Below are 57,671 nucleotides of genomic sequence, written 5' to 3'. Positions count from 1 at the left end.
GTTTGTTTTTGAAATTCAAAGGAGGAAAAGGAATGGCCACAACTTGGGGGATAATATTTGCTTCTAACTATATTGCCGGAATACTTTTTTTCCTTTATGCTTTGTTAATAACTCTAACAACTAAATACATAGCTATTGGAACAGTTATGGCGGTTTTTTTAGTATTATTATCTTCTTTTATCCCCATTTTCAATTTCAATCAAATTTTGATCCTTTTTTTGTTTTTATTAATACTTATAAAACATACTGAAAATTTTAAAAAAATTCTTAATGGCACTGAGTATAAGATAAATGAAAGGATGAACCCATAAATATTTTAAACTAACAAATACTGAAATTCCACTTATAAATTATATAAAAAGAAATAAGAGAGGGTTCAGAATGATTAACAAATATTTATCTTTTGGAATTTTAAGTGGAGTGACACTATATTTATTTTTTCTAACTGCAATATCTTCTATTAGAGATAATTTTTTTGTATTTTTATTATTGTTGTTTCTTGCTCTGGGTATATTTCATTCTATTTTTGTTGAGTTTAAAAGCATAAAAAATATAAAAAACAAAAAAAATAATTTTGATTTTTTAAATTTCATATCTCTCATACTTGGGGATGGGGCATATATATTAAACATTTATTTGAACCAAGGTGCGATAATAGCCGCAAGCCTTGTAGGAATAGTTGGAGCACTTTTAGTCAATAAAAGAGCTGTGGCAATTTATACCGGAGCTTTTGTTGGAATGGTCTCTCCAGAACTTTTACATGATTTTTCACATATATTGATTACTTGTATTATAGCTGGGATAATCTTTGAATTCGCAAATGAAGTTTTCAACGGGATTGGTGGAAAGTTAGGAACAATAGCTTTTAGTTCATGGATAATTCTTTTTATCACCTCAGATTTAAATCTTATTAATCCAACAATGATTGGAACTTTAAGCCTTGAAATTTTTTTAATTAGTTTAATTGGGGTCTTATCAACTTATTTTTTACACATTTACTTGAAAAAAGACGTTGTTGGCTCTTCTGCAATAGTTAGCTTGATTGGAGCATTAATTTTACCACAAATATTTCCACAAAGTAATTCAAATCTCTCCGTTCTTATGATGGCAGCAACATTTGCGGGCATGAGTTCTAAAGAAAGATTAGAAAATTTTTATGAAATTTTTTTGATCGCTTTCTTCGTAGCTGTCTTTTTTGTTTACAGCTATACACATTTAGGTGGCGGAGGTGGGAAGTTGGGAACAATAGCCTTTGGATGTGTTTTAGGATCGAACGGAATAATCAGAATAATTAAATATTTTAAAAAAAATTATCAAAATTTCCTTAATTTGTAGTATAATCTTAATAATTATTGAAAATAAAAAAATGAAAGGAAGGGAAATTTTCAATTAATATGTCTAAAGATATAAAAAGTTTAATATTAGTGAGACACTCAAAGGCGGAAAAAAGATCTTATGATGTAAACGATTTCGATAGAAAGTTAACGAAAAAAGGCAAAAAGGATTCTAAAGAAATAGCAGATTATGTAGATAAAATGATGAAAAAAGTTGATCTCATTATAACTTCACCTGCTATTAGAGCTAAAGAGACAGCAGAAATTTTCTCTAAATCTTTCAAATCTAAAGTAAAAATAATGGAAGAAGATTTATTATATGAAGGTAACACTGAAGAAATTGTTGAGAAACTTTCAGAACTTTTAAAAGGATATTATAATGTGATGATCTTTGGGCACAACCCTACTTTTGATGAGCTTGCTAAAAAATTAACGGGTGATGATTTGCATTTACGAAAGACAGGGGTTATATGTATTGAAGGAGAAACGTTTGAAGATATCTTATCTGGGAAAGGTAAATTGAAATGGATGGTGGATCCCAAGTCTATAGAGTTGTAGATAATATTTCAAAAAATCCTTGGATTTTTTTAAAGGATTATCTTGAATATTTTGAGAAAATGAATAAACGTCTTTTAGAAACCATTTCATGTGTTCTAGAAGAAAAAGGTGAAGATAGTCTACATGATATGAGAACATCTTGCAGAAGATTACAGGCTTGTATAAATCTTTTAATACATTTTTCAGATCACTCTCAACCAAAAGAGACTATAAAAGATTTAAAAAGAATATTAAAAAAAAGTAATAAAGCTAGAGACTACCAAGTATATCTTGATTACCTAAAAGGTCTAAAAAATTCAGACCGAAAGTTTATCGATTATTTTGAAAAAAAGTTTTACAAGCAAAAAGACAAGATAAAAAATTATCTGAGTTCATTAAATACTTCAAAATTAGAAACAGAGTTAGAGCAAACAATGAGTATATTGACTACTGAACTTATAAAAAATTTCGAACCTAAAACTCATTATTTTACAGAAAGTTATTTTGAAGATTTTAAAGCAATATGTGACACTTTTCAGAAATCAGATAAACAGAATGATGAACAGCTACATAAGTTGAGAATAAAAGTGAAAAATTTGAGGTATAAGATGGAGATATTAGGTGAGTTTAACGAAGAAAAATTAAAGGAAGAAAAATCGCTAAAGTTGATTCAAGATATTCTGGGAAAGCATCACGATCTTGTGATTCTTAAGAAAAGGTTAATAAAAAAGTTCCAAAATAAAAAGTTATCATTTATTTTGGAAGAGATAAATGACGAAATTTTCAAGACAGAAAATGAAATTAAAGTTGATGTCCAAAATATTTTAAATGAATTATATTCTACCCTTAATGAAAATAATCAAATATGAAAGTTTTAAAGAAGGTGAAGATATGAGTAACTGGATAGGTGTGGATATCGGAGGGACAAAGATATTAGGTGCCTTGTTTGATGATAAAGGCAATAAAATTAAAACAGAGAAAAAAAGCTCCAAAAGTTCAAAAGGCAAAGAAAAGGTAATAGACCAACTCAAAAAAGTTCTGGATACATTATTAGAAGATAGCAAAGATGTAAAAGGAATTGGTATTGGAGTACCTGGGGTTATAAAAGATGGAAAAATAGCATTTACTCCCAATATGCCGTTGAATGAATTTAATTTAATAGATTTTGTGAAAGAAGAATACAAAATAGATTGTTTCGTTGAGAATGATGCGAATGCAAGTATGTATGGGGAATGGAAATTTGGTGCAGCAAAGGGAGCAAAGAATGCAGTAGGATATTTTGTTGGAACGGGAATAGGCGGAGGATTAATATTGAATAATAGTCTATACAGAGGCTCATACAATTTTGCTGCTGAGATAGGGCATATGAACGTTTATCCGCAAGGGCCTCTTTGTGGATGTAATCTCCGCGGGTGTTTAGAGAGTTTATCTTCTAAAGTTGCTATTCAAAGAGAAATTACTCGCAAAAGAGAACGAGGAGAAAAGACGGTTATAAAAAAGAGCGATTTAAAAAATATTGTTAAAAGTTCTACACTTAAATCCGCATATGATGAAGGAGATAAGGTTGTTAGATCTATTTTAAATGATGTTGCTTTTTATCTTGGAATAAACGCCGGATCTATAATAAACCTATTAAATCCCGACGTTATTCTTTACGGTGGGGGTATCATGGAAGCTTTAGGTGAAGAACTTTTGCCAATAATTATAGAAACTGCTAAACAATATTCTATTCCTCACATCTTTGATACATGTGAATTTAAATTATCAAAATTGAAAGATGATGCATGTTTGTACGGAGCATTCTCACTTATACAAGAAAAAGTTGGTGCTTAATTATGATTACTGGAGTTATAAACATAGGATCTGAAAACATTTCTCTTGATATTGCTCAAAACAATCAAAACGACGTTGAGATAATTGAAAGTTTAGAATATCCGTTATTTCTAGGTAGAGATACTTTCACCTTAGGAAGGATTTCTTTTGAAAAAGTAGAGATAATGAGTGAGAAGTTAAATGGTTTCAAAAGGGTAGCAGAAGAATATGGAGTAAAGAATTTAAAAATCGTTGGTACAACAGCTCTAAGAGAAGCAGAAAATGTAGATTTTATTTTAGATCAGATTGAAACAAAAACAGGATTAGTTATTGATGTATTAGACGATTATGAAGAAAAGTCTCATATCTACATGGAATTGATTAGATACTTTGAAAAACACCGAAGATACAAAAAAAATGATGTTTTATTTGTTTATATAGGAACAGGGAGCATGGGCCTAGCCACCTATTCAAAAGGTTTGATAGATAGTTCTCAAAATATTAAAATTGGATCTGTTAAAGTCTCAGAAATGCTTAAAGATCTAGAGGAAGATACTTTGTATTACAGTAATTTGATAAGAGAATATCTGAGTACATTTTTTCAACCTATTATGGTGTGGTTGAACAATAAAAAAATTCGAACCTTTGTGACTTGTGGAAACGAAATCGAGTTTTTGGCAAGTTTATTGAACAAAGATAATAAAGAAGTAATGAATATCTCACGCTCAGAGTTTTATTCACTCTTTGAGAAACTAAAATCAAAAAATGCTACAGAACTTTCTAGAGAATACAATATTTCTGAAAGTAAAGCTAACTCTTTACTTTCAGCACTAGCTTTTTATAAAATGCTTTTAGAAGTTTCAAATGCTGAAAACATTTTAGTATTTCCTATGGTGAATCTTAGCAAAAGCTTATTATACCAAAAACTTTTAAGTAGAAGATACAGAAGGTTTTTCAATCTATTAATAAAAAGCACCATCATATCAGCAAGAAACATAGGGAAGAAATATTTTTATGAAGAAAAGCACAGTCAAACCGTTGAAAATTATGCCTTAAAGCTTTTTGATGTCTTAGAGCCAATACACAAACTGGGAAAAAGAGAAAGGTTACTTTTACAAGTCGCCGCTATTTTACATGACATAGGAAAATACGTGAACATAAAAAAACATTATCTCCACTCTCACAACATTATAAAAAGTTCAGAAATTATGGGGCTAACATCAAGAGAACTAGATATAATCTCTAGAATCTCTTACTTTCATAGCGCCCAAGATTTAGAAATTGATGATTATTCTGCTCAAGTTGAAAACCAACAAGATAAGATTTTAATAACTAAGATGCTTGCAATATTAAGGCTTGCTGATGCACTTGATGTAGCACATGAAAGAAAGCTTGGAGATATTGATATATCGTTAGAAGAAAATCGTTTGACAATCACAACTCACACCAAAAGGGAAACCTTACTTGAAGAGTGGGCCCTTAAAAGGAAAGACAACTTTTTTCTTGAAGTCTTTGGAGTAAACCCCATACTAGAAAAAAAAGAATAAAGGTGGAACGATATGGCAAAAACAGATGAAAAAAAAGAAAAGAAAATAGATTTAAACGATTATAATTTGTACAATAATAGAGAATTAAGTTGGTTGGACTTTAACTTTAGGGTCTTAGAAGAAGCATATGATACCACCAACCCGCTTTTAGAAAGAATTAAATTCCTTTCTATAACCTCTTCGAATTTAGAAGAATTTTTTATGATACGGGTTGCTGGGTTAGAAGAACAATTACAGGCAGGATTCACAGGAAGAGACATTTCTGGAATGACAGCTAGTCAACAATTAGCAAAAATTTCTGAAAAGGTCCATACGATGGTTGAAAAGCAGTATGCATGTCTTCAAAATGAACTTCTGCCCTCACTTGAAAAAGAGAATATTGAAATTCTTAAATCCAAGGATCTTGATGAAAAGAAAAAGCAATACTTGGAAAATTATTTTCAAAGCACAGTATTCCCAGTTGTTACTCCAATGGCCGTTGATCAAAGTAGGCCATTCCCCATTTTACCCGGTAGCGGTATAAACCTCGGTGTCGAACTTGAAAATGAAAAAGGAGAAATACTTTTTGCTTTCATTCCTTTACCTACTATTTTCTCCAGGTTTATAATTATTCCCAGCCAAGAAAAAAGCTCTTTGTTTTTAATGGAAGATTTATTAAAAATCCATGCAAAATCATTTTTTAGTGGTTATAAAATAAATGAAATCTCTGAGTTTAGAATAACCCGAGATGGCGATTTATCAATAGAAGAAGATGAAGCAAGAGATTTATTAATAGAAATAGAAAGTTCCCTAAAAGAAAGAAGAACAGGGTTTCCTGTAAAATTAGAAATTGCTAGTAATATGGGTGAAAATTTAAGGAATTTTTTATTTAGCACTCTAGATTTGAGAAAAGAGAATATTTACGAAATACCGAATTTGTTGGATCTGAGTTCTTTGATGGAAGTTGCAAATTTAGAAGGTTACCAACATCTCAAATATGAGTATTATTCTCCCCAACCATCGCCAAGTTTTTATGGGAAAGAAGATATTTTTAAAGTAATTAGAGAAGAAGATGTGCTCTTACATAGACCCTATGATTCTTTTGAACCTGTAATTGATCTTTTAAGGCAAGCTTCAGAAGATCCCAAAGTACTAGCAATTAAACAAACGTTATACAGAGTAGGAAAAACTTCTCCCGTAATAGATTACCTTATAAAAGCTGCGGAAAACAGGAAACAAGTTACAGTTGTGGTGGAAGTTAAAGCAAGATTTGATGAAGAGAATAATATTCAATGGGCTAAAGAATTAGAAAAGGCTGGTTGCCATGTAGTTTATGGATTAGTTGGATTAAAGGTACATGCAAAGCTTCTTTTAATAGTACGAAAAGAAGAAAGTGGAATCAAAAGATACGTTCATATGAGTACGGGAAATTACAATTACATAACTGCCAAGTTATATGAAGATATTGACTTCTTCACCTCTAAAGAAAGTTATGCCCAAGATGTGTCGGCTCTTTTTAATATTCTGACGGGTTACTCAAAACCTCCAACATTGAAAAAACTATCAGTTGCTCCAACAACTTTGAAAGATACTATATTGAGATGGATTGAAAACGAAATAGATATAACAAAAAAAGGCGGAAAAGGTAGAATAATAATGAAAGTAAATTCATTACTTGATATTTCAGTAATTAAAGCATTGTATAAAGCCTCTATGGCAGGCGTTGAAATTCAATTGATTATTAGAGGTATATGTGCTCTTAAAGTTGGAGTAAAAAATATAAGCGAAAACATAAAAGCAAGAAGTATTGTTGGAAGATACTTAGAACATAGTAGAATATATTACTTTGAAAATAATGGTGAACATAAAATATTCATTTCAAGTGCTGATTTAATGCCACGTAATCTAGATAAAAGGGTTGAAACATTGATACCTATTGAAAAAGAAGAATTAAAAGCAAGATTAGAAGAAATTTTAAAGTTATATCTCAAAGACAATCTTAAAGCCCGAGAATTACAACCAAATGGAGAATACATAAAAGTAACCAACAAGAAAAGTAAATCTAAGCCCATGCTTGTACAAGAAGAATTAATGAAAGAAGCAAAGAAAAGATTCAAAAAGTTTTTCAAAACGCAAGAAGTAGATAAATTTAATTTTCCAAAACTAAAATAAAAAGGGCAAAAGCCCTTTTTATTTTTACTATTCTATAAAAAACACCCTAGCTTCACCCGGATTAATAGTTACTCTCAAATGTGCGTCTTGAACAATCCAAGAACTTTCTCCTCTTCTATAATTTTCAAGTTTTGTGTATATGTTATGATCACTTTTCCAGGTAAAAAAGCCCAAATCGATATCAAAGAAATAAGGGTTTTCAAAGTCAACGTTAATAGGGATAACAACACCTTGTTTCCCATTCCACCAGAACATTACAAATGCATTTTGGGAAAAATCCACAAAATGATAATTTTCAACATTTTTTAAAAGATCTTTCGTTTCTTCTTTTAATTGTCCTAACAATGTAAGTAGTTTTACCATGTGATGATCCGTATCCCAATGTAATACATACCAATCAAAAAATGCAAGTTTACCATAAAATTGATCTGTTGGGGGCAAATTTTCAAATTTTTCTTCAATAGGATCTTCCACATCTAGCCCTGTATTCATAGGTTGAGGTTCAAAAATTTCGTACCCAGAATTAATAAATGTAATTCCATTAGGCAAGAAGGTATTTACTACGGCTGTTAATTTTGAGAAAGTTTCTTTTCCTTCTCTTGTAACAGCTCTTGGGGTATCTGGTGTTTCAGAGGTAGCAAAAGTAGGAAGCAATAATTTTGGAGTTACTTCGGAGATAAATTTTTTAAATCTTCCTTCCTTTATTCTTGGTTCAGCCCACCATGAATTACCTAATATTCCGTCGTATCCGTTCTTTTTAGCTTTAACATGGTTGTCCATATTCAACTCTTCAGCTATGATAACAAAAGATGGATCATACCCTTTGGCTCTTTTTATTATTTCATGCTCCAATTCATCAGGTAGAGCATGTCCCATATCCAATCTCGCACCATCAATGCCAAAATTTTTCTGATAATATGGAATAATATCAGCAATAATATTCCACAGTTCTTGATTCTTTTCTTTTCCAGGAAACAAACTTGATTTAACAACATCAAAAAGAACATAAGGTGGTTGATTTTCTATATCTATATACTTCAAAGCTTCTTCAGGGTGAGAAAGATATAACCTTAAGAACGTCACATCTTCCCATACTGGTTGAGGATCATTTATCCAATCAGAGAATCCTGGAACGGTTATAACCTTAAATTCTTTTGCGATCTCATCAAGAAAATCAGGATTGTTCTTGTTTTTTTCAACAAAGTTCAGCCATTTTTGTGGATTTTGAGTTTTTGGATCCCATCTGAATTTTTTTAAATGTTTTTTAACTTCCTCATCGTTATATATTACCTTTAAATTTTCATTGCTAGGTTGAACGAATCCTAAATTCTTCACTTTAGGAGGTACGAAATCATTCATTTCATCTATATCTATCCAATAGAACCATTCTGGATGTTCTAGTATAAGTTCGTTGTCTCTTGCAGCAGTTCTAGGAACGAAATCAAGTAAAACCCTCATACCTGCCTCATGGGCCGCTTCTACAAAAGCCGAGAATTCCTGGTCTGGGGTAAAATTATTACCTAAAAGCGTGTCGTGATAATCCTTCTCAACGTGAAAGAAATTTTTTACTGAATATGGAGATCCAACTTCGCCTTTTTTAAACTTACTACTGGACTGAGTTATAGGTAACAAATAGATACTATCTACATTGTAGCGAGCGAAATATGGAATTAGCATTATCATTTTTAGAAATGTTCCTGACTCTGTATACCCTTTTTCATCTATGGGAACAAACAAAGTTCTTTGATCATGAACATAAGATGCAGTTGCCCTTACATGGGCTGAATAAACGATGCTTGTTTTAATCCAATCCGGACTATTTGTTTTTATAATAAAAGAGAGAGGCTTGCTATAATCTTCATCGCTTTTTGCGTTTTCATTTAATTTGTCGATTATATTTGAGATAAATTCATATGGGTTGACAAAAAACTTTCTTCCGGATAATTTAACTTTTCCCGTATAATTATCAGGCATCCATCTTTTAGGTATAGCATAATCATCTTTTCCCTCTGGAATTTTACTCTTAAGAAACTGATTGATTTCGGAAAGAATAGCCAACTTTTTTTACCCCCTTTCAAATAATAAATGGCGGAGGCGGTGGGACTCGAACCCACACGGGGAAAACCCCACCGATTTTCGAGACCGGCCCCTTAACCAATTCGGTGCACGCCTCCACTCAATATATTTCAAGATATTCTATTTTATTAAACCTAAGCCTCTAAGATAATTTCTTGCAACATTTTTGGGTTCCAGACCCTCATAATCAACTAGATAGTTCAGCCTTATAATTATATCCTCATTTAAATACAAAGTCAATGGTCTTAATATCTCTCGAATTTGTGGATATTTATCTAAAACCTCTTTTCTAACCAATACAGACGGATTGTAGTGAGGGAAAAATGCCTTATCATCTTCCAAAATCTTCAAATCAAAGCGTAATATTTGTGCATCTGTTGAGTAAATCATGGCTACATCTATATTTCCTTTTGATAAAGCCCCGTAAGTTAATCCAGCGTCCATTGTTCTTACTTTATTCTTGGGAATATCTATATTGTAGGTGTCTATAACAGCGAATATACCGTCACTTCTCTCATAGTACTCAGGGTTTACTCCGAAAATTATATCTTTCCCCTTCCCTGAATTTATATATTCAGCTAAATCACTTAGAGTATTAATGTTATTTTCTCTTGCAAAAGATTGTCTAACAGCTAAACCATATGTGTTGTTAAAATTAATCATATCCAACCATATTATATCGTGTTTTTCTAAATCTTCTTGCGCAACTAATTCAAATAACCTATGTGGATCATATATGTTTTCTGTATGCCCAAAGTATGCTGCCCAAGCCGTCCCCGTATAATCTACGTATGCATCTACTTGGCCAGTTTCTATAGCTTTTCTTAAAGGAAATGAAGACAAACCAAATTTTTCTTCAACTTTAATCCCGTTCTCTTGCAAAAGTAAAGAAACCATGCTTGATAAAACATAACCTTCGGTGAATGCTTTTGCTCCCACAACCACCTTATCAGCCGCGTAGATAAAATTGATCCCAAATAGAATAATAAGCGTAGAAATAAGAATTTTCCGCATACAAAACTCCTCCTTTTTCATTTATTTATTTGCTTTTTATCCATTCAATTTTCGCTCCTTCGGAAAAACCATATCTTTCAAAAAATCCTGCTTTTACTTCAAGTGCATATTTAAATGGTTTATAAATAGTGTATATTGGACAGTTAGGCCCTTGGCAGGGTTCCATTCTTTGAATATCTATAATGATTCCTTCAGAGTTTATAAATGCAATATCTAATTCGACAAAAGTGTTTTTCATCCAAAAAGATCTAATCCCGGGAGTAGGAAAAACAAAAAGCATACCATACTCAAATGGAATATCTTTTCTATACATCAAACCAAAGCTTCTTAATTCTTCTGCATCAGCAATCTCTATTGGAATAGTAAATTGTTCTCCTTCTTGAGAGATAATCAAGGTTCCTTTTGGAAATTCAGGGATTTCGATTGTTTGGGCTCCAGAAAAGATAAACAAGAGGATTAAAGCTGTTATACAGAAAAAGTTCTTTCTCATTTTAATAAATTTCTCCCTTATATTCTAAAATAAGGCTTACTACTTTTTGGTAGAAGCCTTATTTTATTTTTATCTTTTTATTTTTTCAAAAAGTTGAGTATCTCATTTAAATCTGGCTGTTCACTTAATTCGTAGACTTTTACAAATTCAACCTTTCCTTCTTCATCTATTAGTATGTTTGCTCTCATTGAAAAACCATTTTTTTCATCAAAGATACCGTACTTTTTTGCAACTTCTCCGTGAGGCCAAAAATCTGATAATAATTTTAACTTTTTTAACCTTAGATTATCTGCCCAGGCCTTTTTTGAGGGAGCAGGATCCACGCTGAAACCAACAGGTATAACCCCAAACTTTTCAAATTCATCGTATTTTACATCTAAATTTTTCATCTGTGTCTCACAAACCCCTGTCCAAGCAAGAGGGTGTGAGGAAATTAAAACTTTTCTACCTTTGAAATTATTCAAGGAAAAAACGTTACCTTCGTGGTCCTTTAATTTAAATTCTGGAGCCAAATCTCCTACTTTCACTGCCATATTATCACCTCTTATCTCATAGAATTTATAAAGCTTTCCAATTTATTTAAATCAACATTACGTTTAAAAAGCGGGTCTTTATTTTCTTTATAAATAGTTAGTTGTTCTTCAAAAGTTGGTTTTCCTTTTTCTTCATAGATTATTCCCAAAGGTAATTTATCTTCTTGGAAGGCTAATTCTAATGCCTTCATTTTGTCTGAAGGATCGTGTTCTTCTCCTAATTTATAAGTATGTTCATTGAACCATGCGTAAGTATTTATCTTGTTGAAGGTTACACAAGGTTGAAACAAATCAACTAGCGCGTACCCTTTGTGTCTTATTGCTTTTTTTATTATTTCTTTTGCACCTTTTATATCCCCAACAAAAGTACGTGCTACAAATGTTGCCCCATTTGCTATTGCCACAGCTATAGGATTGAAAGGATTCAAAATAACTCCGTTTACTTGAACAGGTGTAACCATACCTCTTTGAGAGGTTGGAGAAGCTTGACCTTTTGTTAATCCATATACCCTATTATCATGAACAATATTAGTTATATTAACGTTTCTTCTGATATTGTGAATAAAATGGTTACCTCCTTCTCCATACATATCTCCATCTCCACTTTCAGCAACAACATATAATTCAGGGTTAGCCATTTTTATAGCGCTTGCAACAGGTAAAGCTCTTCCGTGAAGTCCATTAAAAGCATTATTTTTGAAGTAATGAGGAATTTTTGCAGCTTGACCAATTCCTGACACTAAAACAAAATTATTTGGAGTAATCTCTTCCATTTCTTCCAAAACGTTTTTTAATATATTCAAAATACCGAAATTCCCGCACCCAGGACACCAAGCTATGTCAAGTTCTTTTTCGTTCTCAAGGCTGAATAAATTTTTTCTTTCGGTCATTTTAATTCCTCCCTTATCTTTGCTGTTAATTCTTCAACGGAAAAAGGCATTCCATTATACTTTAATATTTTTTTATCTACATTTATGCCGGTTTCAGCTCTTAATAATTTAGCAAATTGTCCTGTTGCATTGTTTTCAACGTCGATAACTTTTTTAGCTTTTTCCAAGTATTTCACAGTTGAATCAGGTAACGGATAAACTTGGCTAAAGTGCAACATAGCCACATCTTTATTATCGATTCTAGCAATTGCTTCTTTTACAACGTTATAATTTGAACCCCAACAAACAACCAGATATTTATAATTTTCGTTTCCAAACAATTCTGGAGAAATATAATCTTCTACCAAGACTTCACCTTTTTTAAGCCTTTTTTCAACCATTTTTACTCTAATATCCAAGTCTTCAGTTAGGTGGCCTTCTTCATCATGTTCATCGCTGTCAACAACAACCAAACCTTTACCAAAATTTGGTATGCCCCTTGGGGAAACCCCATTTTCAGCTTTACTTAGATCAAATCTCTTATAATTCTCATCTGTTTCAACTATATATTTTTTATTTTCAATTTTTGAAAGATCAAATTTTTTTACATTGTAATAAGAATCAACAAAAAATTGATCTGTAAGTATAAAGACAGGTATTTGATATTTATCTGCTATATTGAAAGCTTTTTGCGTTATTTCAAAGGCTTGCTCAAGTGTTCCAGGTGCAAAAACTAATCTTGGGAACTCTCCATGCCCTGAATGAATTACTAGATTTAATCCCTCTTGCCCAGTTCTTGTTGGTAATCCTGTTGCGGGAGCTGGTCTTTGAGCCAGATGAATAACTACAGGAGATTCCACCATAGCAGCTAAAGACACCCCTTCTTCCATCAAAGCAAAACCACCATCTGAAGTTGTTACCATAGATCTAGCTCCAGCATACCAACCCCCAATGGCCATGTTTATTGCTGCTATTTCATCTTCAGCTTGCTCAACCAAAATATCAAAATCTTTTGAAAAATTAGCTAAATCTATCAATACTCCAGTTCCTGGTGTCATTGGATAAGAAAAAATAGAATCACAATTCCCGGCTAAAGCCCCTAGAGCTACTGCATCAGTTCCACTGATTAATAAATCATCTTTTAAAGATTCGTCACTTTCAATAATTACCTTAATTTCACCCTTATCAGTGAACTCTTTCCCCAATTTATAACCCTCAGAAGCTGCTTTTATATTATTTTTTACTATTTCTTCTCCCTTACCTTCAAACCTTTCTCGAAGATAATCCTCGATTGTTTTTGTTTTTATCCCAAAAAGACCTAATATTACCCCCACAGCTACAATATTAGAATATATCGTATTTCCTATTTCTTTGGCAATTGAAATTATAGGAATATCAAATATATTTTTATTATCAAGTTTTAACGATTCATTGTCTGCTATAATAAGAGTTTCTTCAGTAACTCTATTCCCCAAATGCTCTACTGACTCTTTGGTAAGAGGCATAAGTATATCTATACCTTCAGTATAACTTCTTACAGGTTTTGAACTTACCCTTATTTCTGTTGAATTGCTACCACCTCTGATCCTAGACATATATTCCTTAGTAGCAAAGACATAATAACCTTCTCTTTTTAAGATGAAAGTCAACAATCTTTCTATAGTTTGGATACCCTGTCCGGCTTCACCGGATAAAACAATAGAAATCTCTTCTTTAATAGTTCTTTTCACAATATTACCTCCCCATTGTGTTTTATCTTCATATTAATTATAACAGACAAAAATGCTCATAATTAAAAGTTATTGTTAACTTTTTTTATTTTTTTATAACTTTGCTTTGTCAATTTAAATCAAATATTTCCAACCTTTTTCATTAAGTTTGAATTCAACATATTCTCCTTTGAATTCTAATGAAACTCCTTCGGGAAGTATAATTGTTTCAAAAGAATCCAGATTTACATATAATCCAAGACCTTCTCTAATTTGGTCTGAAAATTTCGAATAGCTAAAATACTTTGTTTGTAAACCTTTATTTTGTCTTGAAATACAATAACTCGACTGAATATTTTTTAAGACTTTTTTGGATTTATCTATATGAATTTCACGGGGTCTTCCCCAATCGTACAATCTATATGTTAAATCTGAACTTTGTTGAATTTCTAAAAGCAAACTATTGGGTCCTAATGTATGTACTGTACCTGCAGGAAGAAATATTGAATCGTATTTGTTCATTTTATAATATTCTAAAATGTCATCCCATTCATTATTATCAAACGCTTCTAAAATAGATTCATTGTCGTTACAAACTTTAATTTGACCTCCATCTTTTAAAAAATACCAAGCCTCTGATTTTCCCCATGGCTTATTTTCTAAAAGCCGGGCCATATAATCATCTGGATGTAACTGTATAGATAACCAAGAGGAAGTTGCTATTAATTTCAAGAGCAAAGGAAATTTAAGAAAAAATTGTCTCGCACTCCCATACTTTTTGCCCGTATTCATTCCAACTAATTTTGTTTCTAAACCTTCTATAATAGAAAATAGCCAAACTTCTCCTATTATCCCTTCTCCATTATAATTAAATATATTATTTAATTCTTCATTACCCCAAATTTTTTCACTAAAAATCGGTTTTGAAATTAGTGGCTCTGAAAATCTCATAATTACCTCCTTTTAAATTCATCATACTCTTGCTCTAACTTATTTATTTGCTTAAGTATTTTATCTTGATAAACTTGTGATCCTCCATTGTATAAACTATATGCTTGTTCTTCACCAAATCGAATTTTTAAATCATATAAATATAAAATAGCACTCATCAATTGAGCATCGGGCCGTACTTTTACATTATCCCAATACCAAGGAAGAGTGAAGTTTATTGTTTCATAAAGTTCCAGATAATGATGTTTTAAATACCAATAAGTAGGGGCCTGTATTTGAAAGTATCCTAAACTTTCTCCACTATCCCCCTTAACGTTCTGAAAATTCGTTTCCACTATCCCTATTGCTAATATTTCTATAGGAGAAATGAACTCCATGATGTAGTCAAACTCTTCATACAGCAGATTGAAAACCTCAATAAACTTATTTAAGGTGTTTTCCTCTATTACATAATTTTCTTCTAGAAAGAACTCAAAAAAAGCGATTTGAGTTTTGCGTTCGAAACTCTTTGAAATCAAAAAAATAACTATTAAAATAGTTATTGAAATAAATAAAATTAAGAGGAATAATTTCTTATTACTTTTTACTTTTCTGGAGAAAGATTGTTTTATTTTTATCTCCTCCAAAAATATCATTTTAATTAATTATATCATCTTTTAACTAAAAAGCTTAATAAATATTTAATAAAAAAACTTAATGATCTTAATAATTTTTTTCAAAATTTATTTATTCTGTTTTCTTTTATAATAAAAATAAATAGTAATTATGTTACAATATATATTGCGCAAATTCAATAAAAAATATTTTATCTAAGGAGTTTTTTAATGCTTTTAGATAACGTTGCTTTGGGAAGATATGTTGACCTGGACTCAATAATGCATTCTTTGGATCCTAGGGGTAAGCTTTTAGGCTTGTTTCTTTTGGCAGGGTTTGCATTCTCTATCAATAGTTTTTATGACGTTCTTCTTATGACTTTGTATACTCTAAGCCTAATGGTTTTATCTAAGTTAAGTTTGAGATATTACTTAAAATCTTTAAAGTCAATATGGTTTATCGTCGTGTTCGCTTTTTTTATTCAACTATTTACTATTGGAGGAAATACTCTCTTTCAAATTGGTTTTATAAGGATAACGGATACTGGTTTGTTTAATGCCGCTATAATAACCTTTAGAATACTATTTGCAGTAATGTTATCTTCTGTTCTTACATTAACAACTTCTCCAACTTCTCTAGCACATGCACTTGAGGACGTTCTAAGGTGGTTTTTTGTTCCAAAGAGGTTCGCTCATGAGATATCTATGGTGATGACTATTGCTTTAAGATTTATCCCTGTCATAGCAAACGAAGCGGATAGAATCATGAAAGCACAATTGAGCAGAGGAGCAAATTTCGACGATAGAAAATTTTCAGGTAGGATTAAAGGAGCTATTTCTATAATAATTCCTTTGTTAGTTTCCGCCTTAAGAAGGGCAGAGGATCTGAGTATCGCTATGGAAGCAAGAGGTTACAGCGGATGGGAAGGTAGAACCAGGTACAAACAGTTTGAATGGAAGTTTAAAGATTCTGTTTTTGTTATCTCTTTTTCAACCCTGTGTTTTTTCATAATTTTCCTTTGAACAACTTTTTTTGATATAATTAATAATATAAAAGTTTAATCATCACTCGCATTTTGAAGGAAATTTTTAAGAATTTGTTCGAGGAGGCAAATTAATGTCAGAAAAGAATAATGATAAAAAAGACTCCAATCTTAATGGAGATAATAAAGAAAATAAAAAATCAAGTTTCTCAAAAATTATTTGGGTGTATATTGTTTTTGCCATTGTTTTTGCTGTCATAATTATTTCACTAAATTGGGAAAACATACCTTCAATTCCCTACTCACAAGTAATTGATATGATTAATAAAAACCAAGTAGAATCAATAGAGATTAACCAAAACGGTAACATTACAGTTATTACCAACGAGGGATCTGTTTACGAATCTTTTTCTCCCGCCTTTACAATGGACAAACAATATGTAAATAGTTTGGTTGATAAAGGAATAAAAGTTTCTTATGTAAGAAACATCGCGTCTAAATGGTGGTTTAATCTGCTGATTAATCTAATTCCTATTATAATTATCGTTCTTTTTTTCTGGTGGCTGTATAGATCTGCAGCTTCAGGTGCTCAAAGTAGTATGAATTTTGGGAAAAATAAAGCAAAACAATATGAGCCCATTGGTAAAAAAGTTACTTTCAAAGATGTAGCTGGAATAGAAGAAGTAATTGAAGAAGTCGAAGATATAGTAAAATTCTTAAAAAATCCTCAAGAATTTCAAGATTTAGGCGCCAGAATGCCCAAAGGAACTTTGCTAGTTGGCCCTCCCGGAACGGGAAAAACCCTGACTGCAAGAGCTATAGCGGGTGAAGCTGGAGTTCCCTTTTACTATGCAAGTGGTTCTGATTTTGTAGAACTTTTCGTTGGAGTGGGTGCATCAAGGGTAAGAGACCTTTTTAAAACCGCGAAAGAAAATGCCCCCTCTATAATTTTTATTGATGAATTAGACGCAGTTGGAAGACAGAGAGGAGCAGGTTTAGGTGGGGGTAACGATGAAAGAGAACAAACTTTAAACGCTTTATTAGTTGAACTTGATGGATTCGACACTTCTACCGGTGTTGTTGTAATGGCAGCTTCCAATAGACCTGATGTCCTTGATAAAGCTTTACTAAGGCCTGGTAGATTCGATAAAAAAATTGTAGTAGGACCCCCAGATGTTACTGGAAGAGAAAAAATTTTGCAAATACATGCACGTGAAAAGAAAATTGGAAGTGATGTCGATTTAAAATTGCTTGCAAAAAGAACACCTGGATTTGTTGGAGCAGATTTAGAAAATTTGGTAAATGAGGCGGCTTTAATTGCTTCACGAAAGAAAAAAACTTATATTGAAATGGAAGATTTTGAGGAAGCTATAGATAGGATTTTAACCGGACCATCTAAAAAGTATAGAATAATCTCTGATAAAGAAAAGAAAATGCTTTCTTACCATGAAATGGGGCATGCTGTTTTAGCTTTTTTGTTACCTAATACAGATCCCGTTTATAAAATCACAATAATTCCTAGAGGAGCAGGCTCTTTAGGTCATACATTACAAATAGCCGAAAAAGATAAATATCTATTAAAACGTTCTGAAATTCTTGACAGAATAGTCGTAGCATTAGGTGGGAGAGCTAGTGAAAAAATAACTTTTGGTTTTGCAACTACTGGTGCAAAAAACGATTTAAAAAAATCTACAGATTTTGCAAAAACAATGATTTACAGATTAGGAATGTCTAAAAAGTTAGGACCTGTATATTGGGAGGGTGAAGAAGAAGAGGTTTTCCTTGGAAGTGAATTAACAAAACAAAAGAATTATTCTGAAGAAACAGCTAAAGAGTTGGATGCAGAAGTAAAAAAAATAATCAATTCCATGTATGATAGAGCAGTAAGTCTTTTGAGCGAGAATAAAGAAAGGTTAGATCTATTAGCTTCTTATATATTCAAAAAAGAAACTATTTATGGTGATGAATTTAAAATGATGATGAATAAAGATATTTATGAACTGAGAGATTATGTTGGAGGAGAAAAAGAGATTAATGAGTTTTTGAAAATTGAAGTAATAAATCATGTCAAGTATGAAAATGCGTGAAGGTTGGGTGTAAATAGATGATAAAAGCAATAATCTTTGATATGGATGGCGTTATAATTGATAGTGAACCTATTCATTATGATTCCAACAAAAGAATATTTGAAGAATTAGGAATTTCAGTAAATAAAAATATATATAGCAATTATATCGGCGTTAGTAATCAAGAAATGTGGCAAGATTTAAAAAACGAATTCAATCTTTCTCAAAGCGTAGAAGAATTAGTTGAGAAGCAAAGTCAAGAAAATCTTGACTATATAAAAAAATATGCAAAAGAACCTATAGAAGGTGTAGTGGAGGTGTTGCAAAAACTCAAAGAAAGTAATTTTAAGATAGCTCTTGCCTCATCTTCCCCTTTGAGATTAATAAAAGAAATCGTTTGTAAATTTGATATAGAAAAGTATTTTGAAGTTGTAACGAGTTCTGAGTTTGTCAGCCGAGGTAAGCCTAAACCTGATTTATTCATTTATACCGCTGGATTGTTGAAAGTTCTACCAAATGAATGCCTTGTTATTGAAGATTCAAAAAACGGTGTTAAAGCGGCAAAAACTGCTGGAATGAAGTGTATAGGTTTTAAAAATCCTAATTCACTCGGTCAGGATTTGTCAAAAGCCGATGTGGTAGTAGAAAAGATGAGTGAAATCACTGTGCAGCTAATAGAAAAAATTGGTTTAGACGAAGTTCCTTATTAAGGTTAAGGAATTAATAAAGAAAAATCATATTCAAAACCTAAAAAAAGCCAAAGGTCTTTATTTCTAAGCAATGCCTGACAAAGGAAAGTCGGATTATTTCCTAATTTAAGATGTCCTCTCCAGATGTTTTCAACCTTAGTTTCACCAACAGGTCCTTTTTCGGAATATTTTTTGAAATTTTCTTTTGTGTAAGGTGTATTTATATCAACTTCTCCTTGCAATAAATGCTCATAACTTATTCCAAATTTTTTACCTTCAATAAAAAATCTAGTTAACTCTGAATCAGGGCCACATGGAAACCCAAGAAAGTAGTCTATGGTAACTGATCCCATCGGTGCTTCTAGATTTCTCCAAAGGGGATAAGTTAGATCTTTATAATTTTCATTTTTGTTGTAAAGCCACGTAGAAGTTTTGTAAAATTCAGTTCCTAGAATTAATTCATTGACTTTTTTCTTTCCTCCAATCATAAATCCATAAGCGTTTGGATCACTATCAGATGGTTCAGTTGATAATTGATACTGATCCAAAAGAAATTCAGAATATAGCGTGTAATCTTGTATTTTAAAAGTAGAGGAAAGATATCCAACAACATTAGAATCACTTTCGTAAATATTATGATAAACTAAAAATGGGTTTATATCAACAAAAGTAAGATCGGGCGTATAAATAAGTGCTATTTCTCCAACCTCTAATAACAAAGAAGAAAAAAGATCTAAAGATAATTTCCTTGTTACAAACGTTTTCTTCCTATTTGCAGCTTTTGGATGGGGAGAAGCCAGTATATATTCGTAACCAAAATCTCCTAATTTTGTATCCCAATCTAATGAAAACATTATATGGTCCATATTTGGAACCCTATCGTTGATTCCAAGAGAATACATTCCTTCTCCCCATTTTAATCTTCTTCTTCCCATAGAAAAGTCATAAAAACCGTTTGAGAATTCAAAAAAAGCTTCGTAAGGGATGTTTGAATCAGGTTGAAAAGAATAATTTTTACTAAGAGGTAAATTGTTTGAACTATTACTTTCTAAATAAAAAATACTTGCGTCTGGAATTATAGGCACAGAAATAAAAAATAGATCATTTTCTGAAAAAGAAGCTGAGTATTTAATTTCAAAAAAAGGGGGAAGATAATCATACATTTCCCAACCAAGGATATCATTTCCATCAGGTACTTCGTCTATTTCATAGTTTTTAATGATAATACTTGGCGAGAAAGTAAAATCAAAATTAACTTTTGAAAAAATTAAGTTTACCAAAAAAATCGTAATAAAAATTACTAGAAATAACTTTTTCACCATTTAACTCCTTTAGGAATAAAACACGTTATCAACGAACCAATCTATATGCATCAATTTTTCGTCTTCAATGTCCGCGCCTTCATCAACTCTTACTTTTCCCAAGTTATCCAAAATTTTCCCTCTAAAAGGATGAAACCTTTCTGCTATAATATCAGATTTAATAGTTTCTACTATATTTTTTGTTGTTGAGGGGATCAAATCGCTTATTGGGGCTAAACATACTACACCACTTTTTAATCCACCCCAAAAATTTTCTATTTTTTCTGAACCTGAAAACAATCTAAAGAGTGAGAAATTGGACCCTCTTAATACATCTTTTATGATACTTTCATAATACACACCCCAATTCCAAACTACAGAAGTTAGATGAGTATTCGGTGCATAATCTTTCATATCGAAATGATAGCCGATATTATATATGTTATTTTCCTCTCCAACTTTACAAACTTCAGGAGAATCTTGATGATGAGTTAAAACATCGACTCCGATTTCGTTTATTAAATACTCTGCCGTGTTTCTTTCATATTCTAAGTTACGCCACACGTTTGTCCACCCAACGTGTACCTGAGCTTTTGAATTAACCGCTTTTGCCCCTAATGCAAATGCATTTATTCCCATTATTACTTCAGGTATACCATACGAGGCAACGTATCCTATTTTATTGCTCTTTGTTATACTTCCAGCGATCATACCTGATAAAAACCTAGGTTCATACATTCTTCCAAAATATGTATTTATATTTTTTGTTGTTCTATAACCTGAAAAATACATAAATTGAACGTTATGAAATTTATTTATCTTTTCATCCCTTAAAAAATCAAGACTCGTTGAAAAGATTAAGTCAAATTTCTCTTCCTCAACTTTTGAGAGTATTTCTTCATACTTTTTTAAATCTGATATATTTTCAAAACATTTAGTAGTAATTTCCTTTCCCAGCCTATCTTGAACATATCTTCTACCTAATTCGTGAGAGTAAGTCCATGCAGATTCTTCGATAGAGGTATTGTATAAAAAGGCAACTTTCAATGTTTTCCCTAAAAAAATTTGGGGCAGTTTAAATAATGGTTCTGATGGAACTTCTGATTCTTCTCTCATTTCTTCAACCAATTCACTTACTTGATCTTTCATTTCTCTCTCTATAAGAGGTACATTCTCTAGCCTATACTTTTTAAGATACTCCAGAAAAGCTTCTTCTTCAGAAACAAACAATTCGCCTTTTGCAACTTCTCTGTATACTTTTCTAAAAGGAAGATAAACAGAACTAATTAATTCCTCGTATTTGTTATCTGCAAAATCACTTTTTTTCTGATAATCTTTGATTAATTCATATAATTCTTTGAATTTACCTTCTTTATTGAACCATATCATATTAATTTTTGTTTTTTCATAGAATTCAAGAAATTCGTAGTATATACGAATATTTTGATCATTTTCTTCCCATTTTGGAATTAATCTTGTCACATTTCCCCTAATAGAAAAGGCATCGGAGTATTTTAAAATACTAACTCTCTTATTCCCTTCGACAACATAAAACCAATTTAAATATTCATAAGCAGTAATAGGATCTCTAAGACCTTCATTCAAATGAGATTCGTATAAATTGATCCATTTACTAGCAAATTCAGAATCTGTTTTCATTAGTGGATAAAAGTTTGAAGAGAAAGACACTGCCCTAGAATGATAATACGTTCCTTTGATTCTTTCAATAGGAATATCTATCAACCCAAGATTCTGTTCTTTAACAATTTCTACCTTTTGAATAACGTCCTCTAAGCACGGTAAATAACCATCTTTCCCGTTTGATATATTAGTCAAAAAATCTCTTCTTGCCATTCTATAAGCTTTTTCATATTCACTTCGACTTAAGTTTCTGGAGGTTCTGTACATTTTAACTTCACCCTCTTTTTGCATACTCTCATAACTATATAAAAATATACATCAGATTTATTAATATTTTATGTGATAAAAAAAGGCTATTATTTTAACATAACTTTTTTAGGTGAACATCTTTTAAATGTTGAAATTTCTATAACCTGTTTTTTTTCTTCATCATATTTAATCAACTTATAAGGCACAGCGTTCAAAAGATATGAAATTTTATTTTGATATCTGATTTCAAAATCTAGCTCTTGAAAATAATAACTAGGATGAATATGCCCATATATCCAAATCTTTGGGAATGCTTTTATGTAGAATTCTCCAAGGGCTTTTGAAGGTGTGTGAGATTGGCCATATTTTTTAATGGTATTTTTTACATAAGGAGGATTGTGAGAAACCATTATATCAATTAATCTATACCTATTCCCTTTAAATGTGGTGTTAAAAAGTATTTCTCTTTTAAATCTATTTATATCTTTTTCTTTGAAATAAAATGGTCTAAATCCGTATGATAGAGCCCCTGAAAAACCGCTTAAAACAATATCTTTTTTCATAAATTTTTTTAGGTTCACAATGCTGTGGTTTAATACATAAACTCCCTTGTAAACTTTTGAGAAAGAATTATTTTCTTCCTCATAATATTTCTTATAATACTTCTTATCATGGTTACCATGCACCATAACACTAAAAAAAGGTTTGAACTCATTCATCAAATAATCAATATATTTTGGAGAAAGATCCCCTGAGCATATTAACAAATCAAATTTTTTGTTATTACTGTTATGTATATAAATTTCTTCATCTGAGACAGCTATTATATTTGTCATTTTTCATTCCTTATTCATAACTTTTATTCATCGATATAACCCAAATTTTTTAAACGTTTTTTTATTGCTTTTATTTCTTCTTCCGTGAGAGTTTCTATTTCTTCATTTAACTTTTTTTCTTTCTGCGTTTTTTGTATTTCTTCAGATGATACCAAATCTCTTAAAACGTAAACAACAAACTCAGTAACACTGGAATAACCAGTGTTTTGAACTATTAATTTCAATTTATCATACAATGGTTTAGGAATTTTCAAAGTAACTTTGTCACTCATCGTATCACACTCCAGAATTGTTCTTTTTTTATTATAACATCTTGTTGTTTTTTCTACAAAATTGAAAAGTTGTTGACCAATAATTAATTTTGCTCTAAATCAAGCTATTTAAGGTATATTTTTCAAACTATCAAAAATATGCTATCATTTAAAAGAAATTTTCAAACAAGGGGTTTTTCGATGAATAAAAAATTAATTATTATTGGACTAGACTGTGCCTCCCCAAATTTAGTTTTTGATGAGTTTTATAATTTTTTACCAAATTTAAGAAATATTATGGAAAACGGAGTCTACAATGAACTAAAATCAACTATTCCACCAATTACTGTCCCTGCTTGGATGAGCATGTTTACTGGAAAAGATCCTGGTGAATTAGGTATATATGGATTTACTAATAGGCGGGATTATGGTTATTATTCTCATTCTCTAGTTTCTTCAAAAAGTGTAGCTTATAAGAAAATATGGGATATATTTGGTGAAAAAGATAGAAAAAGTATAGTGATTGGTGTTCCGTTGACTTATCCGCCTTTACCTTTAAATGGTTATATGGTTAGTGGATTTCTGGCACCTTCGCATAAATCGGAGTACACTTATCCAAAAAATTTAAAATATGAACTAGAAAAATACGTTGAACCTTTTATTTTTGATGTTGAAGAGTTTAGAATTGAAAATAAAGAAAAGCTTCTCAAAGATATATATAGGATGACAGATAATCACTTTAAAATATTCAATTATATGATTAAGAATAAACCTTGGGATTTGACCATAATGGTTGAAATGGGAACCGATAGGATTCACCATGGTTTTTGGGCTTTTCACGATAAAAAACACCCAAAATATAGAACGAGTAAATTTAATAGCGTTATTAAAGATTACTATGTTTATTTGGATAATAAAATAGGAGAACTTTTAAGTAATATCAAAGATGAATATGACTTAATTGTAGTTTCCGATCATGGAATAAAACCCATGTATGGTGGGATCGCTATAAATGACTGGCTAATTCGTAAAGATTATCTGATTTTAAAAGAAAATCCTAAAACACCCCTTTCAATAAACAAGCTAATTAAAAATGAAAAAATAGATTGGGAAAGGACAAAAGTTTGGGGAAATGGCGGATACCATGGTAAACTGTTTTTCAATATAAAAGATAGAGAACCGAAGGGGATTATAACAGAAAAAGAATTGAATAAATTTAAAAAACAATTGATAAAAGAATTGAAAGAAATAACGGATGAAAATGGAAATAAAATGGACACAAAGGTTTTTGAACCTCAGTCAATTTATAAAGAAGTCAAAAATATTCCTCCTGATTTGATTGTTTATTTCGACAATTTATCCTGGAGATGCCAAGGTTCAATTGGCCATAAAAACTTTTATATTCATGAAAATGATATAGGTCCTGATGATGCCAATCATTCTCAAGAAGGCATTTTTATAAGTAATAATAAAAATTTAAAAGTTAAAACTATAACTGATCTTTTTGATTCTGTGGTTGAATACTATTTATAAGTTTAAAGAAGTATCATTCTGATACTTAAAATCGTTATAACTCCTCCAAGAGAAACCATAAGAGCTTTTGCAGGAATTTTCTTTGTCACAAGTGCTGCTATGGGAGCTGCTAAACCTCCCCCGATTATCAAACCAACAATGACACTCCAGTTAAACTGTGAAAGTAAAGCAATAAAAGCGATAACTTCTGAAACAGTTACGAAAAATTCAGCTGCGTTTACAGATCCTATAGTTTTTCGAGGATTCTTACCATCTGATACTAACGTTGAGGTTACGATTGGGCCCCAACCCCCACCACCAATAGCATCAAAAAAACCCCCTAAAAGGCCTAAAATAGAGTAATGCCTTCTTTTGGTGATTTTTTCTTCACTTTTTTTATGGAAATTAATAGATTTAAATAATATCCTCAAACCCATAATTAATAAGTATATTCCAATAAATGGTTTAACCTTATCCCCATCCAAATTTGATAGAATATAGGCTCCTATAACCCCACCTATTATTCCAGGGATTACAAGTTTTTTAAATAAATTTTTTTCCACATTTCCCAATCTAAAATGAGAAACTCCTGAAATAAGGGTGGTAAAAATTTCTGCAAAATGAACTGAAGCACTTGATATTGCAGGAGGAACACCCACAGATAACAATAAAGAATTCGAAATAACTCCATACGCCATTCCCAAAGCGCCATCAACCATTTGAGCCAAAAATCCAACTATAATAAAAAACCATAATGTTTCCATTAATTTCTCCCCCTCGAACTCTTTTTAGAATATTATACTCCAATTGGAGGGTACATTCAAGTTAAATATTTTTAATTTTTTTGAAATTTAAGGTAAAATATATTATATTGTAGTAATATTTGAAAATCTATATTAAAGGAGATGAGTCTTGATGATTAAGATTACAGTCGTTGGAGCGGGTAATGGTGGACAAGCTTTGGCTGGATATTTAGCTATGAAGGGTTTCGATGTTGCACTTTATAATAGATCTAAAAGAAGAATCTCCCCTATAATAGATTCTCACTCAATAAGAATAGAAGGACAAGTAGAAGGAGAATATAGTGTTACTTTTGCAACTACAAATATGGAAGAAGCTATAAAAGGGAGAAAACTTATAATGGTTGTTGTTCCAGCCTTTGCTCACAAAGAAATAGCTAGAAAGATGGCACCTTTTCTAGAAGATGGACAGATAGTTGTTTTGAATCCTGGAAGAACGGGTGGGGCATTGGAATTCAAAAAAGTCTTAAAAGAAGAAGGCACAGAAAAAGATGTAATAATAGCTGAAGCTCAAACTTTTATCTTTGCTTCGAGAATGTCAAACCCTGGTGTTGCAAAAGTGTTTAGGATTAAAAATGCTGTCCCTGTTTCTGCACTGCCAGCTACAAGAAATTCAGAACTTGAAGAAGTGTTATGCAATGTTATGCCTGAGTTTAACATTGTTAAGAACATCATTTATACAAGTTTTAATAATATTGGTGTGGTATTTCATCCCGCTACTTTGATATTAAATTCAGCAAGGGTAGAAACTACTGCTGGAAAGTTTGAATTCTATTTTGAAGGTATTTCACCTTCGGTTGCAAAAATTTTAGAAAAAATTGATGAAGAGCGTTGCAATGTTATGAAACTTTTTAATGTTGTACCTATGACCGCCAAAGAATGGCTCAATTATGCTTACGATGTTACTGGAAGTAATTTGTACGAAGCCATAAGAAACAACGTTGGATACAGGGGAATATACGCTCCGCCAACACTCAATAATAGATATATATTAGAAGATCTACCAATGAGTCTTGTTCCTATATCCTCTTTTGGTGAAGAATACGGAGTAAAGACAAAAACAATTGATTCAATAATAAATCTTGCTAATATAATGATGGACAAAAATTTTTGGAAGGAAGGAAGAACCGTAAAGGATTTAGGATTAGAAGGGAAAAGCATAGAAGATATATTAAGATACGTTGAGGAGGAAGATTGATGAAAAAGATCTTAGGTGCATCAATCGGAAGCGATGTTCATACCGCCGGCCTTTTTAATTTTTTGAATTTAGCAAGAAAAGAAGGCTATGTTGTTATCAATTTGGGAAGTGCTGTTCCCATGGATTTATTAATAAAAAAGATAGAAGAAGAAAGGCCTGAGATTGTGTCTATAAGTTATCGTTTGGGAGAAGAATCTTTTGAAAAGCTCTTAAAGGAATTTATCAATAGGATTGAAAATATTCCTGACTTTAAAAATTTAAAATTCATTTTTGGTGGAACTGTAGAAACTTCAGAAATAGCAAGAAAATCTAATTTTTTTCAAAAAGTTTTCGATGGTTCAGAAGAGGAAGATGAAATCGTTTTGTTCCTAAGAGGAAAATTAAAAGAAGACGAAACGATAAATTACCCTCAAAGTTTATCTGAAAGAATAAATTTTAAATCTCCTTACCCTTTAATTAGACATCATATTGGTTTACAAACTGTCGAGGAAACTATAGTAGAAATAGAAAAATTAGCGGAATCAGAACTTTTGGATATAATATCTTTAGCCCCTGATCAAAATTGTCAACAACACTTCTTTGATCAAGATAAAATGGATCATAAACAAGACGGGGCTGGAGGGGCTCCCCTACGAACCAAAAATGATTTCATTGAGATGTACAAAGCAAGTAGAAGAGGGAACTATCCTTTAGTTAGATGTTATTCAGGTACAACACATATATTAGAGTTTTCAAAACTTCTAAAAGAAAGTATTAACAACGCATGGGCTGCAATACCAATTTTTTGGTACTCCGAATTAGATAGAAGATCTGAAAGAAATTTGCTTGATGCAATAAAAGAAAATATGGAAGGTATAAAGTGGAATGCGGAAAACAAAGTCCCTGTCGAGATTAACGATTCTCATCAATGGGAGTTAAGATACGCACACGACAGTTTGACCGTTGCAACTGCATACCTAGCAGCATATGTAGCAAAAAAAATAGGGGTCAGATGGTATATCCAACAATACATGATGAATACCCCTCCAAAACTTTCACCAAAGATGGATATAGCAAAAGCTATTGCAAAATTAGAATTGGTAGAATCTCTTAAAGATGAAACATTCATTCCCTATAGAATGGTAAGAACAGGACTACTTTCATTTCCCGCAGATCCAAATAGTGCGATTGGACAGTTAGTTTCTTCAATGTTTTATGCATCGTACTTACAACCCCATATAATACACGTTGTTTCATATTGCGAAGCTATGAGAAGAGCAACATCTAAAGAAATAATTGAAAGTGTAAAAATGGTAAAAAGGGCAAACACTCTAGCGAATCAAGGGTTACCAGATTTTTTAAGTGATCCTGTTATAAAAGAAAGAGTATCATATCTTAAAGAAGAGGCTATGACAATTATTGATAAAATTAAAAATTTTTCTTCCAATGCAAAGGATCCTTTAATTGATCCCGAAACTCTTTATTTAGCCGTTAAAAAAGGCATTTTAGATGCCACTGGTTTACAAGGAAATAGCGTTGCTAAAGGTGAAATAAAAGTAGATCTAATAAATGGAGCCTACGAAATAGTTGACGAAAATGGACGTGTAATAAGAGAAAAAGAAAGATTAGAAAACATTTAATCATTTTCCCCAAAAGATAACCTTTTTATACCATATGAGATTAAAAATACTGTAAATAAAGTTACTACAATCATTGGTCCTGATGGAATATTTAGATAATAAGAAGAAATTATACCAAAAACTGAGGCACTCACACCTACTATTACTGATATTAATATCATTTGGTTTATACTTTTTGAAAAAAGTTTTGCAATTACTCCAGGAGTTATAAGCAAAGATGTTATCAGTATAATGCCAACTATTTTAACCGATAAAACGATTGTAACAGAAGTTATAGATAGAAATATCAAGTTTATTATATTAGTTGGAACACCAAATATTTTGCTCAATTTTTGATTGTAGGCATAATATTTTAGCTCTTTATTAAAAAGGATTATAAAAAATAAGATAAATATATCAGAGATACTTAATAATATTAAATCTTCCAAAGTGATCATAAGAATATCTCCAAACAAAAAACTTTCAACTTCCGGGACATACCCTTTGACAAAAGAAAGTAGAATTATGCCTGTGGCCATTGAAAGAGAAAGCAACATTCCAATAATGCTGCTTTCTTGTATCTTTTCTTGCTTACTCATATAATGTATAGATATTGCAAAAACTAATGCAACGATTATCGATAAAAGATTCATATTAATTCCCAAAAACAAAGCCAGAGCAATAGCTCCAAAAGCAATATGTGCTGCTCCGTCACTTATAAACTCCATTTTTTTTAGAACTATAAAATTTGAAAGTAAAGCACTTCCAAAACCTGAAAGAATCGCTCCAAACAACGCATACCTCATAAAAGGATAGTAAAAAATATCAATCATCTTTGTTGCTCACTACCTTCATCTTTTCATTTATATGTATAAATAGTTCAAAATCTTTTGAATACAAAGTTTTTAAGTCTTCTATACTTAGATCAGCTGTATTTTTGTGGCAATGTAAAGTTTTATTCATACACATAACTTTGTTTGTTTCTTTAAAAACAACGTTTAAATCATGGCTCACAAGAATTATACTTATATTCATGTTATTTTTAATTTTTTTGAGTGTGTCATATAAAATACTTTGGCCTGCTTTATCGATATTTGCCTCGGGTTCATCTAAAATAAGTATATCAGGATTAGAAACCAAAGCCCTGGCAACCATCAATCTTCTATATTCTCCACCTGATAATTTTTGTACCTGCCTATCGTATAATTTCTCAATCTTTAAGAGATCGAAAACCTCTCTAACTTTTTGGTAATGTTCTTTTTTGAACCTTTTAAACAATCCAACTTCTTTATATAAGCCCATTAAAGCTACTTCATATGCCTTTATAGGGAAATCTTTTTCTTTTTCCTCGTATTGAGGTACATATCCAATTTCACCATTTATCTCAAGCTTACCTCTGTAATTTTCAATCTCTCCTACTAAAATTTTAACCAAAGTAGATTTACCAGCTCCATTAGGACCAATGATGCCTACAAAATCTTTTCTATATATATCAAAAGAAATGTCCATCAATATATGGTTGTTCTCCGCTGTATAATTTAGATTTCTTACAGAAATTAGTGGATTACTTTTCATAGTTAACAACTCGGATTATCTCGTATAAATTATATAAATACAAAGATTCTAAATCAATAATATTTTCATTACTACCTAAAGGATCCAACACTCCTGTTCTTAAATTTAAACTTTTTGCAAGAGTATTTACTGCCCTATCACTAAGCTGCGGTTCATTAAAAATAGCTTTAACATCCTCTTTATTAGCCAACTCAGTTAACTCAATTATCTGTTTTGGGGTAGGATCAACACCAGGGGAAATCTGTAATACTCCGATTATAGGAATGTCATATCTTTTTGCGAAATATTCAAAAGCATTATGTACTGTAAAAATTGATCCAGAAATCGTTTTAGCCTTCTCTTTTAAATATTTATCAAGTAATTTTAATCTATTAATTAAATTTTGAGCGTTTTGTTCATAAAATTCTTTACTTGTTGGATCTAATTTAGAAAATTCTTCAGTCAGAGAGGGTATTACATAATTATACATCAAATAAGGATCAAGCCAAATATGTGGATCATAACCAAATACTTCATCATCTTTGTGACCAGTTTCGTGTTCGTCGTCGTCTTCATGAGAATGGTTTGAAAAAATAAACTCTTCTTTTGGTATATAACTCGAAACTTCTACTATTTTTAATCCTTCTTTATACAGATTATCTGATAACTTAGAAATAAATACTTCTAACCCCATTCCATTTATAATAAGAACATCGGAATCATATATAGGAATCAATTCCTTTGGAGTTAAAGAATAAGTGTGGGGGCTTTTACCAGGAGGAACTATCAAATTTACATTTCCCTTTTCTCCAACAATTTCCTTGCTTATATAGTAATACGGCAATATAGAAGTTGAAACATCTAGCGTAAAAGTCACAACAGAAACTAAAAATAATAATAAAATAACGGAAAATTTTTTCATCTTATTATCCTCCTTCATCTGCTTTATTTTAAATTTTATGAACTACTTTTTTGACAATCTTTGCATATTCCTTCAAAATATAATGTGTGACTGATAATTTGGTAACCTAACTTTTCTTTTAAGTATTGACTCATTGATTCAGAATAACAAATATCAAACTTTTCGAACTTCTTACATTTAATACAGTAAATAAAATGAAAGTGTCCCTCTATTTTGTAAAAATATTTAATTTTATCTGAAAAAACAATAGATTTTATCGTTCCATCTTTTTCAAATTTTTTAAGGTTTCTATAGATGGTTGATTTGTCGTAATCTTCATCCAATATTTCATAAACTTCTTCAGCATTTAGAGGGAAATCGTATCTTTCTAATATTTCCAAAATATCTTTTCTGGCTTTAGTACTTTTCATTGAGATTACTCCTATGTTTTTTTATGCAATTCACTTGCATTTGCAAATGAGTTGCATGATTATTATACATCAAATTTGAATTATTGTCAACTCTTTAATGTGATATAATCTAATAAAAAGGATAGAATTAGCGTTTTCGAAAATATTTTTTATTCACAAGTAAACAGGAGGGAAATTATGGGTGCTACGTCACAATTGATATCTGTTATTAGTGGTGGGATTGGTATTATATTTACTTTTTTTCTGGTTTTTAATATATTAGAAAAATCAAGTGGAAATGACGTTATGCAAAAGCTTTCAAAGATTATTCAAATCGGGGCTAGATCTTTTTTATTTTCTGAATACAAGATCCTTTTTTTGGTAATAATTTTGTTCGCACTCTTCTTGTTGATAGCAAATTCTTTGTCAATGGCATTATCTTTTCTTCTCGGATCAATTTTTTCTGTTTTGGCTGGTTTTTTTGGAATGTCTATAGCAACTAGAGCGAATGCAAGAACCACTCATGCAGCACGAAGTAGCTTAAAAGAAGCTTTAACCATTTCTTTTAATGGTGGAGCCGTTATGGGAATGACCGTAACATCCCTTGGATTAATGGGGCTTGGTGCAGTCTTCTTCCTTGGCGGGGGAAACACTGAATTAATGAGTGGCTATGCAATGGGAGCTTCTTTTGTTGCCCTTTTTGCTAGAGTTGGTGGAGGAATATTTACCAAAGCAGCCGATGTCGGAGCAGATCTAGTAGGTAAGGTTGAAGCTAATATTCCAGAAGATGATCCCAGAAATCCCGCAGTTATAGCAGACAATGTTGGAGATAATGTTGGAGATGTTGCTGGAATGGGGGCGGATTTGTACGAATCATACGTGGGTTCAATATTTTCTGCTTCAGTATTGGGTGGTATAGCTTTTTCGATAAAAGGTGCAATTTTTCCATTTTTCGTTGCCTCTTCTGGTTTATTATTATCGATTCTAGGTATAATTAGCGTAAATTATTATATTAAAAAAACTAAAGACTTAAAACCTGAAAAAGCTCTGCACTTTGGTACTTATACTACAGCTTTTCTTCAAGGAATTGTAGTTATATTATTGTCTAGATTCTTTTTGGGATATTATGATGCTGGTTTGATAGTAATTTTAGGGATGATAGTAGGAATTCTTATAGGTATTTTCACAGAATATTATACTGCAAAAAAACCTGTCAAAGAATTAGCAAAAAGTTCTCCATCAGGTGCTGCGCCATTAATTATTAATGGTCTCGCATTGGGTATGGAATCTACTTTTTTTCCAATTCTTTTAATAGGGATAGCTATTGTCATATCTTTCAATTTCTATGGATTATTCGGAATAGCTATTTCATCCGTAGGAATGCTTTCTACCTTGGGAATGAGCTTATCAATAGATGCTTATGGGCCAATTGCTGATAACGCTGGTGGAATTGCTGAAATGGCTCATCTTGAACCTTATGTCAGAGAAAGAACCGATAAGTTAGACGCAGTTGGAAATACTACCGCTGCAATGGGGAAAGGCTTTGCTATTGGTTCAGCAGCTCTAACTGCACTTGCTTTATTCGCTTCTTACTTGCAAGTAACCAATATATCCTTGGTAGATCTGAATAATGCGAACGTGTTTACCGCTCTTTTGATAGGCGGAATGCTTCCATTCCTTTTTTCCTCTTTAGTAATGAAGGCTGTTGGAAATGCAGCTAATCTGATGGTAGAAGAAGTTAGAAGACAATTTAAAGAAATTGTAGGTTTAATGGAGGGAAAAGCTGATCCTGATTATGGTAAATGTGTTAAAATTGCAACCAATGGAGCCCTAAAATATATGATTTTGCCCTCTTTGATTGCTGTTATAGCCCCTATTTTGGTGTTTTTATTTTTAGGTAAAGAAGCAGTAGCCGGGATGTTAGCTGGAACTACCGCATCCGGAGTTATGTTGGCAATATTCATGGCAAACTCTGGAGGTGCTTGGGATAATGCGAAAAAACATATAGAAGAAGGAAATTATGGAGGTAAAGGTTCTTTAGCTCATAAAGCATCTGTAATTGGAGATACTGTAGGAGATCCTTTAAAAGATGCAGCAGGACCATCTATAAACATATTAATAAAACTCATGTCTATTGTTTCAATAGTTATTATTCCTGTTTTAATGAGATTTTTTGAATAAATATTTTTTTGACCTGGAGGTGAAAGTTCGTGAAGAGAGTAGCGGTTTTAAATGTAGGCGGAGATTGTCCGGGACTTAACGCTGTAATTAGAGCATTAATTGTAAAAGGTGCTAATGAAGATATTGAAGTGGTAGGTGTGAATGATGGTTTTTGGGGATTAGTTGAAGATAAATTAACTATTTTAGCAAAGGAACATGTTTCGGGAAAATTACCAGAAGGCGGGATAATATTAGGATCTTCAAAGTATGATCCCACTGCTAACCCGAATGATTTAAAAAAATTAAAAAATAATTTTGAAAGATATCAACTTACCAGCTTGATATTATTAACAGGTCATACTGGTGCGAAAATAGCGTTAAAATTGGCAGATGAAGGTATTCCTTCAATTATTATTCCCGCAACTGTTGATAATGATCTATATTGGACGGATTTGAGCGTTGGTTTTTTAACCGCCTTACAAACAGTAACAGATGCTTTAGATAAGCTCCACTCTACTGCTAGCGCTGGACATAGAGTAGTTGTTGTAGAAACCGGCGGGGATGAAGCAGGCTGGTTAGCTACTATAGGAGGTATGGCAGGTGGTGCTGACTATATTATAATTCCTGAGGTTGGATTTGAAGCTCAAAAAATGATCGAAAATATAAAAAGAAGATATTCAGTTGGAAGACGATTCTCTATTATCGTTGTGGAAGAAAAAGTCAAACTCCCTGATGAGGTTCTAAATTCAATAGGTGATGAAAAGATTCGTGATTTTATGAGACCCTCCGAGTTATTAACAGAGTATATCAAGAACAATTTGGAAAATGTAGAATGTAGGACTGTAAATTTAGATTATTTACAAAGAGGAGGAACTCCTTCAGCTTTTGATAGATATTTAGCCTTTAAATTCGGTGTCAGTGCTATTGAAAAGGTAAAGAAAGGGAAATCAAATATCGCATTGGGATTAAAAGGCTTTGAAATAGTTGAAAAACCCTATACAGAAGAGATTTTGAAAAATAAAGAAATAAATAAAGATATTTATGAAATGGCTAAAATGTTTTTCTGAAATTTAGCGGTACATTTGTACCGCTAAATTTTTACTTCAAATTTAAAAGATATACTAAAAAAAGGTTCAGTTTCGCCATAAGGTCCAGCCCAACCATCTACTTCTGACTTTCTTTCATCTTCGTATGAAGTATTTAGATCTATTTCTCCTTTTAAATAATACTCTAAAATAAATTTGTATTTTATTTTCTCATTGAAAATATCTAAACCTATTAAAAACCCTTCCATATCGTTTCCATAATCAAATCCTATAGGTATTTCTTCGCCATTGTATTTTGCAGTGAATTTTAGAGATGGTAACCAGTGATTATAAATCCAAGTATAAATCTTATAATACTCGAACTTTGGAGATATATAATATTTTGAAGTTTCAGTTACATATCTGGTTCCTAGTCCCCACGCAAGAGCTGTAGGTTTATAATTTATTGCCCCACTTTCTGTTCCAGGTACTAGAAAATCATCCATGGCGAATTGTCCATATAATTGCCAACCATCTAAAGGAATTATGGATAAATCAATCCCGAGCATATTGTTAGAAAAACCTTCTCCAAAGTTATTATGAGCTATCCCAAACAGGTTAGCATCAGAAAGATCAGGGTATTTCCCACCAACTAGATTAAGTTCGTTCAATGACAATCTTACTCTATTTTTAAAAAAAAGAAACTCAACACGATGAATAAATAAGCTTTTAGAGGGATCTTTGTAACCAAAATTTGATATTCCTTTTCTATCTGAGTTTCTATCAAATGATGTGTCCATTTGCCTTTCTAATTCCTCTTCTGTTAAAAAAGGATCAAAGAAATACATGCCACTTATAACTCTTAGATTTCCTCCGTCATATCCCCCCATAAACCCTGTTACATACGGAAGAGAATCAGAAAGGTAAACTCCCCTTTCTAAATCTGACCAATTGCTTTGAAAAACTCCACCTATTAACCACAAAGGATCAAAAGATTTATAAAAAAAACCAGGATACGCTTCAAGTTCGTCGCTTGAAGAAATAGGATAAGGAGTTACGTTGGTAAAATTCACCCCTTCATAAATACTTTTTAAGAGATAATCTTCATTGATTGCTATCTCTGAAAATAATAAAGTATTAAAAAATAAAAAAGATAACAAAAGATAATATCTAAAATGTCTATTAATTTTTCTCATATTTTTCAAAAAACTCTTCTTCGCTCATTATAACGGTTCCATACTTTTGAGCTTTTTCTACTTTTGAACCTGGGTTTTCACCAACAACGAGTAAATTAGTCCTTTTAGTCAAATTTTCATTAAAAACAGCCCCTAGAGATTCAACATATTCAGCAAACTCTTGTCTAGTCATTCTCGATAGTACTCCCGTCTGACAAATAATTAATCCTTTTAGTGGACCTTCTTTTTCTTTAATTTCCTTTTGTCCTGTTTTTACTCCTGCTTCTTTTAACTTTTTAATTATTTTTTTTACCTCTTCTTGTGAAAAGAACTTAATAATAGAATTTGCTATGTCTTCTCCAATCCCCTCTATTTCAATAAGTTCATCAAAATTAGCTTTCATAAGATTATCCAATGTTTTGAAATGGTTAGCCAAATCTTTTGCCGTTTTTGTACCTATATTCGGTACCCCTAACCCATTTATCAATCTATCTAATTCCCTACTTTTCGATTGCTCTATTTGATTTAAAATATTCTCAACCGTTTTGTCTCCGATTCCTTCTCCCAAACTTCTAATTTTTTCTTCATTTAGATAATAAAGATCAGAAACATCTTTTAATAATTTTGACTCAACCATCCTTTTTAAAATCTTAGGCCCTATTCCCTGAATATTCATAGCATTTCTTGAAACAAAATTTTCTAAAGATCTTAAAAGTTTTTCAGGACAAGATGGATTCAAACACCTTATTGCAACTTCAGATTCCCTAATCTTACCGACTTTTCCTCCACAAACTGGACACGATTTTGGAGGGGTTACAACCTTTTCTTCACCCGTTCTTTTTTCTTTGACAGGACCTATTACTTGAGGAATTATACCTCCTGCTTTTTTTACTATTACGTAATCGCCAGCACGTATATCTCTTTCTTTTATATAATCAAAGTTATGTAAACTTGCCCTTCTAACAATTGTTCCTTCAAGTTGAATAGGGACAAATTCAGCTACAGGAGTTATTATCCCGGTACTTCCAACTTGAAATTTTATATTCTCCAACTTTGTCTCTTTTTGGTCAGCTTTAAATTTAAAAGCAATTGCCCATCTTGGAGATCTAACTGTTTCCCCCAAAAGCCTTTGAAATTCAAAGTTATTTACTTTTACTACTATTCCATCTACTTCATATTCCAATTCTTTTCTTTTCGAGTTCCAACTTTCCCAGAATTCAACAACTTCTTCTATACTTTCAGCCTTTTTATAATTAGGATTTACTCTAAAACCTATTTCTTTCAAAAAATTCAAAGCTTCTTCTTGGGTTTTTAGATTATAATTTTGAGGATTAATTACATAATACATAAAACAATTCAGTTTTCTTTTCGCAACTTCTGAGCTATTTAAGAGTTTTAAGGTGCCCGCTGTTGAATTTCTTGGATTTGCAAAAATAGGTAACCCTTTTTCTTCCCTTTCAGAGTTAATTCTTACAAACTCTTTTTTTGGCATGTATATTTCTCCGCGTACCTCTATACTTACATTTTTTCTTAACCTCAATGGAATAGCTGGTATTGTTTTTACATTTTCAGTAATATCTTCTCCTACTGTCCCATCCCCACGAGTAATTGCTTGGGATAAAACTCCATCTTTATATCTTAATGCTACAGAAACACCATCTATTTTCAATTCACATAAATACTCAACATTTTCTTTTTTTAAATTTTTTAAAACCCTTTTATGAAATTCCAATATTTCTTCTTCATTATACGTATTATCTAAGGAGAGCATTAGTACAGAATGATTTACTTTTTGAAAGCCTTCAAGAACAATTCCTCCAACTCTTTGAGTTGGTGAGTCAGAAGATTTTAATTCTGGATATTTTTTTTCTAATTCTACTAATTCTTTAAAAAGTTTGTCATATTCTTGATCAGAGATGACAGGACTGGCTAATACATAGTACCTGTAATTATGTTCTTCAACCTCTGATTTTAATTTTTCATATCTTTCTTTAATGTCTTTAGGAACACTCAAGTGTTGTTCCCTCCTAAATTAGCGATAGATAATATTTGTTAGACTTCTTCAAATATAGCAGAAGCTACTGCATATTCTCTTTCATGGGCAATAGTTATATGAATAATACCTTTAGCTTTAAATCTTTCAAACAAAAAGTTTATTGATTCATTATCTAAATAAGGTTCTCCACTCTCTCTATTTAAAATAGTAATCTCGGAGTAAGGAACAAACCTTTTAAAGCATTTGATTATAGCTTCTTTAACAGCAAAACGTCCAGCAGCGTATTCCTTTTTCCTTTTTTCTCCTTTAAAACTTTCATAAACTTCTTTTTCTTTAGGAGAAAGAATTTTTTGAATATTTTTCTCATTTATTCTATCTACTTTAACAATGTCAATCCCTATTCCTTTGATCATTTATTAACAGCCTCACATTCGCTCCAGGTTCTATTTTTTTTAAGAAACTATCAATTCTTTCATCATTTAGATATAGTTCATACGATTCTATTTCATTTAAATTCAAAGATACTTTTGAAAAAACATCAATCAATTGAACATCTCTTTGAACCTTTTTTACTGTATAATTTGCTCCATTACTTATTTTTTCGTTAAGATCCAATATTTTCCCATTGTTTGAAATTATGATTTCTTCCTTGTCCAGATCAACTTCTTTCCCATTTAAAAATACTTTCATTTTTTGAATTTCTAAATCCAAAAAATCCTTAATTTTCGGCAAGTTTTCCGATCTGGTTTTTAAAATGTCTCCATTCTTTATTTTATAATCTCTATCTAGGATTTCATCTTCTTTTAATACAGTAGTACCTACAGGGACCTCATAAGGAAGGTTGTTTATTGTGAAGAATACTTTTTCGTTATACTCTTTAAATACATCTGCAATCGTAGGTAGTGCTGTTTGAATTTTATCACCATCTTCAATTTTTTCTTCTAAATCTTCTATTTTCTCATCATTTTTTGTTATTTTTGGATATGCTTCTTTTGGAATTCCATTTAAGTAGTACTGAATCGGTTTTACTATATCCTTTATTTTTAAAGTAACAGGCTGGCCGTCTTTTGGCTCTTCAATCTCGATATGATCTCCAGGTTTTATAGTTGAATGTAAATCCCCTATTATCCCGTTAATCCGTATTTTTGCCTTTTCTCCCATATTTCCTTTTTTTATCTGCAATTTTCCGTCTAATTCGAAAGCAATTGCTGGAGAGGGAGTCCCAACTAATTTGTCTACCGCATATCCCGCTTGTAGTAAAGTTTGCAGAACATTCATATCTTTCCCTATTATAAGCATGTTCACATTTCTTCCATTGACTTTCACTGTATTGAAAACACTACCTTGTTTTTTTATGGCAACATTTACGATACCAAGAGGAGTAACGTATTCACTTCCTTCTAATCTTTTTGTTTCAAATATTATGTTGTCAAAATTTTTTGCAGTCTTTAATGACACTCTTGATTTTGGTAAATCAAACTTCTTAGCTAATTTTTCAGTGAAGGTAGGAACTTTACCTCCACCCCCTACTACCAAAATAGCAACTGGGGTTTTACCATTTAAATTTTTTATTTCTTTTGCAATATTTTCTGTAATATTATCTATGACCGGTGACAATATTTCAAGAATTTCTTCCCTTTTTACTTCTTGGAAATTATCCAATATATCGCTGTAAGTAATTGTATTCTGATATGAAAGTTGCTTTTTAATCTTTTCGGCTGTTTTAAAGTCTACAAGTAAATGTTCTGAAATACAATCTGTTATTTCATCCCCTGCCAAAGGCACCATCCCATATCCTATTATCACACCTTTATCAGATATAGCTATATCGCTTGTTCCAGCTCCAACATCCACCATTGCAATATTTAAGTTTCTTAAATCCTCAGGAACCACTAAACTTGTAGCTGCTATAGGTTCTAAAGTTATATGAATTGGTTTTAATCCAACTTTATCCAATACTGACATAATAGCTTCGACAACATTTTTAGGTAAGAAAGCGGCTAAAACTTTAACTTTAGCTTTATCGCCTCTTTGGCCTTCTAAATGTTTAATCCATTGGCCATCAAGACTGTAATATAATACTGAGTATCCTACGCAAAACATTTCTTGAGAATAATTACTTTTCTTAGTTGCATTTTTCACTGCTTCTAGTTCCATTTTTTTAGTAATTTCATCATCAAGATATCCGTACTCTGAAATATCTATAGAATATGACCCTACGGAAGAAATCAGAAATCTCCCAGCTATTGCTATGGCTACTTCGGTTAGTTTATTTTCATTTTCTTCTTCTAATTTTCTTTTTATGCTCGCAACACCTTTAACAACTTTATTTACATCATGTATTTGACCATCAAGCATGGCTCTATTTTCATGTTCAATTTCTGCAAAATGTTTTATTATTATTTTCTCTCTTTCTTCATCGTACTCTGCTAATAAGCCTACCAATGTTCGCGTACCTATATCAAGTCCAAATATCATTGCCATACCCCCATCAAACTTCTATAATAGTTGCTCCTGTTCCGCCTTCCTCTGTTTTAGCTATTTTGAAATCTTTGATTAAATGAGATTTTCTTAAAAAATCCCAAACACCTTCAGCCAACTTACCAGTTCCTTTGCCATGAATAATTCGTCCTTCTTTAATTCCAGCACTCATCAAATCTGAAATAAATTTCTCGATCTCTGGTATAGCTTCATTCACAGAAAATCCTCTTATATCTATTTCAGGTTTTATATCTTTTTTTTGATTTATTCTAACATTAATCTCTTTTTTATTATTTTTGTCTTCTTTATGAGTTATTAAGGGTTCAATTTCTAAGGGGCTGTAAGTTATTTCTATTGGAGAATCATTTATTTGAACAGTTATTTTAGATTGATTTATACTCTTTACTATGCCTTCCATATTTCCAGGAACTTTTACCTTCATTCCTTCTTTCAAGAAAATATTTGCTTTTTTTTTCTTATTTTGTTTTTGTTCAATTAATTTTTCAGTATCAGAGAGTTTTTTGGATATTTCTTCAGATTTTTTTAACATATTTTTGAGATCTTCAGGATTCAAATCCTCTTTTTTAAAATTCAGAATTTCTAACAATTCCTGTATCTGTTTTTTAAGACTTTTAACTTGAGCTTTTAGTTGATCAATTTCTGAGTCTAATTTCTCTATTTCTTTTTCTTTTAATTTTTGAAGTTTTGTCTGATATTCGCTTTTTAACTCAGCTATTTCTTTTTCATTCTTTCTAATTCTTTCTTTTCTTTCCTCGTATTCTTTATGAAGTCTAGATATACTATATAATATCTTTTCATTATTTGCAAAGTCTTTATTTAGATTTCTCCTTGCTTCTTCAATTATTTCAGATTTTATTCCTAACTTTTCTGCAATCTCTATAGCATGAGAAGCTCCTGGAACTCCAACCATAAGCCTGTATGTAGGTTGAAGTGTTTCTAAATCAAAAGACATAGAAGCAGAAATTAATCGATCTTCTTCTAATGAATAAGCTTTGATTTCAGAAAGATGTGATGTAGCAAATATCCTAGTATCTTTAGTTAATAAAAATTTTATTATAGCTTTACTCAGAGAAGCCCCTTCTATAGGATCGGTTCCTGTACCTAATTCATCTATTAATACAACAGAATCTTCATCAACATTTTCTAGTATAGATTTCAAATTTACAAGATGCGAAGAAAAAGTACTAAGATTTTGGGATATATCTTGTTCATCACCTATATCAGTATATATTTCTTTTATTCGAGGTACTTCACCTTTTAAAACCAAAACTGGAAGTCCAGCATGTGCCATAAAAAAAGCAAGACCTATAGATTTCAAAGATACAGTTTTCCCTCCAGTATTTGGACCTGTTATAATCATACCATTTTTATCTAATTTCACATCTATTGGGATCACTTTTTCTTTTGATATTAAAGGATGTTTTAATTCTTTAAGTAATATCTCTCTTTTTTTGGAAGGTTTAATAAAAATACCTTGCATTTGCTGAGCATATCTAGCTTTAGCAATATTAGAATCTATATATCCTATGATTTTAACGTTTTCTTTTAATTTGTCAATGTTTTTTTGTATTTCAAAAGTTAAAATAGATAGGATTTTATTTATTTCTGTTTTTTCTTTTGAAATCAAATCTATTAATTTATCATTTAAAATAAGTATACTTTCTGGTTCTATAAATATGGTCGCTCCAGAATCAGATTTCCCTACAACAATTCCTTTCAAAATCTGTCTGTTTTCACTTTTTAAAGCTACACACACCCTACTATTTCTCTCTATAGGTTTATCTATAGAAAGGTATTTTAAATATCTATTTTTAATCCTGTTAAATTCTGAGCTTATATGGCTTTTTACATTATTAATCTCATTTCTAATATTTTTCAACTCCACCGTTGCTGTATCTTTGATTTCTCCATCATCGGAAAAAGTTTTAAATATCTTATCTTTTAGATAAATTAAAGGGTTAAAATGGTTAAGTTCCTCAACTAAAAACTCTATCTTTTCACTGTAATATTTAAATATAGAATTTCCTTCTGCCAAAAACATTCCTATTTTTCTAAATTCTACCCCTGTAATAATTTCTTTTTTCTCGATTTTCTCTAGTATATTATTTATAAAAGCCATACCATATAGATCTTTTATCTCATCTTTTAAAACCATATCAAAAAAAGCTCGAGAAACGTTAATTTCTCGATCTAATTTGCTATAATCCATATACATTTTTGTATTTTGTAACAAAAATTCCTTCCCATAATCTGTATGACTAAATGAAGTAATTAAATTTATTACTTTCTGTATTTCTAAATCTTTATAAGTCTTATCTAAAATTTAAAACTCACTCCCAATGATATCGGAATATAATTAACCGTTAAATCTTCATAATATCTCGTTTCATAACCAACAGATAAAATAAGAATGTTGTAGCTAATTCCTCCGTTGACCAATATTTCTGTTTTGAAACTTTCAAATGAATCTTCTGTGTGAACGCCTCCATAAGCGTTGACTATAAATCCTAAGTCACCTATAATATTAGTGTTGTATTTCATATTCAATCCTAATGAAACTCCCATATCCTCAGAAACTATTCCGTTTTCTATTAATTTATAATTATAATAAAATCCTATGTAAGGTCCATAAGATATTTCTCCACTATCTTCGGTAGGAATAAGAAAAGAAACCCTTCCCCCAACGTAATCATAATTATTTGTGGAATTTGAATTCAACGTTGATGAATAAGATGGGTTTACAAGTAATTCAAACGAATAAATGGTACTAGTTATAATTAGAAAAAAAGAAAAAATTAGAAAAAATTTATTAAAAGACATCATCCTGATCCCCTTTTCGCTTATTTATTCTTTGTTCAATTTAGCAACCGAGACTTTTTTCTCAAAATTTTCTTTAATAGCTTTTATTGAAAGATCACAAATTTCTAACTGCTCTTCTCTACTTGCATGAGAAATAAATTCATCTTTAACTCCATATGCAAAAATATTTTTATCTTTTAACTTAAAAATTTCTTCGTTAAATCCTCCTTTTAAACTGCCTTCTTCATATACAAAAATATACTTAGCTTTTTCTTTCAACTCTTCCATTATAAATTGGTCCAAAGGTTTAACACTTCTTACACCAATAATATTTATATTATATCCTTTTAGAGCTTCATACACATTTTGAGAGATGGTTCCCACTCCTAAGGCATATATATCGGAATTAGAGTTCTTTAAATATTTCCATTCACTATTAACTAGTTTTAAATCACTCATAATACTTTGTAATTCTATATTTTCCCCATCTCTTGGAAAACGAATGAATCTAGGTTTAGAGATACCTTTTATAATCGATGTATATAACATATTAGCTAGGTCTTGTGCATTTATAGGAGTCCATATTTCAACGTTTGGAATAAGTCTGGTATATGAAATATCGAAAACTCCATGATGGGTAGGTCCATCTTCCCCTACTAATCCAGCCCTATCAAGCAAGAACAATATAGGTATACTTTGTAGTGCAGCATCGTGTATTATAGAATCAAAAGCCCTTTGCATAAATGTAGAATAAATATCAACAACTGGTAAAACACCACCTAACGAAAGAGCCGAAGCAGTTGTTACAATACTTGGCTCGGTTATACCCATATCTATAACCTTTTCAGGAACAACGTTTTGGAGAATACATAGACCCGTACCTTCTGCCATTGCTCCAGTAAAAGCCAAATACTCGTAGTCTTTAAGATGCAATAAAGTATGCCCAACTACCTTGCTATAAGAAACTTGTGGTGATTGCTTTTGAGAAATACCGTGAAACTTAGTGGGGGCTTTTTCAGTTTCTTCAAAACCTTTCCCTTTTGTAGTAATAACATGGAGCAATACAGATTTTTCATCATAATCTCTTACAAACTCCATAAACTCTTGCATCTTCTTTATATTATGACCATCGACTGGTCCATAATATTTAATACCCATATCTTCAAAAAGTGAAGCAGGTGATTCATATAATGAGTATTTTAGGGCATCTCTCATTTTCTTTAAAATCGTTTCAACATCTTTTCCAATATTAAAATCTTCTAAAGATGATTTCAAAACCTCTTTGGTTTGGGTATATTCTTTTCTTACCCTGAAATTGTTTAAAAATTGAGCTATAGTTCCTACACTCTTTGAAATTGACATATTATTATCATTTAGTATTATTTTTACTTTTGCATCTTGAAAATTCAATTGGTTTAAAGATTCCAGAGCCATTCCACAAGCCAATGCCCCGTCTCCAATAATAGAAACGATATTTCTTTTTCTTTTTTTTATTTTATCAGATAGAGCATATCCCAAAGCAACCGAAATTGACGTCCCGGCATGTCCTGCTCCAAATCGATCCGCTTCAGATTCATAAATGTTTGTGTACCCGCTTATTCCACCAGTGTTCCTGATATTTTTAAAATCTTTCCATCTACCAGTCAATAATTTATGAACATAAGATTGATGACTTGTATCCCATATAATTACGTCTTCAAAAGGATCGAACACCCTGTACAAAGCTATTGTTAATTCTACTATTCCTAAATTAGAAGCAAGATGACCATTATTGTTATAAACAACATCAAAGATATAATTTCTTATTTCTTTAGCAAATTCTTCTAATTCCTTATAATTCATGTTTCTCAAGGCTTTATAAAGGGCCACTTCATTTTGTGACATTTTAATATCGATAGAGTTTTTAAAATTTAACTCTACCTTCCCCCTTTCACGGTTTATAATTAAGAAATTATGGGGTTTATCGATCGGGCAACATTATCCATTATACCATTAACAAAAGCAGCAGACTTTTGTGAGGCATAAGTCTTAGTTAATTCTGTTGCTTCATTTAAAATGACTTTTACTGGAATTTGTTTTTTGTTGAACAATTCATAAATAAAAATTCTCATCACAGTTTTTTCAACATTGCCAATACGCTCAAAAGACCATCCTTCTGAGTATTTTTCAATCAATTCGTCATATTGATTTAAATTCTTGTAAATGTCTTCTATATACGTTCTTGCTTCCTCATAATAAGCTTTTTCTAACGGTGATCTACGATTTAAAGTTTCAAACGTGAAAAATAGTCTTTCCAGATCAACTTTTTCAATGGCTAATTGGAAAAGACTTTCAAAAACAACTTTTCTCATTTCTCTTTTTTTTGTAATTGAATTACTCATCTTGCTTTTTCTGCTCTTCGCCTTCTTCTTCATCTGTTAATTCCTTGTTTACTGCACTCGTTTCTTCAACTTCGCCTTCCAATTCTTCGTATTCCTCTTGCAATTCTTCAGGTCTGACGAGATTTTCTATAGCTATATCAACGTTAGATACATAGGCTTCAGCTATTTTTTCAAGATCCTCTTTGATTGATTTTTGGACTTCTTTTGAAAATTCAACAATGTTTTCACCATATTTTGCAGGTAATTTTAACGAAACGCTTACACTCTGATCATCATTTACTACTATTTTAATGCTCTTTTGTAAATCTTTTTGAATTTTATCATTGTACATTTTTTGAGACTTCAAAAAAGTTTCTACTGTTTTAAAAACTAAATCTTTTAATACATTTTCAGAAGTGATAATTTCTCCATAATCATTTTCTTCATTTAACGGCATTGAATTTACCTCCTTTAGATAAAGTTATTTGTCAATTAATAATTATATCATAAATTAAAACATTTTTAATTGATTTTCATGTTCTTCATATTTTTTCTTTTTTATATTTTTAATACTTTTAAACTTACCCTCTAAATCCACTCTATCTGATAACAGTTCGAGTATCTCTTTCGATCTCCCGATTATTTCTGGCGGGAATCCTGCTAACCTTGCAATTTCTATTCCATAACTGTTATCGCTTATTCCTTCTTCTATCTTATGAAGAAAAACTACACCATCCATAGTTTCCAGCACTTTGACTCGCTTAGAGACTACTTCTTTGTATATATGAGACATGTATGTTAGTTCTGTATAGTGAGTTGCAAATATCGTATTACATTTCTTAATTTGAAACAGGTATTCAGAAATTGCCCACGCAACAGAAATACCGTCTAAAGTGCTTGTACCTCTTCCCACTTCATCCAAAAGAACAAGACTTTTATCGGTTGCTTTGTTTAAAATAGTCGAAACTTCTAACATTTCAACTAAAAATGTGGATTTCCCAGTTACAATATCATCTCTTGCACCTATCCGCGTAAAAACACCGTCATAAATAGGGATCAAAGCTTTCTTTGCAGGCACAAAACACCCAATTTGAGCCATCAAACTAATCAACCCAATTTGTCTTATATAAGTAGACTTTCCACTCATATTAGGTCCCGTCAATATTATATAATATTTTTCGTTCTCTATACAAAAATCATTTGGAGTAAAAACATCTACAAATCTTTCTACTACAGGATGTCTAGATTCTTTAATATAAACTTCTTTATAATTCTTTACAAACGATGGCCTACAATAATTGAATAATTTGCTAACTTCTGCGAAAGATCTATAAACGTCTAATTCAGCAACTTTATCAGATAATATCTTTATTTTATATACAAATTGATGTAAATGAGATAAAAGCTGCGTGTAAACCTCTTTTTCAATGGCTCTAATTTTTTCTTCTGATAAAGCTAACTTTTGTTCAATCTCTTCTAAATCGCTAATAGTAAATCTTTCACTATTTACTAAAGTCTGCTTTCTGATATAATCTTGAGGTACTTTCGAAAGTTGAGATTTAGAAATTTCAATATAAAATCCATATATCTTATTTCTTCCGACTCTTAAATTGTTAATTTTGGTTCTTTCCTTTTCTTGACTTTCTATTTTTTTCAATACCCCATCCAAATTATTTATTAAATCTCTATAGCTATCAAGCTCTTCTGAAACACCTTTCTTAATAACCTTTCCATTTCCAGGGGTTAATGAAGGTTCCTCAAATATTGTTTTTTTGATGATTTCTTTTATTTCATGGAGAGTTTCCACATTATAGAAAAGAGATTTTAAATTTTGGTGACGATTTAAAATCTCCAAAATATACGGAAGTACTTCCAAAGAGTCCTTTAAGGCAATTAAGTCTCTTGGGGTAGCGTTCATCAAAGATATTCTGGAAGAAATTCTTTCCAGATCTTTGATAGAAGAAAGATACTCTTTCAACTCTTCTATTAAAATCGGATTTTCTATAAGTTGCTGAACTATATCTAATCTTTCTTCTATTTTTTCCTTATCTATCAAAGGAGCTATAAGAAATTCTCTTAATTTTCTACTACCCATACTGGTTTTTGTAAATTTTAAGATATCATAAAGAGTCTTCCCTCTATTTGAACTGGTAGGAATAACCCCTAAGTTTTCTAGGGTATTAGCGTCTAAAAGCATATGGGTTTTGGATTTGAAGCGTTTAGGAAATTTCATATGTTTAATTTTAGTAAATTGTGTGGTTTCTAGATATTTTAAAACCGCGTCTGCTAATTTTAATTCATTATCATCATAATCTAAATGATCAAAGCTCAAAATTTCGTAACTTTCTTTTAGGTGATCTCTAAAATTATTGGAGAAATACCATTCATCTAAGGTTTCTATATAAACATCTTTTAATAAATTTTTAATTTTCTTGGATAAAATTTCAAGATTCTTGGAAAGCAGAATTTGAACGAATCCAAACGATGATATAAAATCTAAGAGTTCTTCTTCTTTAAAATCAAATGTATCCAAAAAGAAATCTCCGGTTGAAAAATCGAAGATAGCTATGTTGAAAAAACCATTTTTTTCGTCAATTAAAGCAGAATATCTGCTATTATCTTCTATCATACCCTCTTCTAAAACTGTACCAGGAGTTAATATTTTGGTAACTTCTCTGTCTACAATACCTTTTGCAGTCTGAGGGTCTTCCATTTGTTCACATATAGCAACCTTGTATCCGGCATCAAGTAATTTTTTTAAGTAATTATTGAGAGCATGATACGGAATCCCAGCCATGGGATTACCGTTTCTTTTAGTCAAAACTATTTGCAAAATCTCACTTACAAGCTTAGCATCTTCAAAAAAAGTTTCATAAAAATCACCCAAACGAAAAAGTAGTATAGAATCTTTGTGTTTTTCTTTTATTTGAAGGTATTGCTTTATCATCGGAGTAATATTGCTCATCTTTGAGCCTCCTTATCGTAACTTAGAAAAAGAAGGACGCCTAACTTTCTGCGCCCTCTTTTTAAACACTTGTCAAAAATCAATCGAAACTGCTTTTTTCAAATATTAATTTTTATTCTCTTGTGCTTCACTCTTTGTAGTTATAACTTTATCTAAAATCCCATATTTTAGAGCTTCCTGTGCATTCATGAAGAAATCTCTGTCTGTGTCCTTTTCAATCTTCTCCAATGGTTGTTTAGTATGTTTACTGAGGATTTTATTTAAATCTTCTTTCATCCTCAAGATCTCTTTGGCGTGTATCTGTATATCAATGGCGGAACCTTCAGCTCCTCCCCATGGTTGATGAATCATTATTCTTGAGTAAGGCAAAGAATACCTCTTACCCTTTGTCCCTGCAGCTAGTAATACAGCACCCATTGATGCGGCTTGACCTATACAAATAGTTGAAATATCAGGTTTAACATACTGCATAGTATCGTATATCCCTAATCCTGCTGTTACCGAACCACCTGGAGAATTTATGTACAAATATATGTCTTTATCTGGGTCTTGAGATTCCAAAAAAAGGAGTTGGGCAATTATTAAATTTGCCACATCATCGTTAATAGGTGTTCCTAAAAAAATTATTCTATCTTTCAAAAGTCTTGAATATATATCATAAGCTCTTTCGTATCTGCCTTCACTTTCGATAACTACAGGCATTGGTATAGACATCATTTATCGCCTTCCTTTTTTAATTTTTTCGATGATTTTTTTTGGTTCAAGAGGAGTTAAAATTATTTGCCCACTATCCATGTAAATAACCGATTTAACAGCCTTTCCATAAGAGGCATCGATCAGATTAAGGGAACCTTTTATATGATTCTGAGAATTAACTGTTCCTTCATTCTCTAACTCGCTAATTACATCGATACCTTGATATATTTTTTTTATTTTTCCAAATTGTATAAAAGTTTCCGGTATTACAGAATGTACCCTTTCTGCTGGAACAAAAACCCCTTTACCAACGGATATGAACATATAATTTCAACTTCCTCCTCAATAATTTTCTGTATAAATTATACAAAAAAAATATTATTTTTTGTTGACATAAATATTATACCTCTTATACTCATTCACTTAACTGATTTTTTATTTTTTCGTATTTTTCATCGATTTTCATTTTCTCTTCTTTTAAATTTACTAATTTTTCTCTGGCATAAGTAAGAATATCCAAGGCTTTTTTATAAATTTCTAGTGCCTTTTCAATATCTATTTCATCTTCTTGCTCATTCTGAAAGTAATTGTTTATTTTCTCCAAAAGAGATAGCTGTTCTTTAAAACTTAAATTTTTAATTTCTTCTTCACTAAGTTTTATAATCTCTTCCATATTTTATCTCCCTTCAGTTGAATTTCTTGAATAATCACCATTTTTTAATTTTTTCGATTTTAGAATCTGCTTGCCCATCTTTGAATATCAAATTTACCATTTCATCCTCTACTAAATCTTCTACACTATCTATTATCTCATCATCTTTTTTTACTAAAACTCCTTTATGTAAAAAAGCAGCAAATGGACTAGCATTTGTTAAACCTTGAAAAGTGCTGATTAATAGTCTTTCTGAAACTTCATACCTGTTTTTAAACTGAGAAGAAATTTCCTTTGAGTTAGATAAAATACTTCGTATATAATTTTTTATTTTATAATTTATATTGTTTTGAATATTTACAAAGTTATTTGGTGAAAGTTTTTTCTCGCATTTTTCCATAATTTGATTAACTTTTTTATTTATAGTTATATCTTTGTCTTCGATAACCTTATCTGTAATCTTTAGCTCTTTGTTAATATAGTATTTGATATTGTTAATTGTATTGAAAGATAATAAACCTTCTGTTTGAGCAAATATAGTAGAAAAAGTATTTGTTATATAATTTTCGAAATCTTCAACACGATCAACAAAAAAATTTATCTGATTAACTATGTCTCTAGAAACCTCTGTAGGTGTTGAATAACTTTTCCAACTAACAAAATCTGGTATAGTCTTATCTTGTTCGTGGCCTATTCCAGTAAGCACAGGAATTTTTTTATTAAATTTAGCGATAAGATTTCCTAATTCTAGATCATCAAAGTACATAAGGTCGCTTTTTGATCCTCCACCTCTTATTATAACAACTATATCGTAGCCAATTTTAGATTTTAAAATCGACAACATTGCTTTTTTAATTCCGGGGACCGTATCAGCTCCTTGCATTGGAGCGGGATATAAATGTACAATGGGAATAAATCTAGCATGGTGAATATTTTTTTGGAAATCTCCAAAACCAGCCGCTGTTGGAGAACTTATAACGGCAATTTTTCTTATAGGATCAAGATCAACCAATTCTGATTCCACTTTCCTTAACAGATTTCTTGTTGCTAATTTTTTTAATATTTCTTTTCTCTTTTTCTCAATCTCAGAATCACCTAAAGGTATAATCGCTATACCTAAAATGACATATTTAGCTTCCCTTTTCCAAAAATTCACAATCCCTTGAAACTTCCATCTTTTGTTAATTAGTTCTTTCTCGTTGTTCACCTTGCAATGGTCTAATATATAGGGTACTGAAGATTTGCTAAAAAAGATCGTGATAGAATAATTGGATACACCAACTTTTTGGGACAATTCAACGTATAAATCCCCTCTTTTACTATATTTTGAATGAGTTACATCACCTATAACCTCTATCTCTTGTTTGTAAAGAGAAGAATTTAAAAATATATTGTTCAAATATTCAATTAATGCTTGGATACTTTCAAATTTAAACTCTTCATCATGGGGAAATAACAACAGTTAGCTCTCCTTTAACCTGATTTTTGGATTCAAAAAAAGTTATCCCTTCCGACACTCTACCTTTAAAAAACTCCTGATAAACTTTTGTCATTTCACGGCCAACAAAAAGTTCTATATCTCCGAAACTTTCAAGTATTTCATTCAGTGTTTTATTAATTCTATGAGGAGATTCAAAAAATACTACTGGATATTTAAAATCTTTTATTTCCTTTAACAGTCTCCTTAATTTTTTATCTCTTGGCAAAAAACCCAAAAATAAAAATTTTGAAGCAGGAAAACCACTTATAGCCAATACAGTTGTAATAGCGGAAGGCCCTGGAATAACCTCCATTTCAATTCCTTCTTCCCAGCATGCATTAACAAGATTGTAGCCGGGGTCCGATAAAACAGGCATTCCCGCATCAGAAACCAAAACAATACTATTGTAATTCCTAATTAATGTCAAAACTTCTGGAAGATTTCTTTTGGAATTTACTTCATTGAAAGTATATAATTCTTTTTTACCTAAATTAAAATGATTTATTAATTTTAAGGTAACTCTTTTATCTTCAGCTAAAATTAAATCTGCTTTTTCCAAAGTTTTTAAAGCTCTAATAGTTATATCTTCAAGATTGCCTATAGGGGTACCGACCAAAAAAAGTTTTCCCATTATTTTCTACTTCCTACAATCTTCTTTAAATTGCAGTTGTGTGTTCCTGCAAAATCAGAGTTATTGTATCCTTCTAAATATGTTAAATCTTCCAATTTGTAATACAAATCTTGTAAAAAATCTTTTAAAAAAGATTCTAAATCAACTTTCTCAAATTTTTCTTCGATTTCCAGCAAATAACGTATTTCTGATAAATTTTTTTTGTAGTTGATACAATTATCTGGGTTCAATATTTCATCCACCACAATTTCTGGGTCATAATTTAGTATATATCTATTTTTTATAACCATTCTTTGATTTTTCATATCTTCAATATCAACTTTTTCTGGATTTATTACATACTCTATTTCTTCTCTTAGCCCCTTTTTGATTTCTTTTTTTATGTTCGTAGTCCAAATTTCTTTATTATTTTTCTTTTCTAATCGAGTTCTTCTGCCTTTTCTATCGTACCATTGAATTATAAGCGATATATCTTTTGATCTTGAAATCAATTCTTTAAATATATAATAGTCTGGAATTCGAAACTTTTTTTCTCTTTCTATCTTCAAATCAATCGCCTCTAATAAAAAATCTGCTAGTTAATTATACCATATATCTAAGAAGGTATTTAATCAACGGAAAGCTATAGCTTTCTACTTCGATCATGTCATGAAAAAAATAAAATTTCATAAATATTTTACTTTATTGACAATAATAAACTTGACAAAACAAAAATAACTCATTATAATTGACACGAATTTTATAGATGACCAAGGTTCATAGAATCATTTAAAATAAAAGGATAAAGTCTAAAGGAGGTAAAAAAATGACAAAAGATGAATTATTCCAAAAGGTAAAGGAAGTAATAGTAGATACTTTGAGTGTTGACGAAAATGAGGTTACTTTAGATGCATCATTTACAGATGATTTAGATGCAGATTCTTTAGAGTTAGTAGATTTAACAATGGCTTTTGAATCAGAGTTTGGTGTTACTATTGAAGATGATGAATTAGAAAAAATAAAAACGGTTGAAATTGCCGTTAATATGCTTGCTGAGAAGTTAAACATCGACGACGAAGACTGATCTTGATTAAAAATGCGGGGAGCTATTTTGCTCCCCCATTATTTTTTAAGGAATTTTTTAGAAAGGAGCGAAGGATTGACAATGGCGAAAAAATACATTATAGTCACCGGAGGCGTACTAAGCGGTATAGGTAAAGGGGTTGTTTCTGCTTCAATCGGAAGACTTATCAAAGAATTAGGATTGAAAGTTAATTCCTTGAAAGTAGATCCTTATTTGAACGTCGATGCTGGAACTATGAATCCTAATCAGCATGGAGAAGTTTTTGTAACAGAAGATGGTTATGAAGCTGATTTAGATTTGGGCCATTATGAAAGATTTTTAGGTATTGATATGAAAAAATTTAACAATATGACTGCTGGCCAAGTATATAAACATGTTATTGAAAAAGAGAGAGAAGGAAAATATTTAGGAGCAACCGTTCAAATGGTGCCACATGTTACAGAAAGAATCAAAGAAAGAATTGAAGAGATAGATACCGAAATTCTTCTTATTGAAATAGGGGGCACCGTAGGGGACATTGAAGGAGAGATCTTTTTAGAAGCTGTTAGAGAGCTTTCTTTTGAGAAAGGCAGAGACAATTTCATGTTTATACATGTGACTTTCGTTCCATATTTGCATGTTACAAACGAGTTTAAAACGAAACCAACACAACAATCAGTGCAATTATTAAGAAGAATTGGAATACAACCAGACATGCTTTTAGTAAGAACCGAAAAAGAAATTGATCCATCCAGTCTTGAGAAGATTGCTCTTTTTGGAGGAGTACCATCTGATTACGTAGTTAATCTCCCCGATCTAAGCAATGTATATGAGGTCCCCAAAATATTATATGAAAAAAGCATTCATAAATTAATCTCTAAAAAGCTTGAATTAACACTTTCGAATGATAATAATCCTTTTATGTGGAAATGCCCAAAAACTTTTAAAAATTTAAAAATTGCCATGATTTCTAAGTATTTAGGAACAGACGATGCTTACAAAAGCATCATGGAAAGTATTTTTTTAAGTGGTGTTAATAGACCGGAATTAATCAATGCAGAAGAACTTGAAGAAATGAACGAAGATGAATTGAATATACTTTTATCAAAATATCAAGGGATCATAATTCCTGGGGGCTTTGGAAGAAGGGCTGTTGAAGGTAAGATCAAAGCTATAGAATATGCTAGAGAAAATAAGGTGCCCCTTTTAGGAATATGCTTGGGAATGCAGTTGATGGTTATAGAATTTGCACGAAATGTCCTTAAATATGATGATTCAAATTCTACGGAGTTCGATCCAAAAACTCCTTACCCTGTTATTGATTTAATGGAAGAGCAAAAAAAGAGCCTTAATCTTGGAGGAACTATGAGATTAGGTTCCCAAAAAATAGATATTATACCCAACACGAAACTTAGTAAGATTTATAAAGATAAAAAAGAAATTTTTGAAAGGCATCGACATAGATACGAAGTAAATTATAAAATGTTTGAGGATATGTTTGAAAAAGGAAATAATACTCCAAACAAACTAACTATTTCTGCAATGACAGATTTTGTAGAAGCAGTAGAGTTATCAGACCATCCTTTTTATGTTGGAATACAATACCATCCAGAGTTTAAAACAAAAGTAGGAGAACCCCATCCTATCTTCAAAAATTTTATTGAAGAAGTCGAAAAAAACAAAAAAAATTAGAAATATCGAGGAGGTACAATTATTATGATCTTTTATGAACTGTATCTACGATCATTTTACGACTCTAACGATGATGGCCTAGGAGATTTCCTTGGTTTAAAAAATAAACTAGATTATCTTTGTAATTTAGGTATTGATTATGTTTGGCTTCTTCCTATAATGAAATCTCCGGCATTTCATGGATATACAGTTTCTGATTTCTATGAAGTTAACCCTGTATATGGAACTTTAGAACATTTGAAAAATACTCTGAAAGAAGGCCACGAAAAAGGTTTAAAATTTGTCTTGGATCTTCCTATAAACCATGTCGCTGTCAGTTCTGAATGGTTCCAAAAGGCTTTGAAAGGAGAAGAACCCTATAAGAATTGGTTCATATGGGCAAACGAAAAAGCAGATTTAGATGAAATAAGGCATTGGGATGATAGTAAAATATGGCAAAAAATAGGAGATAAATATTTTTATGGTATTTTTGGTCCTGCTTCTCCTGATCTCAATTTTGAGAATCCAGAACTGTGGAATGAAATTAAGAAGATATTTAAATTCTGGCTAGAGACAGGCTTTGATGGGTTTAGACTAGATGCTGCCAAGCATATTTTCGACTTTGATATTGAAGAAATGCATTTTAAGTATCAACATGAGAAAAACGTTGAATTCTGGAAAGAAATGACAAAGTATATTAAATCTATAAAAGAAGACGCTATTGTTATAAGCGAAGTTTGGGATGCTCCAGAAATAGTTAGAAAATATGAAGGTATATTCGATATAGGCTTTAATTTTCCAATAGCTGAAGATTTAAAAATGACTTTAAAAAAAGAGTCACCGTCAGAATTTAATAAAACATTAATCAAATGTATACCAGAATACCTTCCTGATGGAAAAGTTTTGTCAAAATCGGGTAATTTTTTAACGAATCATGATATGACAAGGATATTATCAGATTTAAAGGATGAAGAAAAAGTAAAACTGGGTTTTTCTATTCTTTATACTTTACCAGGTGTTCCTTTTATCTATTATGGTGAAGAAACAGGTATGAAAGGTATTCCAAAAGATGTCAATTTCACAGAAGACAGTCAGGAACCTTTTCATTGGTACGAAAATGGTTTTGGCCCAGGTCAAACAGAGTGGAAAGGTTATAAGTTTAATCCACCATACTCTGGTGAATCAGTTGAAGAACAAAAAAAAGATAAAAATTCTATATTAAATACTGTCAAATCTTTGATTTCATTTCGAAAAAATAATTTATGGCTAGAAAATGCAAAAGTTGAAATTTTGAATTTTGATGAAAATGTGGTAGAATTAAGAGGATATGACCAATTACATGAAATTATTGCCTATTACAACCTAAAATCGTCGATTTCCTCGTTTTTTCTCCAAAATGGACAAGAATTATTATCAATAGGTAATAATTATATTGAAAACAATGTGATAAGTTTGGCACCATTCGGCGTGCATATAATAAAGAAAAAATAATCGCTAAAAAGAGGTGATTTAACTAGTGCGAATGAGAGTAGTCTTTTTGTCTTTAGTCTTTGTATTGTTATCCTCAACATTTTTTGCAAACTCGCCTTATATTAATTTTATCAGTAATAATGAAAATTCCAATGAAGATATAACAATTCGAACCATTTTGTATGATTTTATTTCAACTCAATACAAATTGGCAGTCGGCAAAGATATGCCTGAAGATCGTTTAAAAGAGTTAGTATATTCAATTATGGAAGCATCAAAAATTTTTGAAGTTTCTCCTATGTTAATTGTAGCTATTATTGACACTGAAACAAATTTTAAAAATATAATAGGTCCACATGGAGAGGTAGGGTACATGCAAGTAAGACCCACAACGGCTCAGTTTATTATTCAAAAATACTATGATCTATTTGAATCTTTAAATTATAGTGAAACATCTATAGATTGGATTGAAGAAAGATTATTATTTGATCCCAGATACAATATATTTGTTGGAACTGCGTATATAAAATATTTACTGGATAGTCATGGTGATGCATACAAAGCAATAGGTTGGTATAACGGTGGAGGTAACGAATATTATGCCAATAAGGTGGTTTATAAATTAAATAGAATAGCTATTAAATACCCTATAATATAGATAATTAATTCTATAAAAAGCTTCATATCATAATGAACTCCCCTATGTCAAGTAGACACAAAAATTAATAAAAAACTATATACAACTGGATGCTTGGTTTCTGAACTCAACGGGAGCCAGGCATCCAAGTTTTTTCTGGAATCTATCTTCGTTATAAAATTTAATATATTTGTGTATTGCTTGTTCTAATTCTTCAAGAGAATCAAACTTCTTACCATAAAACATCTCACGTTCAATTCCCCTTCCTCGAAGGGGAATTTAAACCCACATACCTGAACTGCCCCATGTCAAGTAGACACAAAAATTAATAAAAAACTATATACAATTGGATGCTTGGTTTCTGAACTCAACAGGAGCCAGGCATCCGAGTTTTTTCTGGAACCTACGGTTGTTATAAAAATCAATGTATTCGTGAATAGCTTGTTCTAAATCTTCAAGAGAATCAAACTTCTTACCATAAAACATCTCACGTTCAATTCCCCTTCCTCGAAGGGGAATTTAAACCCACATACCTCTCAAGAGGGGAATTAAACCTAAATCTATTGCAAGAGGTAAATTAATACTTATTTAGAAAGTTTTATACTTTTATTTCAGAACTTCTTTTAATTCATCTATGGTTATTTCTAATAGATTATCTCCTATGTAATTTATTGTTTTTTCATCTGTGTTCCTAATCTTTTCTTTTAATTCTGATGTCAGCTTTTCACCAAATTTTTTTGATAATAGCTTAATAGTAAATTCTTTCCTTTCTTCCAGCTTACCTTCCTCTTTTCCTTCCCTCATG

At 31.2% G+C, this 57,671-nt stretch carries 55 protein-coding genes and 1 tRNA gene (1 of these 56 running past the window's edge); 19 read left to right on the top strand and 37 right to left on the bottom strand.

Features of this window, described 5'->3' with window-relative positions; genetic code table 11:
- The 7 genes from plsY to ppk1 form a co-directional block, all read left to right on the top strand.
- A protein-coding gene (plsY, locus tag PW5551_RS02515) for a glycerol-3-phosphate 1-O-acyltransferase PlsY (RefSeq protein WP_113074238.1) crosses the window boundary here: on the top strand, nt 1-311 show its 3' portion. It extends 283 nt beyond the left edge of the window; the window shows 311 of its 594 coding nt (coding positions 284-594); its start codon lies beyond the left edge, outside the window; its stop codon occupies nt 309-311.
- A 70-nt stretch (nt 312-381) separates the two neighbouring features.
- Entirely contained in the window at nt 382-1,335 is a 954-nt protein-coding gene (locus tag PW5551_RS02510) for a hypothetical protein (RefSeq protein ID WP_113074235.1), read from the top strand.
- Nucleotides 1,336-1,394: 59 nt separating this feature from the next.
- Nucleotides 1,395-1,892, top strand: coding sequence for a phosphohistidine phosphatase SixA (gene sixA / locus PW5551_RS02505; protein ID WP_113074232.1), 498 nt, complete (start codon nt 1,395-1,397; stop codon nt 1,890-1,892).
- Nucleotides 1,859-2,740, top strand: a complete 882-nt coding sequence (locus tag PW5551_RS02500) for a CHAD domain-containing protein (protein ID WP_113074230.1) — start codon at nt 1,859-1,861, stop codon at nt 2,738-2,740. The genes sixA and PW5551_RS02500 overlap by 34 nt, the downstream gene beginning before the upstream one ends.
- On the top strand, nt 2,721-3,704 hold the full coding sequence (locus PW5551_RS02495; protein WP_233488405.1) for an ROK family protein: 984 nt from the start codon (nt 2,721-2,723) through the stop codon (nt 3,702-3,704). Before PW5551_RS02500 ends, PW5551_RS02495 begins: the two co-directional genes overlap by 20 nt.
- A gap of 2 nt (nt 3,705-3,706) precedes the next feature.
- Nucleotides 3,707-5,230, top strand: a complete 1,524-nt coding sequence (locus tag PW5551_RS02490; protein ID WP_158526117.1) for an HD domain-containing protein — start codon at nt 3,707-3,709, stop codon at nt 5,228-5,230.
- 12 nt (nt 5,231-5,242) lie between these two features.
- The gene (gene ppk1, locus PW5551_RS02485) at nt 5,243-7,381 is read left to right on the top strand and encodes a polyphosphate kinase 1 (protein ID WP_113074224.1); all 2,139 of its coding nucleotides are present in this window, start codon (nt 5,243-5,245) and stop codon (nt 7,379-7,381) included.
- 27 nt (nt 7,382-7,408) lie between these two features.
- Here the strand turns inward: ppk1 and PW5551_RS02480 are convergent, their stop codons facing one another.
- The 9 genes from PW5551_RS02480 to PW5551_RS02440 all read right to left on the bottom strand — a co-directional run bounded on the left by PW5551_RS02480 (nt 7,409) and on the right by PW5551_RS02440 (nt 15,658).
- The gene (locus tag PW5551_RS02480) at nt 7,409-9,439 is read right to left on the bottom strand and encodes an alpha-amylase family glycosyl hydrolase (RefSeq protein ID WP_113074222.1); all 2,031 of its coding nucleotides are present in this window, start codon (nt 9,437-9,439) and stop codon (nt 7,409-7,411) included.
- A gap of 28 nt (nt 9,440-9,467) precedes the next feature.
- A tRNA-Ser gene (locus PW5551_RS02475) sits at nt 9,468-9,555 on the bottom strand.
- Nucleotides 9,556-9,577: 22 nt separating this feature from the next.
- The gene (locus PW5551_RS02470; protein WP_113074219.1) at nt 9,578-10,471 is read right to left on the bottom strand and encodes a glycine betaine ABC transporter substrate-binding protein; all 894 of its coding nucleotides are present in this window, start codon (nt 10,469-10,471) and stop codon (nt 9,578-9,580) included.
- A gap of 25 nt (nt 10,472-10,496) precedes the next feature.
- A complete protein-coding gene (locus tag PW5551_RS02465) occupies nt 10,497-10,961 on the bottom strand; it encodes a DUF192 domain-containing protein (RefSeq protein WP_113074217.1) in 465 nt (154 codons plus the stop codon).
- Between the two features lie 77 nt (nt 10,962-11,038).
- Nucleotides 11,039-11,494, bottom strand: a complete 456-nt coding sequence (locus PW5551_RS02460) for a redoxin domain-containing protein (protein WP_199562157.1) — start codon at nt 11,492-11,494, stop codon at nt 11,039-11,041.
- Nucleotides 11,495-11,505: 11 nt separating this feature from the next.
- Nucleotides 11,506-12,384, bottom strand: a complete 879-nt coding sequence (locus PW5551_RS02455) for a thiamine pyrophosphate-dependent enzyme (RefSeq protein WP_113074215.1) — start codon at nt 12,382-12,384, stop codon at nt 11,506-11,508.
- Nucleotides 12,381-14,093, bottom strand: coding sequence for a 2-oxoacid:acceptor oxidoreductase subunit alpha (locus PW5551_RS02450; protein ID WP_113074212.1), 1,713 nt, complete (start codon nt 14,091-14,093; stop codon nt 12,381-12,383). Before PW5551_RS02450 ends, PW5551_RS02455 begins: the two co-directional genes overlap by 4 nt.
- Before the next feature lie 114 nt (nt 14,094-14,207).
- The gene (locus PW5551_RS02445) at nt 14,208-15,023 is read right to left on the bottom strand and encodes a class I mannose-6-phosphate isomerase (protein ID WP_113074210.1); all 816 of its coding nucleotides are present in this window, start codon (nt 15,021-15,023) and stop codon (nt 14,208-14,210) included.
- A 2-nt stretch (nt 15,024-15,025) separates the two neighbouring features.
- Nucleotides 15,026-15,658, bottom strand: a complete 633-nt coding sequence (locus tag PW5551_RS02440) for a hypothetical protein (RefSeq protein ID WP_113074208.1) — start codon at nt 15,656-15,658, stop codon at nt 15,026-15,028.
- A gap of 189 nt (nt 15,659-15,847) precedes the next feature.
- Between PW5551_RS02440 and PW5551_RS02435 the strand changes: the two genes are divergently transcribed.
- The 3 genes from PW5551_RS02435 to PW5551_RS02425 all read left to right on the top strand — a co-directional run bounded on the left by PW5551_RS02435 (nt 15,848) and on the right by PW5551_RS02425 (nt 19,375).
- Nucleotides 15,848-16,639, top strand: a complete 792-nt coding sequence (locus PW5551_RS02435) for an energy-coupling factor transporter transmembrane protein EcfT (protein ID WP_113074206.1) — start codon at nt 15,848-15,850, stop codon at nt 16,637-16,639.
- Between the two features lie 94 nt (nt 16,640-16,733).
- Nucleotides 16,734-18,686, top strand: a complete 1,953-nt coding sequence (gene ftsH / locus PW5551_RS02430) for an ATP-dependent zinc metalloprotease FtsH (protein WP_113074204.1) — start codon at nt 16,734-16,736, stop codon at nt 18,684-18,686.
- A 17-nt stretch (nt 18,687-18,703) separates the two neighbouring features.
- Nucleotides 18,704-19,375, top strand: coding sequence for an HAD family phosphatase (locus tag PW5551_RS02425; protein WP_113074202.1), 672 nt, complete (start codon nt 18,704-18,706; stop codon nt 19,373-19,375).
- Nucleotides 19,376-19,377: 2 nt separating this feature from the next.
- Here the strand turns inward: PW5551_RS02425 and PW5551_RS02420 are convergent, their stop codons facing one another.
- The 4 genes from PW5551_RS02420 to PW5551_RS02405 all read right to left on the bottom strand — a co-directional run bounded on the left by PW5551_RS02420 (nt 19,378) and on the right by PW5551_RS02405 (nt 23,653).
- Nucleotides 19,378-20,634 carry a hypothetical protein gene (locus PW5551_RS02420; protein WP_233488404.1) on the bottom strand — a complete coding sequence of 419 codons (1,257 nt, stop codon included), beginning with the start codon at nt 20,632-20,634 and terminating at the stop codon, nt 19,378-19,380.
- 51 nt (nt 20,635-20,685) lie between these two features.
- Nucleotides 20,686-22,563, bottom strand: coding sequence for a BMP family ABC transporter substrate-binding protein (locus PW5551_RS02415; RefSeq protein WP_158526115.1), 1,878 nt, complete (start codon nt 22,561-22,563; stop codon nt 20,686-20,688).
- An 89-nt stretch (nt 22,564-22,652) separates the two neighbouring features.
- Nucleotides 22,653-23,381 carry a metallophosphoesterase gene (locus PW5551_RS02410; protein WP_113074196.1) on the bottom strand — a complete coding sequence of 243 codons (729 nt, stop codon included), beginning with the start codon at nt 23,379-23,381 and terminating at the stop codon, nt 22,653-22,655.
- A 23-nt stretch (nt 23,382-23,404) separates the two neighbouring features.
- Complete coding sequence (locus PW5551_RS02405) at nt 23,405-23,653, bottom strand: ribbon-helix-helix domain-containing protein (RefSeq protein ID WP_113074194.1); 249 nt, start codon at nt 23,651-23,653, stop codon at nt 23,405-23,407.
- Between the two features lie 180 nt (nt 23,654-23,833).
- Here PW5551_RS02405 and PW5551_RS02400 point away from each other — a divergent pair, with 180 nt between their 5' ends.
- Entirely contained in the window at nt 23,834-25,165 is a 1,332-nt protein-coding gene (locus PW5551_RS02400) for an alkaline phosphatase family protein (RefSeq protein WP_113074192.1), read from the top strand.
- A gap of 2 nt (nt 25,166-25,167) precedes the next feature.
- Here PW5551_RS02400 and PW5551_RS02395 read toward each other — a convergent pair whose 3' ends face one another.
- Nucleotides 25,168-25,908: a sulfite exporter TauE/SafE family protein gene (locus tag PW5551_RS02395; RefSeq protein WP_113074190.1), complete on the bottom strand. Its 741-nt coding sequence runs from the start codon at nt 25,906-25,908 to the stop codon at nt 25,168-25,170.
- A gap of 154 nt (nt 25,909-26,062) precedes the next feature.
- Between PW5551_RS02395 and PW5551_RS02390 the strand changes: the two genes are divergently transcribed.
- Both PW5551_RS02390 and PW5551_RS02385 read left to right on the top strand, forming a co-directional pair.
- Nucleotides 26,063-27,142, top strand: coding sequence for an NAD/NADP-dependent octopine/nopaline dehydrogenase family protein (locus PW5551_RS02390; protein WP_113074268.1), 1,080 nt, complete (start codon nt 26,063-26,065; stop codon nt 27,140-27,142).
- Complete coding sequence (locus PW5551_RS02385; RefSeq protein WP_113074188.1) at nt 27,142-28,761, top strand: cobalamin-dependent protein; 1,620 nt, start codon at nt 27,142-27,144, stop codon at nt 28,759-28,761. The genes PW5551_RS02390 and PW5551_RS02385 overlap by 1 nt, the downstream gene beginning before the upstream one ends.
- Here the strand turns inward: PW5551_RS02385 and PW5551_RS02380 are convergent.
- From PW5551_RS02380 to PW5551_RS02365, 4 genes are read right to left on the bottom strand one after another with little or no spacing between them, the layout of a single operon-like run.
- Nucleotides 28,758-29,573: a metal ABC transporter permease gene (locus PW5551_RS02380; protein WP_113074186.1), complete on the bottom strand. Its 816-nt coding sequence runs from the start codon at nt 29,571-29,573 to the stop codon at nt 28,758-28,760. The genes PW5551_RS02385 and PW5551_RS02380 overlap by 4 nt on opposite strands.
- Nucleotides 29,566-30,315: a metal ABC transporter ATP-binding protein gene (locus PW5551_RS02375; protein WP_113074267.1), complete on the bottom strand. Its 750-nt coding sequence runs from the start codon at nt 30,313-30,315 to the stop codon at nt 29,566-29,568. The genes PW5551_RS02380 and PW5551_RS02375 overlap by 8 nt, the downstream gene beginning before the upstream one ends.
- On the bottom strand, nt 30,305-31,216 hold the full coding sequence (locus PW5551_RS02370) for a metal ABC transporter substrate-binding protein (RefSeq protein ID WP_158526114.1): 912 nt from the start codon (nt 31,214-31,216) through the stop codon (nt 30,305-30,307). Before PW5551_RS02370 ends, PW5551_RS02375 begins: the two co-directional genes overlap by 11 nt.
- Nucleotides 31,217-31,251: 35 nt before the next feature.
- Nucleotides 31,252-31,626 carry a Fur family transcriptional regulator gene (locus PW5551_RS02365; protein WP_113074183.1) on the bottom strand — a complete coding sequence of 125 codons (375 nt, stop codon included), beginning with the start codon at nt 31,624-31,626 and terminating at the stop codon, nt 31,252-31,254.
- Nucleotides 31,627-31,803: 177 nt separating this feature from the next.
- On the opposite strand from PW5551_RS02365, the gene PW5551_RS02360 reads away from it, so the two are divergent.
- The gene (locus PW5551_RS02360; protein ID WP_113074181.1) at nt 31,804-33,786 is read left to right on the top strand and encodes a sodium-translocating pyrophosphatase; all 1,983 of its coding nucleotides are present in this window, start codon (nt 31,804-31,806) and stop codon (nt 33,784-33,786) included.
- 29 nt (nt 33,787-33,815) lie between these two features.
- Nucleotides 33,816-34,832, top strand: a complete 1,017-nt coding sequence (locus tag PW5551_RS02355; protein ID WP_113074179.1) for a 6-phosphofructokinase — start codon at nt 33,816-33,818, stop codon at nt 34,830-34,832.
- 23 nt (nt 34,833-34,855) lie between these two features.
- Here PW5551_RS02355 and PW5551_RS02350 read toward each other — a convergent pair whose 3' ends face one another.
- The 16 genes from PW5551_RS02350 to PW5551_RS02275 all read right to left on the bottom strand — a co-directional run bounded on the left by PW5551_RS02350 (nt 34,856) and on the right by PW5551_RS02275 (nt 52,594).
- The gene (locus tag PW5551_RS02350; protein WP_146738315.1) at nt 34,856-35,986 is read right to left on the bottom strand and encodes a hypothetical protein; all 1,131 of its coding nucleotides are present in this window, start codon (nt 35,984-35,986) and stop codon (nt 34,856-34,858) included.
- Nucleotides 35,973-37,979, bottom strand: a complete 2,007-nt coding sequence (ligA, locus tag PW5551_RS02345; protein WP_113074175.1) for an NAD-dependent DNA ligase LigA — start codon at nt 37,977-37,979, stop codon at nt 35,973-35,975. The genes PW5551_RS02350 and ligA overlap by 14 nt, the downstream gene beginning before the upstream one ends.
- A gap of 38 nt (nt 37,980-38,017) precedes the next feature.
- Entirely contained in the window at nt 38,018-38,374 is a 357-nt protein-coding gene (locus tag PW5551_RS02340) for a holo-ACP synthase (RefSeq protein ID WP_113074173.1), read from the bottom strand.
- Nucleotides 38,352-40,439 (bottom strand): cell division FtsA domain-containing protein, encoded by a 2,088-nt coding sequence (locus PW5551_RS02335; protein WP_113074171.1) that lies wholly within the window; start codon nt 40,437-40,439, stop codon nt 38,352-38,354. The genes PW5551_RS02340 and PW5551_RS02335 overlap by 23 nt, the downstream gene beginning before the upstream one ends.
- A 13-nt stretch (nt 40,440-40,452) precedes the next feature.
- Nucleotides 40,453-42,786, bottom strand: a complete 2,334-nt coding sequence (locus tag PW5551_RS02330; protein WP_113074169.1) for an endonuclease MutS2 — start codon at nt 42,784-42,786, stop codon at nt 40,453-40,455.
- On the bottom strand, nt 42,780-43,283 hold the full coding sequence (locus PW5551_RS02325) for a hypothetical protein (protein WP_113074167.1): 504 nt from the start codon (nt 43,281-43,283) through the stop codon (nt 42,780-42,782). The genes PW5551_RS02330 and PW5551_RS02325 overlap by 7 nt, the downstream gene beginning before the upstream one ends.
- 24 nt (nt 43,284-43,307) lie before the next feature.
- Complete coding sequence (dxs, locus tag PW5551_RS02320) at nt 43,308-45,146, bottom strand: 1-deoxy-D-xylulose-5-phosphate synthase (protein ID WP_113074165.1); 1,839 nt, start codon at nt 45,144-45,146, stop codon at nt 43,308-43,310.
- A gap of 59 nt (nt 45,147-45,205) precedes the next feature.
- Entirely contained in the window at nt 45,206-45,676 is a 471-nt protein-coding gene (nusB, locus tag PW5551_RS02315) for a transcription antitermination factor NusB (RefSeq protein WP_113074163.1), read from the bottom strand.
- Nucleotides 45,636-46,079 carry an Asp23/Gls24 family envelope stress response protein gene (locus tag PW5551_RS02310; protein ID WP_113074161.1) on the bottom strand — a complete coding sequence of 148 codons (444 nt, stop codon included), beginning with the start codon at nt 46,077-46,079 and terminating at the stop codon, nt 45,636-45,638. Before PW5551_RS02310 ends, nusB begins: the two co-directional genes overlap by 41 nt.
- A gap of 54 nt (nt 46,080-46,133) precedes the next feature.
- Entirely contained in the window at nt 46,134-48,587 is a 2,454-nt protein-coding gene (gene mutS / locus PW5551_RS02305; RefSeq protein WP_113074159.1) for a DNA mismatch repair protein MutS, read from the bottom strand.
- 105 nt (nt 48,588-48,692) lie between these two features.
- Nucleotides 48,693-49,301 (bottom strand): ATP-dependent Clp endopeptidase proteolytic subunit ClpP, encoded by a 609-nt coding sequence (gene clpP, locus PW5551_RS02300; RefSeq protein WP_199562159.1) that lies wholly within the window; start codon nt 49,299-49,301, stop codon nt 48,693-48,695.
- 3 nt (nt 49,302-49,304) lie between these two features.
- On the bottom strand, nt 49,305-49,607 hold the full coding sequence (locus tag PW5551_RS02295) for an extracellular matrix/biofilm biosynthesis regulator RemA family protein (RefSeq protein ID WP_113074155.1): 303 nt from the start codon (nt 49,605-49,607) through the stop codon (nt 49,305-49,307).
- Nucleotides 49,608-49,698: 91 nt separating this feature from the next.
- Entirely contained in the window at nt 49,699-49,956 is a 258-nt protein-coding gene (locus tag PW5551_RS02290) for a hypothetical protein (RefSeq protein WP_113074153.1), read from the bottom strand.
- 34 nt (nt 49,957-49,990) lie between these two features.
- Complete coding sequence (locus PW5551_RS02285) at nt 49,991-51,394, bottom strand: exodeoxyribonuclease VII large subunit (RefSeq protein WP_158526112.1); 1,404 nt, start codon at nt 51,392-51,394, stop codon at nt 49,991-49,993.
- Nucleotides 51,378-52,046, bottom strand: coding sequence for a 16S rRNA (cytidine(1402)-2'-O)-methyltransferase (gene rsmI / locus PW5551_RS02280; protein ID WP_113074149.1), 669 nt, complete (start codon nt 52,044-52,046; stop codon nt 51,378-51,380). The genes PW5551_RS02285 and rsmI overlap by 17 nt, the downstream gene beginning before the upstream one ends.
- Nucleotides 52,046-52,594, bottom strand: coding sequence for a hypothetical protein (locus PW5551_RS02275; protein WP_113074147.1), 549 nt, complete (start codon nt 52,592-52,594; stop codon nt 52,046-52,048). The genes rsmI and PW5551_RS02275 overlap by 1 nt, the downstream gene beginning before the upstream one ends.
- 257 nt (nt 52,595-52,851) lie before the next feature.
- Between PW5551_RS02275 and acpP the strand changes: the two genes are divergently transcribed.
- From acpP to PW5551_RS02255, 4 genes are all read left to right on the top strand, one after another.
- Nucleotides 52,852-53,109 (top strand): acyl carrier protein, encoded by a 258-nt coding sequence (gene acpP, locus PW5551_RS02270; protein ID WP_113074145.1) that lies wholly within the window; start codon nt 52,852-52,854, stop codon nt 53,107-53,109.
- An 81-nt stretch (nt 53,110-53,190) separates the two neighbouring features.
- Entirely contained in the window at nt 53,191-54,780 is a 1,590-nt protein-coding gene (locus PW5551_RS02265; protein ID WP_113074266.1) for a CTP synthase, read from the top strand.
- A gap of 24 nt (nt 54,781-54,804) precedes the next feature.
- Nucleotides 54,805-56,250, top strand: a complete 1,446-nt coding sequence (locus PW5551_RS02260) for an alpha-amylase family glycosyl hydrolase (RefSeq protein WP_113074143.1) — start codon at nt 54,805-54,807, stop codon at nt 56,248-56,250.
- A 31-nt stretch (nt 56,251-56,281) separates the two neighbouring features.
- Nucleotides 56,282-56,887, top strand: a complete 606-nt coding sequence (locus PW5551_RS02255; RefSeq protein WP_113074265.1) for a transglycosylase SLT domain-containing protein — start codon at nt 56,282-56,284, stop codon at nt 56,885-56,887.
- A gap of 75 nt (nt 56,888-56,962) precedes the next feature.
- Here PW5551_RS02255 and PW5551_RS02250 read toward each other — a convergent pair whose 3' ends face one another.
- From PW5551_RS02250 to PW5551_RS02240, 3 genes are all read right to left on the bottom strand, one after another.
- Nucleotides 56,963-57,112: an IS3 family transposase gene (locus tag PW5551_RS02250; RefSeq protein ID WP_113074141.1), complete on the bottom strand. Its 150-nt coding sequence runs from the start codon at nt 57,110-57,112 to the stop codon at nt 56,963-56,965.
- A 90-nt stretch (nt 57,113-57,202) separates the two neighbouring features.
- Entirely contained in the window at nt 57,203-57,352 is a 150-nt protein-coding gene (locus PW5551_RS02245; RefSeq protein ID WP_113074139.1) for an IS3 family transposase, read from the bottom strand.
- A 120-nt stretch (nt 57,353-57,472) separates the two neighbouring features.
- Nucleotides 57,473-57,671, bottom strand: a 199-nt coding sequence (locus tag PW5551_RS02240) for a DUF4351 domain-containing protein (RefSeq protein ID WP_370445891.1), incomplete at its 5' end; no start/stop codon positions are given.

This window comes from Petrotoga sp. 9PW.55.5.1 (assembly GCF_003265365.1).
Lineage (GTDB): Bacteria > Thermotogota > Thermotogae > Petrotogales > Petrotogaceae > Petrotoga.
The sequence above is the reverse complement of the archived record's forward strand: the minus strand, read 5'-3'. Positions and strand labels throughout refer to the sequence as shown.

Excerpts from the sequence above, each read along its gene's own strand:
- PW5551_RS02510 (WP_113074235.1), top strand. The coding sequence starts at position 382 with ATGATTAACAAATATTTATCTTTTGGAATTTTAAGTGGAGTGACACTA.
- sixA (WP_113074232.1), top strand. The coding sequence starts at position 1,395 with ATGTCTAAAGATATAAAAAGTTTAATATTAGTGAGACACTCAAAGGCG.
- PW5551_RS02500 (WP_113074230.1), top strand. The coding sequence starts at position 1,859 with ATGGATGGTGGATCCCAAGTCTATAGAGTTGTAGATAATATTTCAAAA.
- PW5551_RS02495 (WP_233488405.1), top strand. The coding sequence starts at position 2,721 with ATGAAAATAATCAAATATGAAAGTTTTAAAGAAGGTGAAGATATGAGT.
- PW5551_RS02490 (WP_158526117.1), top strand. The coding sequence starts at position 3,707 with ATGATTACTGGAGTTATAAACATAGGATCTGAAAACATTTCTCTTGAT.
- ppk1 (WP_113074224.1), top strand. The coding sequence starts at position 5,243 with ATGGCAAAAACAGATGAAAAAAAAGAAAAGAAAATAGATTTAAACGAT.
- PW5551_RS02470 (WP_113074219.1), bottom strand. The coding sequence starts at position 10,471 with ATGCGGAAAATTCTTATTTCTACGCTTATTATTCTATTTGGGATCAAT.
- PW5551_RS02465 (WP_113074217.1), bottom strand. The coding sequence starts at position 10,961 with ATGAGAAAGAACTTTTTCTGTATAACAGCTTTAATCCTCTTGTTTATC.
- PW5551_RS02460 (WP_199562157.1), bottom strand. The coding sequence starts at position 11,494 with ATGGCAGTGAAAGTAGGAGATTTGGCTCCAGAATTTAAATTAAAGGAC.
- PW5551_RS02455 (WP_113074215.1), bottom strand. The coding sequence starts at position 12,384 with ATGACCGAAAGAAAAAATTTATTCAGCCTTGAGAACGAAAAAGAACTT.
- PW5551_RS02445 (WP_113074210.1), bottom strand. The coding sequence starts at position 15,023 with ATGAGATTTTCAGAGCCACTAATTTCAAAACCGATTTTTAGTGAAAAA.
- PW5551_RS02440 (WP_113074208.1), bottom strand. The coding sequence starts at position 15,658 with ATGATATTTTTGGAGGAGATAAAAATAAAACAATCTTTCTCCAGAAAA.
- PW5551_RS02435 (WP_113074206.1), top strand. The coding sequence starts at position 15,848 with ATGCTTTTAGATAACGTTGCTTTGGGAAGATATGTTGACCTGGACTCA.
- ftsH (WP_113074204.1), top strand. The coding sequence starts at position 16,734 with ATGTCAGAAAAGAATAATGATAAAAAAGACTCCAATCTTAATGGAGAT.
- PW5551_RS02425 (WP_113074202.1), top strand. The coding sequence starts at position 18,704 with ATGATAAAAGCAATAATCTTTGATATGGATGGCGTTATAATTGATAGT.
- PW5551_RS02415 (WP_158526115.1), bottom strand. The coding sequence starts at position 22,563 with ATGTACAGAACCTCCAGAAACTTAAGTCGAAGTGAATATGAAAAAGCT.
- PW5551_RS02410 (WP_113074196.1), bottom strand. The coding sequence starts at position 23,381 with ATGACAAATATAATAGCTGTCTCAGATGAAGAAATTTATATACATAAC.
- PW5551_RS02405 (WP_113074194.1), bottom strand. The coding sequence starts at position 23,653 with ATGAGTGACAAAGTTACTTTGAAAATTCCTAAACCATTGTATGATAAA.
- PW5551_RS02400 (WP_113074192.1), top strand. The coding sequence starts at position 23,834 with ATGAATAAAAAATTAATTATTATTGGACTAGACTGTGCCTCCCCAAAT.
- PW5551_RS02395 (WP_113074190.1), bottom strand. The coding sequence starts at position 25,908 with ATGGAAACATTATGGTTTTTTATTATAGTTGGATTTTTGGCTCAAATG.
- PW5551_RS02385 (WP_113074188.1), top strand. The coding sequence starts at position 27,142 with ATGAAAAAGATCTTAGGTGCATCAATCGGAAGCGATGTTCATACCGCC.
- PW5551_RS02380 (WP_113074186.1), bottom strand. The coding sequence starts at position 29,573 with ATGATTGATATTTTTTACTATCCTTTTATGAGGTATGCGTTGTTTGGA.
- PW5551_RS02375 (WP_113074267.1), bottom strand. The coding sequence starts at position 30,315 with ATGAAAAGTAATCCACTAATTTCTGTAAGAAATCTAAATTATACAGCG.
- PW5551_RS02370 (WP_158526114.1), bottom strand. The coding sequence starts at position 31,216 with ATGAAAAAATTTTCCGTTATTTTATTATTATTTTTAGTTTCTGTTGTG.
- PW5551_RS02365 (WP_113074183.1), bottom strand. The coding sequence starts at position 31,626 with ATGAAAAGTACTAAAGCCAGAAAAGATATTTTGGAAATATTAGAAAGA.
- PW5551_RS02360 (WP_113074181.1), top strand. The coding sequence starts at position 31,804 with ATGGGTGCTACGTCACAATTGATATCTGTTATTAGTGGTGGGATTGGT.
- PW5551_RS02350 (WP_146738315.1), bottom strand. The coding sequence starts at position 35,986 with ATGAGAAAAATTAATAGACATTTTAGATATTATCTTTTGTTATCTTTT.
- PW5551_RS02340 (WP_113074173.1), bottom strand. The coding sequence starts at position 38,374 with ATGATCAAAGGAATAGGGATTGACATTGTTAAAGTAGATAGAATAAAT.
- PW5551_RS02335 (WP_113074171.1), bottom strand. The coding sequence starts at position 40,439 with ATGATATTTGGACTTGATATAGGTACGCGAACATTGGTAGGCTTATTA.
- PW5551_RS02325 (WP_113074167.1), bottom strand. The coding sequence starts at position 43,283 with ATGTCTTTTAATAAATTTTTTCTAATTTTTTCTTTTTTTCTAATTATA.
- dxs (WP_113074165.1), bottom strand. The coding sequence starts at position 45,146 with ATGTCACAAAATGAAGTGGCCCTTTATAAAGCCTTGAGAAACATGAAT.
- nusB (WP_113074163.1), bottom strand. The coding sequence starts at position 45,676 with ATGAAGAAGAAGGCGAAGAGCAGAAAAAGCAAGATGAGTAATTCAATT.
- PW5551_RS02310 (WP_113074161.1), bottom strand. The coding sequence starts at position 46,079 with ATGCCGTTAAATGAAGAAAATGATTATGGAGAAATTATCACTTCTGAA.
- mutS (WP_113074159.1), bottom strand. The coding sequence starts at position 48,587 with ATGAGCAATATTACTCCGATGATAAAGCAATACCTTCAAATAAAAGAA.
- clpP (WP_199562159.1), bottom strand. The coding sequence starts at position 49,301 with ATGTCTATACCAATGCCTGTAGTTATCGAAAGTGAAGGCAGATACGAA.
- PW5551_RS02295 (WP_113074155.1), bottom strand. The coding sequence starts at position 49,607 with ATGTTCATATCCGTTGGTAAAGGGGTTTTTGTTCCAGCAGAAAGGGTA.
- PW5551_RS02290 (WP_113074153.1), bottom strand. The coding sequence starts at position 49,956 with ATGGAAGAGATTATAAAACTTAGTGAAGAAGAAATTAAAAATTTAAGT.
- rsmI (WP_113074149.1), bottom strand. The coding sequence starts at position 52,046 with ATGGGAAAACTTTTTTTGGTCGGTACCCCTATAGGCAATCTTGAAGAT.
- acpP (WP_113074145.1), top strand. The coding sequence starts at position 52,852 with ATGACAAAAGATGAATTATTCCAAAAGGTAAAGGAAGTAATAGTAGAT.
- PW5551_RS02265 (WP_113074266.1), top strand. The coding sequence starts at position 53,191 with ATGGCGAAAAAATACATTATAGTCACCGGAGGCGTACTAAGCGGTATA.
- PW5551_RS02260 (WP_113074143.1), top strand. The coding sequence starts at position 54,805 with ATGATCTTTTATGAACTGTATCTACGATCATTTTACGACTCTAACGAT.
- PW5551_RS02255 (WP_113074265.1), top strand. The coding sequence starts at position 56,282 with ATGAGAGTAGTCTTTTTGTCTTTAGTCTTTGTATTGTTATCCTCAACA.
- PW5551_RS02250 (WP_113074141.1), bottom strand. The coding sequence starts at position 57,112 with ATGTTTTATGGTAAGAAGTTTGATTCTCTTGAAGAATTAGAACAAGCA.
- PW5551_RS02245 (WP_113074139.1), bottom strand. The coding sequence starts at position 57,352 with ATGTTTTATGGTAAGAAGTTTGATTCTCTTGAAGATTTAGAACAAGCT.